Consider the following 57,671-nt stretch of genomic DNA (forward strand, 5'->3'; position numbering starts at 1 on the left):
AGGTCGACCATGGCGTCGATCACCCGCTTGCCGGGAAAGCGATAACGCACCAGCACCCAGGCGAGGATGACACCGAAGACGAGGTTGATGATCGCTGCGATGAAGGCCGTGCCGAAGGAGATCTTCAGGGCATTGAGCGTGCGTGGATCAAGCGCCAGCGCCACGAACTGCGCCCAGCCGAGCCCGCTGGCCCGAAACACCAGGCCCGACAACGGGATCAACACGATCAGAACCAGCCAGCTCAGCGTGATCCCGAGCGACAATCCAAATCCAGGCAAAACACTCGGCTGGCGAAATCGCCACCGGTTCCCATTGCGTCGCTCCGTCACCTTTCGGTCACCTCTTGGCCCCGCAGCCGCGAGCGGCTGCGCTATCCCCTCATCCAAACCGATCTTCAAACCGCCGGTTGGCCGGCTTGTTTGAGCGCCGGTATCTTTCGGCGCCAAACTACCAATTTCATGGGCTCCAACAACGCAAATTTTTGACGCTTCGGCGGCCGTAAGAGAAACTGATTTCGCTTCTAACCACGTCAATAGAAACACTCTGCTCCCAAGATTGTTCCATGCCTGACATCTAAAATGATGGTGCGTGAACGAGGCGACTGAAAAGTTATGCTATAGACTTTATAGATATTGAATGTTCCTTGCTTACGCGCTGCATTTCGCTCTTCCATAATCGAGCCATGAACCGGGCGCGGCAGAATGCGCGGCCGTCACTTTGAAACATTCTCGTAAGCGGTTGATGTCATGGCAACAACGCTCATCATTCCCGGGTTGCTCGGATCGAACAGCGGCCATTGGCAGCGCCATTGGCTGAATGACAATCCGCAAGCCGTCCTCGTCGAACAGGACGACTGGGACCGACCAAGGCTCGATCTCTGGCGCGACAGGCTCGAACACGAAATCTTCCGGCATGGTACCGTTGACCTCGTGGCACACAGCCTCGGCTGTCTTCTGGTCGCCAATCTGGTGCGGCGCCCGCTCGCCCGGCAGGTGCGCAGCGCCTTGCTCGTCGCACCGTGCGATCTCGGTCCGACCGATCGGCTTCATCCGGGCGCCATCGACTTCGGATCGATGCCGGACCTGCCGTTGCCTTTTTCGAGCCTTGTCGTTGGAAGCCTGAACGACCCCTATATGCCCTTCGACCGCCTGCGCCATTTTTCGACCCGCTGGGGCAGTCGCCTCATCGATCTCGGCCATGCCGGCCATATCAACATCGCCAGTGGCTATGGCCGCTGGTCGCATGGTTATGACCTGCTCAGGGTATTGAACGGCATTTCGCGCCGCGAGACCACTCGCGGCCAACCGGGCGAGTTTTCGGAGCGGTTGCCCTTGCCAAACGGCGTGGCCTGACCGCCCCAGAGTGTGACGCCGAAGACCGCTTCGAGCGGCCTTGCCACACGGGGCCCTTGATGTCCGCGCCGTTTCACGCTCTAATAGCGCACAAAGTTTATAGAGTATACCGTCTAGGGATGCGCATGTGCCAAGGTGCCAGGCCAGCCGGGATAGGACATACGGGCTCGACCATCGATGCGGCGGACGATATCTTCACGCGACCCTGCGGGTGGTTGCCGATAGCCTTACAATTCGGTCGGTGTCTGCGTTGAGGACCGAAACAGCCATGCATTTCAAACTTTGCCGGCGAGGCCGGCCATAGGAGAGTGCACATGACTGTCCATGGATTGTTTGCCAAGACGTCTCCGACGGAAGGGGCCCCCAGGGGCAAGCCGCATATCGCCATCGTCGGCCGCGGTTTTTCCGGCGTGATGATGGCTATCGCCCTGATGAAGTCCGTGCGGGCCGCCTTTCACGTCCATCTCTTCGACCCGCAACCGACGATCAGTGGCGGCCAGGTGTTGGCCACCGCCCAGAGCGGTGAAATCCTCAACAGTCGTGTTCGTGATCTTTCAGTGGCCGCCGGTCAGCCGGAAGACTTCAACGACTGGCTCTCGGCCAATGCCGAGTTTCGCGCCGCCGTGCCGGCGGCCATTCCCGGGTTCCAGCAGATCTTCGTGCCGAAGAGCATCTTCAGCGATTATGTCTATCAGCGCTTCTCCGAGGCGCTGACGCGCCGGCCGGATATTTCGATGCAGCTCTCCTGTCAGGCGGTGCTTGGTCTACGCAAGCAGGCCAATGGGCGCTTTCTGGTGATGCAGGAGAACGCGACGGTGGAATGCGATGCCGTCGTGCTGGCGACCGGATTTGGTCTGCGTCGCGGTGAGATGGAAGTCGCTGAAGAGGAAAAGCCGCTGGTGCGCGCCCGTCGCCTCGTCGTGCCGCGCCACACGGTGCTGCTCGGCAGTGGGGTTCGGGTGGTCGACCGCCTGCTGCAGCTTCGCGACAACGGCTTTGCCGGCGAAGTCACCATCCTCTCCCGCCATGGCTTCCTGCCGCAGCCGCATACCCGCCTTTCGGCAGCGCCGACCTTTCCGGTCGAGCCGATGCCGACGCGGCTCGGCGAGATCGTTCGTTTCGTCCGGCAGGCCTGTGCGGAGGCCGAGGCGGCAGGGCTCGGCTGGCAGGCGGCCATGAACGGCCTGCGCCGCCGGGCGCGGTCGCTGTGGCAGGCGCTGCCCGAGGAAGAGAAACACCGCTTCAACAGGCACCTTCGCTCGATCTACGACAGCCACCGCAACCGCCTGCCGGCACCCCTCTACCTGCGTCTTCGGCAGGAGTTAGCGAGCGAGCGGACCGTGCTGCGCAAGGGCTGGGCCGGCCGGCGCCGTCCGGAAGGACTGATGGTGCGCTTTGCTGGTGAAAGCGAGGAGACGCTGCTTTCAGCCGATCAGGTGATCGATTGTCGCTGCTCGGCGCCCGATCTTCAGGCGCCGTTGATGCAGAGCCTTTTTTCCGGCGGCCTTGCCGAGCCCGACGAACTCGATCTCGGCATTGCCGTCAGCCCGGCGGGTGAAGTGCTTTCCGGCGGAGGTCCGACGCGCAATCTCTACGCGATCGGGCCGCTCGGCGTCGGCAGCCTGCCCGACATCGATCTGGTGCCGGAGATCGTCACGCAGACCTATGCCGCGGCGCGATTGATCGCGACCCGCAACCGGGTCACTCTGAAAACCGGCTGACGCTTGCCGCTTACCGCCGCGTTGCCCAGGGTACGAGCCAGCGCTCGATCAGGCGTGCCGCCAGTTCGAACAGGAAGGCGACGGCAGCGATGACGACGATGCCGGCGATCACCACGTCGGTCACAAGAAACTGGGCTGCGGACTGGATCATGAAACCGAGGCCGCGGGTTGCGGCGACGAGTTCGGCCGCCACCAGCGTCGACCAGCCGGCGCCGAGCGCGATGCGGGTTCCCGTGAGGATCGAGGGCAGGGCGCTCGGCACAATGACGTGGCGCAGCACCTGCAGCCGCGACGCGCCGAAGGATCGCGCCGCGTTGACGTGGTCGGCCGATGCGGAGCGGACGCCCGTTGCCGTCGAAAGGATGACCGGCGGTAGCATCGCCAGGGCGATCACCGCAATCTTCGACGCCTCGCCGATGCCGAGCCAGATGATCACCAGGGGCAGATAGGCAAGCGGCGGCAGCGGCCGCAGGAACTCGACGATCGGATCGAGAATGCCCTTGCCGATACGGCTCGCTCCGATGGCAAGGCCGGCGGGAACGCCGACGACGAGAGCGACAGCAAGCGCGCCGAAGATCCGCAGCAGGCTGGCGCCGACGTGCTCAGCGAGCGTCGCATCGACAAAGCCGGTGACGGCGAGGCTCCGCAGTGCCTGGTAGACGGCGACCGGTGACGGCAGGAACAGTGGCGAGACGAGGGTATAGCTGGAGGCAAGGCTCCAGAGGAAAAGCAGTGCCGTGATCGTCGCGAGCGAAATCCAGACAAGCGGCAACGGCGGTCGCTCGGCGCTCTGTTCCTGTTGCTCATCCACGTGGCGCGCCGCCGGCATGATCGGCGGCAGGCCTTCAGCCGAGATGCTCATGCGGCAATTCCTTCTTCTTCGGCATGGATGAGCACGGTCAATTCGTCCTGCAGGTGGCGAAAAGCGGCTGAGCTGCGGATTTCCGAAAGCGGCGTCCCGGCGAGGTGATCGCGGCCGAAGGTCGTGAAGATTTCGCTGGTGATCCGGCCGGGGTTGGGGGCAAGCACGATGACGCGCGTTGCGAGCAGCAGCGCCTCCTCGATGCTGTGGGTGATCAGGAGGGCACCGACGCGGTTCTGTTGCCAGATGTCGAGAAGAAAGCCCTGCATGCGGCTTCGGGTCAGGGCATCGAGCGCGCCAAGCGGCTCGTCCATCAACAGAAACTTCGGGCTGGAGGCAAGTGCGCGGGCAATGCCGACACGTTGTCGCATGCCGCCCGACAGTTCCCAGACATGCCGCTCGGCTGCATCGCCGAGCCCCACCTGGTCGAGAAGAGTTCGCGCCCGCTCGAGCCGATCCGCTCTGGACAAACCGCGCAGGCGCAGGGGAAAGGCGACATTGTCGAGGGCCGTCAGCCACGGATAAAGGGCATCGTCCTGAAACACGACGGCGCGCTCTGCGCCGGGGCCGGTGACCGGCGCGCCGTCGAGCCGAATACGCCCGCCGCTCGGTTTCCCGAAGCCCGCCGCCAGATTGAGAAGGCTGGTCTTGCCGGAACCGGAGCGCCCGATGACGACGACGAATTCGTCGTGGCCGATCGACAGATCGATTGACGCAAGCACCGGCGTGTTGCGGCCGGCATCGGCTCCATATCGCAATGTGACATTCTCAAGCGAGAGGACGGACATGCTGTTCTCCTGGCATACTGCCGTGTGCCCGCCCGAAGATTTCATCCGGGCGGGCAGCAATTGAGTGAACGTCAGAACGAGAGCTTTGCCGCTTCCTGCGCCCAGCGGGCGGAAACGTAAGGCGCGTAGTCGGGAAGGACTGCCGGGATCTTGCCCTGTTCGAGCAGGAAGGCCGAGGTCTGGGCGATCGCCTTGACTGTCGCGCCGCCGAGGAGATCGGCACTCGCCTGTTCTTCGAGCGACGGGAAGTAATAGCCCTTGAGCAGGTTCGGCACCTCCTCAGGCTTTGCGCCGGTGAGCCGTGCGATCTTCTCGGCCTGAGGCGAGCCTGCGCTCCAGGCTTCCGGCTTGGCGCGGTAATCGGCATAGGCGTCGCCGGTCACCTTGACGAATCCGGTGACGATTTCAGGATGTTCATCGGCAAACTTCTTGCTGACGATCCAGGCGTCGAAGGTCGGTCCGCCCCATTTCGCGACGTCGCTCGATGTCGCAAGCACGGTTGCGGTCTTCTTGATTTCGGACAGAACCGGATCCCAGACATAGGCGCCATCGATATCACCGCGCTGCCATGCAGCGGCGATCTCCGGCGGCCTGAGGTTGAGGATCTCGACCGACTTCGGATCAACATTCCAGTGTTTCAAGGCGGTGAGCAGGCTGTAATGCGCCGTCGAGACGAAGGGCGTTGCAATCTTCTTGCCGGCAAGCTCTTCCGGCTTGTCGATGCCCTTGACCGCCAGTGCCTCGGCGTCACTGATGAGGCCGACGACGAAGATGGTTTCGAGCGGGATCTGGCGGCTCGCGGCGGCGGCAAGCGGTGAGGATCCGACATAGCCGATGTCGATCGACCCGGACGCAAGGGCCGCAATGACATCGGCCCCACCGTCGAATTTCTGCCAGGTGATCTTGGCGCCGGTCACCTTCTCATAGGTTCCGTCTGCCTGCGGCACGCGCGATGGTTCGACGATCGGCTGGTAGCCGATGGTCAGCGTCGTTTCGTTTGCATGGGCCGGAAGGGAAAACTGGCTTGCGGCCAAGAGGGCGACACTTGCGGCAAGAAGGGTGCGTCTGCGGATCGTCATCGTATGCTCCTCAACGGGTTGCGGCTTCCTCGGGAAGTCCTGATGTTATGTTGATTAAAAGCATGGATTTTATATAGATAAATTATTCCGCTTTTTGCCGCTTTGCAGAGAGCGCGTTCCAAAATTGAAATCTGTGGCGGCGCGCTGTGCCATGCAGGAATGCAGCGTCAGAATTGCACGCCGCCGTAGCGGCCGTTGTGGTAGACGATCGGTTCGCCTGTGCCGGCCGTAATCGCCACCACCCGGCCGAGGATGATCGCATGGCTATGGCGCTCGATGATCTCCTCGACCTCGCAATCGATGGCGGCGAGCGCGCCGGCAAGCGCCGATGCGCCGCTGGCAAGCCGGATCCATTCGGCGCCATCGTAGCGGGCCGGACCCTTGGCGCCGTCGACACCGGAGAAGCGCTCGGCGACCCTCTGCTGCTCGCGCGACAGAAGGTTGACGCAGAAATGCCGGTAGCGCTCGATGACCGGCCAGGTGGAGGACGTGCGGTTGATATTGACGATCATGGTCGGCGGATCGACGGCGAGTGCTGTGGCGGAGGTTACGGTAGCGCCGGTGCGCTCCTCACCTATCCCCGCGGTGATGACGGAGACGCCACCTGAGAAGTTGCGCATGGCCGCCTTCAGCGCCGGCGTGGTGATCGACCCGTAGGCATTGGCAGTCGGAACGATGGCATCGAATGCGGGAGAAGCGGCAAGCGCGATGGTCATGGCCAAATCCTCGAAAAATTTAAATCTAATTCCCGATCGCTGACAGCTGATCCGGGAAAAATTTTTCCTCATATCAAGGATGATCGCCCGAATTCTTGTTGTCAATAAATTTTATAGAGTTTATGCTTTTTGCCAGTCGAGGGGCCTTTTGGGCTGCCTCCGAAAGGAACCTGTGAGGAGGCCTGCGCGAATGGGAATTGTGCCCAACGAAATCCCCGAGAAGATCCCCGAAAAGATCAATGTGCTCTGGTTCCTGCCGACCCACGGCGACAGCCGCTATCTCGGAACCACGCGCGGTGGGCGAAACGTCGACCTCAACTATCTGAAGCAGGTCGCGCAGGCCGCCGATACGCTGGGCTACTATGGGGTGCTCATCCCGACGGGGCGGAGCTGCGAGGACAGCTGGGTGGTAGCCTCAGCGCTGGCACCGCTCACCGAAAAGCTGCGGTTCCTGATCGCGGTTCGGCCCGGCCTGCTCTCCCCGACGCTCGCGGCCCGCATGACGGCGACGCTGGACCGTCTCTCGGGCGGGCGGCTGCTGATCAACGTCGTAACCGGCGGCGATCCGATCGAAAACAAGGGCGACGGCATTCATCTGGCGCATGGTGAACGCTACGAGGTGACCGAGGAATTCCTGAACATCTACAAGGCGGTGCTTCGCGGAGAAGAAGTCGATTTCAAGGGAAATCACTTCGACATCGAAGGCGGCAAGCTCCTGTTCCCTTGCGCGCAACAGCCCCACCCGCCGCTCTATTTCGGCGGCTCCTCCGGCAAGGGGCAGGAGGTGGCAGCGCGCACGATCGACAAGTACCTGACCTGGGGCGAGCCGGTCGAGGACGTCGCCAAGAAGATCGCCGAAGTTCGCGCCCTGGCCGATGCCGAGGGCAGGGCGGTCACGTTCGGTATCCGTCTTCATGTCATCGTTCGCGAGACCGCAAAGGAAGCCTGGCAGGCGGCCGACGAACTGATACAATATGTGGACGACGAAACGATTGCCGCCGCACAGAAGGTGTTCGAGCGCATGGATTCGGTTGGTCAGAGCCGCATGAGCCGCCTGCATGGCGGCCGGCGCGACAAGCTCGAAATCGCTCCCAATCTCTGGGCCGGCGTGGGCCTGGTGCGCGGAGGGGCTGGCACGGCGCTCGTCGGCGATCCCGATCAAGTCAAAGCGCGCATGGAAGAATACCGACAAGTCGGCATCGACAGCTTCATCCTGTCCGGTTACCCGCATCTCGAAGAGGCCTATCGCTTCGGCGAACTGGTACTGCCGCATCTGCCGCTGGCCCACGCCATCCCGGCGAGGGAGACGTCGATCAACACCGGGCCGTTCGGCGAAACCATCGCCGGCGATCATCGCCCGAAGTTGAAGGTTTCCCAGTCGTGACAGCTGTGCGGCGAACGGTCATTGCCATCGTCGGCGGCGGTTTCACCGGCGCGGTGGTCGCGGCAAGCCTTGCGCGCAATGCCGCCAGCGACGGCGCAGCCATCGTGGTCTTCGAACCGCGAGACTGTCTGGGTGCCGGACTTGCCTACGACACCGGCAATCCGGCCCATCGCACCAATGTGCCCGCTGCCCGCATGAGCCTCGTTCCCGATGATCCCGACCACTTTCTGAACTGGCTGGAGGCCAATGGCGAGCCGTGCGGCGACCCGGAGGCGAGGGCCGCCGACGGCCATCTCTATGTGCGGCGGGCGGTGTTCGGGCGGTATGTCGGGGCGTTCGTCGCGCCGTTCGTGCGGAGCGGCAAGGTCGTGCACCGCCGCGAGCGCATCGCTCGTATCGAGCGGCGTGGAATGCGCTGGAAGCTGACCTCCGATGCCGGGACGGACCTTTTGGCCGATATCGTCGTGATCGCCACGACGCATCCCTCGCCTTGTGCGCCGAAGAGCGTCGCGCAGGCGCTCGAAGGCCATCCGCGTTTCGTCACTGATACCACCGTTGCGGGCTCTCTTGCCTGCCTTCGTCCCGATGATGACGTTCTGGTGCTTGGAAACGGCCTGACGGCGGCGGATGTGATTGCGTCGCTGAGGCTCGCCGACCACCGCGGCTCGATCGTCGCCCTGTCGCGCCGCGGCCTTCGCTCGCGCGGCCATGCGGGAAAAGCGCAGGAACCCTTCGGTGATTTCGTCAGCAACCCGGCGCGAACCGCGCTCGAGCTTCTTCGACGCGTGCGCCTGGCGGTGCGGCAGGCCGCTTTGTCCGGGCTCAGCTGGCATGCGGTTTTCGACGCGCTGCGTATCCAAGGCGGGCAAGTCTGGCGGGCGTTGCCGGTGGCGGAGCGCCGCCTGCTGGTGAGGCGCCTGCGGCCCTTCTGGGACGCGCACCGGTTCCGTGTGGCGCCGCAGATCGACGATGCGATCCGGCAGGCAGCCGAGACGGGACAGTTGCGCATCCTCGGCGCTTCGATCGAAGGCGTCGAACGCTATGGCCAAGTCATCGCTGTCGACATCCGTCACCGGCAGACGCGTGCCCATGAGCGCCTGTTGTTCGATGCCTGCGTCGTGACGACCGGTCCGGCACATACGGGCATTCTTTCAAGCCAGGAATGGCTTGCGGATCTGGCGTCGAAGGGCTGGCTGCGCCTAGACAGTGTCGGGCTTGGGCTCGCCTGCGATGAGGCGAGCCGGGCGATCGGTGCGAGCGGCGTGGCCGAGAGGTCGCTGATCGTTGCCGGCCCGCTGGCGCGCGGCACCTTCGGCGAACTCATGGGCCTGCCGCAGGTCAACGATCACGCGATCTTTGTTGCCGACGAGATCGCCGAGATGCTGGCGAGAGCAGACAGGGGCGCCACCCGCCGGAGGGCGGCGTCATCCGTTCGGCGGCGAGCGGTCACGGCCATCGACGGCGCCATCAGGCGTTGAAGCCGGAGACTCGCCGTCGAGCCGGCGGGACCAATCTTCTACCGCCCGCGTCTGCAGGCGCTTGGCGGCGTACTCTCGCCAATTTGGCGGCAGGATGGCGAGATCGGCGATAGCGGACAGGGCCTCGCGGTTGAGCGTATCGACGTAAAGATAGTGCCACAGCCGGGCGACCGTCCATTCGGGATGGCGCCGCTCGACGCGTTGCATCCGGTCGTCGGGGGAAACCATGCCCGTTTCGATGACCCGGTAGTACCATCCGGTGCGGCCGGTCTGCTGGACGCGGCGGGCCATGTCCGGCAAATCGAAACGGCGGTTCAGCTTCCAGCACGGCTGCCGGCCCTGGCTCACCTCGAGAAGGGCTTCGCCGAGGCGGAACCGGTCGCCGATCGCGACATCGCTTTCGGTCAGCCCCAAGGCCGAGATGTTCTCGCCGAACGCGCCCGGCTGCTGCAGCCGCGCAACGCTTCCGATCTCGTCAACCCATATTTGATAATGGTCGCGCGGGTAATGGTGCACAGCCTTGTCCGGGCCGCCGTGCCTCTTCAGGTCGCCCTGATGGTCGCCGGCAAAGCCGGTTGTGCCGAGATGCACCGGGTCAAGTGTCGGGTGTTTGTCGATGCCGCTTAGGGTTCCGCGGTCGTCGATCGGCGAGAGGCTGCCGATGAGCAGGGCGTCGAGCGCGATCGGCGGCGGCTCAACCATCGAAGTTCTCCAGCCATTCGCCGATCACCGAAGCGGCCGCTGCCTCGAGATGAGGCCCGAGACGTCGGGCATCGGCGCGCAGGCTCGGAACGCTGAGCCCGGCGGCCGCCAGTTCGCAGGCGTGACCGACGAGCCAGCGTTCGAACGCCGCGCCGGCCTGCGCCTCCGGGTGAAACTGGAGGGCGAGCACTGTCTTGCCGCGCGCAAAGCTTTGTTGCGCGATCAGCGGTGTCGAAGCCAGAAGTTCAGTGCCGGCGGGCAGGTCGTAGGTATCGCCGTGCCAATGTAGGACGGAAACGTCGGCCAGATGGCGGAGGGGGGAGGCCTGGCCTGCGGCGGTCAGGCTCAACGGCGAAAATCCGATCTCCTTCAGGCCGGAAGGGTAGACGCGGGCACCGAGCGCACGGGCGATCAGCTGGGCGCCGAGGCAGATGCCGAGCGTCGGCCGGTCGCCGGCAAGACGCGCCTGAAGCATGGCGATTTCCCCCGCGATGAAAGGGTAGGCCTCGTCTTCATAGACGCCGATCGGGCCGCCGAGCACGATGACGAGATCGGGCTTCAACGGATCGAAAGAGAGGTAATTTTCGTCGCCGACATTGCGATACTCGATTTCGAAACCCGCCGCTCGCAGCGGTCCGGCAAAGCTGCCGAGATCTTCGAAATGCACGTGCCTGAGGGCGAGCGCCTTTCTGGTCGTCATCGTCTGTTCTCCATGCTCAGAGGTTCTAGCCGGCACGCGTGTCGGGGACGCAGCCTTCGCTGGTGCAGCCGGCGGAGGTGGCGGCCGCCGTGGCAAAGTCGGGGATCGGCGCGGAAAGGAGTGTGGCAAGACGCGCGCCGATGGCCATGTCATCTTCGATGCCGAAACGATGGTGTTCGATATGACCGTCTCGTCCGATGATGATGGCCGTCGGCGTGCCGCGCATGCCGTAGAGTTCCATCGTTTTCGGTATCGGTCCCTGGTCGGAAGGCTGGTCGACGGCGATCGGGAAGGTCAGGCGATATTCATGAATGAAGGCCTTCAGCGCTTCCGGTGTCATGACTGCGTGATGTTCGAACACCGAATGCAGGCCGAGGACCTGAAGATCGGTGTCCCGAAAAATGCTTTGGACGCGCTGCGTTTGCGGTAGTCCGTGCGAAACGCAAGCCGGGCACAGCATCTGAAACGCATGAAGGAAAACGACCCGGCCACGAAGCTGCGCAAGGCTTGGACGTTCCGGTGTGTTGAACCAGGTCGAAACGGCGAGTTCCGGAGCCGTGATCCTGCGATTGCTGTTCATTGTTCTCATCTCCAAGAGGGCCGGGCGAAGGCTCGCCGCCCGGCCACTGCAGTGTGTGCGGTTCAGGCGGCTTCGCGGACGAGCTTAACGCCGGGGAAATCGACGGGAACGGCAAGCGCGACGTTGATGTAGTTGGTGAACAGGTTGAGCGCGACATGGGCGACGATCTCGACCACGTCCTCGTCATCGTAGCCGGCCTCGCGCAGGGAGCGCACATCCGCGTCGGATACCTGCCCGCGCGCGTCGACGAGTTTCTGTGCAAAGGCGAGGGCAGCGGCCGTCTTCGGATCGGCGGACTTGCCGCGTTGCGCGGACGTCATCTCCTCGGCAGTCGCGCCCGCCTTGCGGCCAAGGGCCGTGTGGGCCGCCAGGCAATAGTGGCAATCGTTGCGATCCGCGACGGCAACGGCGATCTGCTCGCCGAGCTTGGCGCCGAGGCGACCGTTGCCGAGTGCACCGAAGGAGCCCCACATACTGGCAAGGGCCGCCGGCGAATTGGCGACGGCGCGGAACATGTTGGGTGCGACCCCGAAGGCGGAGCGGATTTCGCCAAGGAGTTCGGCCCTGGGACCGGTTGCCGAAACGGGGTCGACTAGATTAATTCTGCTCATGGTTTTCTCTTTCTGTTTGCTGGAGGGAGAAAATTGCCGGTCCGCCGATGGCAGTCGTCGGACCGGCGCCGACATCATCGTCTGTCCGCTTGCGACGCAGGAAACAGCGCTCGCGAATTCCGATGGTGAAGCTTGTTGAAAAGGCGCCGGGGATGCTCGGTGACGCCTTCAGGACCGCCGGCTTTGGCGCCGGCGGCTGGATCGTTTCGCATGATCAGGCCGTCTCGCGATTGAAGAGACGCCAGGCGGCCCGTTGCGCCTCGGGTTCTGCCGTTTCGTATTCGCCGCAATCAACGCGCAGTTCCGCCGGTCCGAACGCAGCATCGACGAATGCGCAGTGATGCGGCGCTTTCGGATCGTCGTAGACATGCGGCCGGAAGTATCGACAGTTGACACACATGCGCTGTTCCGGAATGGCGCCAGCCGTCTGCAGGCCGCGGATGATCTTGACGAGATGCATGAGCAGGTCCTGCTGCTCCAGCCTCGAAAGCGAAGCGATGGCATCCTCCGTTGCGGAGGCGAGCCGGCCCGCCCGTCGCACTGCGTCCTCGCCGGCCGGCGTGGTGGCAACCGAAAGCGCGCGTGCGTCGCTCGGATCTGCGCGCTTTTCGACCAGCCCCTTGCGCAGCAGTGCGTTGATGGAGTCCGTCGTCGTCGGCTGGCTGACGCCGAGATAGCCGGCAACCTGCTTCACCCGCATTCCGCTGCGACCACGGGCGACGAGGAAGGTCAGGATCTGCAATTGCGTGGGATTGAGGCCGATCGCGTCCGCGGTCGACCAGGCCTCCGTGCGCATGGCCGTCGCCACGCGGGATAGCCCGTCGCCGATGCGGTCGACCAGGGCCGGTGTCGTGTCAGGTTCCTTGCTCATGAGGCGATTAATATAGGAATCCTATGCATTGTCAACGCCGATAAAAAGCGACGCGAATTTGACGCGCATCAAAGTGGAGGGGGCGTCTCAAGCTTAATCCTCTTCTCGAACAACCCGAACACGGGCTGGTCGCTCAAATGGAGAAGACGATGTTGAATGCAATCAAGAGCGGATTTGGTATCGCGATCGCGGCAATGCTGGTCGCCGCGCCGGCAGCCGCCGCGGACTTCGAAGTGCACATGCTGAACAAGGGCAAGGACGGCGCGATGGTTTTCGAGCCGGCGTCGCTGAAGGTTGCGCCCGGCGACACGGTCACCTTCATTCCGACCGACAAGGGACATAACGTCGAAACCATCAAGGGCATGATCCCCGATGGCGCCGAGGCCTTCAAAAGCAAGATCAATGAAAACTACAAGGTGACTTTCACCGCACCCGGCGTCTACGGCGTCAAGTGCACGCCGCACTACGGCATGGGCATGGTAGGCGTCGTTCAGGTCGGCGATGCGCCAGCAAACCTGGAAGCGGTCAAGGGAGCGAAGAACCCGAAGAAGGCTCAGGAACGCCTGGACGCGGCCCTCGCGGCGCTCGGCAACTAAGCGACTTCTAGCGCTTCGGAGCGGGGTGGGGACAGGCCGCTCCTGGCGTCTGCGCACTGGGTGAGGCGCGGGCGCCATCATGCGGAACCAATGCGAAGCATTCGCGTTGGTTCCGCATGGATCAGATCACCGCCGAATTGTTCCCACCGTCGCAGATCCCCTATACGGTCATTTTTGCGCGCATCCTCGGAGCGCTGCTGATGGGCGCGGTCATCGGCTTCGAGCGCGAAGTCAAGGCACGCCCGCCGGCCTCAAGACCCATATGCTCGTCTGCCTCGCAGCCTGCACTTTCGGCATCATCTCGATCGAAAGCGTCCGCCTCGGCGGCTTCTTCGATGAACGCGTCCGCATCGACCCGCTGCGCGTGGTGGAGGCGGTAACCGCAGGCGTCGCGTTTCTTGCAGCCGGAACCATCGTCCTGTCTCGCGGCGAGGTCCAGGGCCTGACGACCGGCGCGAGCCTCTGGCTCGCAGGCGCGATCGGCATCTCCGTCGGCTTTGGCCATTGGATCGTCGCCGGCCTTGCGGTCGGCTCCGCCTTCGCCGTTCTTACCATCATCGGCCATTTCGAGGGCGAGGCCATGCGGCACGAAATGCCTGACGTGGAACCGGAGGGCGAAGGAGCTGCGGCGTCCGGCAAGAGACGTCCGAAGCGATAGGTCCGCTGACCCACCACACGCGTGCTTTCCCACAGTTTTCGATGCTGCTGCCAGCCGCTTTCGTCCTCGATCGCGTTCGAGGTCGCCGCTTGGTCGTTTTCGCGGGATGGAGGCCAGGTTTTCAACCGAAGGGCTTCTCATGTTCAAACCATTCGTTTTCGCCGGCATCCTGTGGCTTGGTTCCGCAGTGCTCGGTCACGCCAAAGACGCGGTCGGCTTTCGGGAGGCCGACATTTACAAGAACAGCGCTCGACCACTCCACGTTGCGCTCTGGTATTCCACTCAAGACCGCGCGGCAGCCACTACCGTTGGCGACAACCGGGCCCTCGAGGGTATCCAGGCTATCAGAAATGCGGCGACCACCAAGGGAGCGCGCCCGTTGGTCGTGCTCTCCCACGGTTACGGCGGCAGCTGGCGCAATCTGAATTGGCTGGCGGGCAGGCTGGTTGAGCAAGGCTATGTCGTCGCTGCCCCGGATCACCCGGGCACCACCACGTTCGACAGGAACGCGAAGCAGGCGGCGGAGTTGTGGGAGCGCCCACGCGACCTCAGCCGGGTCATCGATGCCTTGATCGCCGATCCGGCGCTTGCCGGGGACATCGATGAAAGCCGGATTGCAGCCATTGGCCACTCGCTCGGGGGATGGACCGTGAGTGCACTGGCCGGGGCGGCATTCGACGGGGATCGCTTCAGGCGTGATTGCGAGACAAATGCCAGTCCGCGCGCCTGCAGCCTCAGCGCAGAGCTTGGCCTCGATCGGCCCGAGTTCGAAAAAGACCTGAGGGACCCTCGGCTCGATGCCTTCGTGTCGCTCGATCTGGGGCTGGCGCGGGGTTTTGATCCCGACAGCCTGGCGCGGGTTCGTCTTCCATCACTGGTCATTGCCGCCGGCACCGATATCGGTGACATGCCGGCCAGGCTCGAATCCGGTTATCTCGCCGAGCGCTTGCCGAAAAATGCGTCCACCTATGTCGAAATCCCCGATGCGATGCATTTCAGCTTCATGCAGACTTGCAAGCCGGGCGCTGCGGCGTTGATCGAGGCGGAGACGCCCGGGGACGGCATCGTCTGCAAGGACGGCGGGGTTCGTGGACGCGACGAGATCCATCGGGAACTCGCTTTTCTCATCATCGGTTTTCTGGCCGAGGCCCTTCCGGCCGGCCCATGAGGCCTCCGACTGACTCTAAAGCCGAATTCTCCTGGCGGTATTCACGCGGCGTCATGCCGGTCACCCGCAGAAATTCGCGGTTGAAGTTGGACTTCGTCTGGAAGCCCGACTCCATCATCGCTGCCGTGATCGGCAGGTCGGTTTCGTTCAACAGACGCATGGCTTCTCGAACACGGTACTCGTTGACGACCTGCGACACGTTTCGCGACGAGGTCCGATTAATGGCAACGGAGATTTGCCGGGCGGGTATCGCCAATTTGCGTGACAACCGTCGCAGGGTCAGATCCGGGTCACGAAACAGCCTTCTTTCGCTCATTGCCGTATCGAGCGCTTCGAGGATGCGGCGGTGGTCGCCTGTCGGTGCGCCCTCGCTTGCGAGAGCCGGCATTTTGTTTGCCTCATTCGGAAGGCTTACGTCGTTGTCAGGCACGCTCCGGCCCATGACGGCGATCGCGAAGGCGACAAGCGGGAGCGTCAACATGTGAGCCGCACCAACGATCGAGGCGGCGTGGCTTCCGCGATAGAACTCGAAGTCTGCAGCTATCACCAGGTCGATTATCCCTGATGTCAGCAACAGACCGGCAACGGCAAACGCGGCGCTGCGAGCACCGCGAGCCTCCGCCAGCCGGGCGTTTTCGAAGTTGCCTTCGGACGCATACGACTGGTGAGCAAGCAACGCCGCGTAGGTGAAGTAGAGGAGGGCAAGGATGAGGTCGATCGGAGTCTGCCAATACTGCCACAGTGCCGAAAGGATCAATATCGCTGCAGGTGCGAGAAGGTGGGGCCAGTATCGTTGTCGATGGGAGCCTCTGAGTTCTGAAAAACAGAACCATGCAATGGGTGGAAGCAGAGCCGCGACCACGGGCTGAAGGAACCGCACCCATTGCAGATCCGCAGTCCAGCGCAAGCCGACCGTTACGATCAAAAGGATGCATGCGGCGATGAACACCGTGGCCGGCCGAAGAATTCGGCCACGTTGGAAGAGCGCACGCATGAGCAGAATGGTCAGCATAAGCGCGACGACGAACGGCAGCGGGATCGAAGGTATCATGTGGTCGTCGCGTTCATGTTGGGCGCTGAAATGAAGGCTCGATATGGACACGTCCAAAACGGTGATGCAACGCCATTCCGCACAGAAAGGTTGCATCCGGCTGGCGCCCGCGGCCTCGCGCCGCTATCGTGTTTTGAGGGACGATGCCGTTCATTTCTGGTCCGGTGAACGCCGGCTGCGTCGTATTGCATGGTGAGGAAATCTGTTCGGCAATCCCGATCGAAACGGCTAAGCTCGGAAGCGGGCTGTTTCCAAGGAAGGTTTGATGGACGCCACCGGTTCCCTTGCTGCCAAGTTGTTGTCGGAGACCCTGATGTTCGACCAGACGTCGCTGGCCGCATTGGAAGCCTTGGCAGCCAATTCCGATCGCGGCATCGTGCGACGCGGTGAGGTTTTGGTCCGCCAGGGCGAGCCATCGGACCGGTTTTTTGTGGTCCTCTCCGGCCGCTTCACCGTGCACCGGGATGACATCTCCGAACCGGTTGCCGAAATAGGGCAGGGCGAACTCGTTGGCGAGGTCGGCTTCTTCGCCGGCCTGCCGCGCATGGCCACGGTCGTTGCAGTTCGCGATTCCATTGTCCTTTCAATCTGCGACCACCAGTTCGAAAAGGCGGCGCGCAGCCTGCCGAGCTTGCGCCAGTCGGTGACGACGTTTCTGGCGCGACGGTTCGCCAAGCAAGCGCCGGCTTCGCCGCATGCCAAGGGTGCCTGCCGGATAAGGACGCTCGCAATTGTTGCGGCCGGAAGCAGCCGGGTTTCTCCCCGCTTCATCGACCTGTTGCGCAAGGCTTTCGCCGGGTCCACGCGCACGGCCTTCCTGGCGAGGGCCGACATCGAAGAGCGCTTTCCCGGCATTCCGGTCGATGATCAGCCGGTGCTGGACTGGCTCAACCAATTGGAGGCCAAGGTCGGAGGCATCGTCTACATCGCCGACGAGGAGCCGAGCGACTGGACGCGTGTCTGTATTCGCCAGGCCGATGGCGCCCTGTTGGTCGGTGAGGCGTCCGGTTCTGAAAAACGCAACCCGTCGGAGCAACTCGCATTGTCGGTGCATTCGCCATCGAGCGTGCGGCTGGTTCTGGTCCACGACAAGCGCGCCGCAACGGTTAGCGGCACCAGCGCCTGGCTGAACGAGCGTCCCGGCATCCGGCAGCATCACCATGTGGCGCTCGAAGACGGAGAGGATGTCGAGCGCCTGGCCCGCTTCATTTCCGGGGAGGCGAGGGGCTTCGTCGCCGCCGGCGGAGGCTCGCTCGGATGCGCGCATCTTGGCGTCCACAAGGCTTTCGTCGAGGCCGGCGCGTCCTTCGACTATCTGGGAGGCACCAGTTCGGGAGCGGCGATGATGGCGGGCTTTGCCCGCGGCATGAACGCTGACGAGATCAATCGCGGGACGCACGAGATCTTTGTCCGTAGCCGCGCGTTTCGTCGACTGACCGTGCCGCAATATGCGCTGCTGGATCACAAGGTGCTCGACCGCACGCTGCAGGCCGAATATGGCGACGTACTCATCGAGGATCTCTGGCTGCCCTTTTTCGCGCTGTCGACCAATCTCAGCACCGGGCAGGCGCATGTTCATCGCCGCGGAAAGCTGTGGCAGGCCGTCAGAGCGTCGGGCTCGATCCCCGGCATCCTGCCGCCCTTCTTCACGGCCGACGGGGACATGCTGGTCGACGGGGCAATCATGAACAATCTGCCGCTGGAGCAGATGAAGGAGTTGAAGACGGGCCCCAACGTCGTCGTCAGCCTGGGCGGAGGCGGTCCTGGAAAACAGCACATCGACTATGACAGCATACCCGGTGCATCCGAACTAACCGTCCGGTTGCTGAACCCCTTCGGCCGCTCGGGCTTGCCGAAGATCCCCAACCTGATCCAGGTCATTGCCGCAAGCATGCTGGCGCATCGGCCGCAGGAGATTGCGCTTGGTGAAAGGGACATCCTGATTTCGCCACCGGTGTCGGCCGCGATCAGCTTTATGGATTGGAGCCGGCACTCCGAACTGTTCGCCGAAGCCTATCAATGGGCAAGGTCATGGATTGATGAGCGTATCGGCGAGAACGACCCGCGAATGGAGGCCATTTTTGACCTGCCGCCCCACTCCGGCTCGCTGGAAACATATGGCGGGGCAACGGGGCGTTCCGCGCTCTAGGATCCGCCACATATCTGCGGCGCGAACTTTTCCGAGGGCGCGCAGTCGGCTTGAATGCGCGTGGACTTTCGACTGATATTCGCCCCTGTTAAGTTGTCACCGTCCTCTTGCGGTTGTAGTATTTTAGGATAGCCTTGTGTCGGGAGGGCCGGCGGCGGCTCTCTCGGTTTGCTGTGAAAAGACCAATAAATAGAGGGTCATCGGAGAAACTGCGGCTCGCATTCAAAAATGTTTCGTCCCCGAACCGCACTCCGTTCGGGTTCCCTTGGGTGTAACTGCGGGACGTTCCTGGCCATGCGATGCGCGGAAAACGTGTGCCGCCTCGTCACAGAGCGCCCAATAGCTTGAAGTGGATCGATGTGATGTCTGACAACAAGAATGCCGGCGCACCTCCGAGTGCGCAGGACCTCAGAATGCAGATGCTCCAGCGCGAAATGGACGAGATGGACAAGGAGCGGCGGCTGAAATCCATCGAAGAGCAAAAGCACGCCGATTTTGCCGCGGATTTTCTCAAGAAACACGTGACGGAGGAGGAAATCGCCATCGTCCGCCGGCTGGTCACGAACGCCGTGAAAGCCGGCAAGTTCGAAGCGATGGTCTACAGCTTCCCGTCCGAGCTTTGCACAGACAGCGGCCGCGCCATCAACAGCGGCGACCGGGATTGGCCGAACACGCTGCAGGGTAAGGCAAAGGAGTTCTTCGATCGCTATCAGGCCTTCGGCAAGCCGAATGGCTACAAGTTGAAGGCGATGATCATCAACTTCCCCGGTGGCGTTCCCGGTGACGTCGGGTTCTTTCTGAACTGGGCGCCTGAAAAAGTCTGAGGGCGACGGTCCTACGTGGATCGTGTGGTCGGGCCGCCGGCCGGTTCCCGATCGAAAGCGTTCAAAAGCCCGCACCTTTGGTGCGGGCTTTTCAGTTTTACAGAACGTCCGGAACGGTCCTGCGCACGTGGTCGTCCGCGGCAAAGTCATCCGGTCGTTTCTGGCGCTTGCCGAGGTCGGGCTCTGTGAATTTCACGCGCTCGTATGGAATGGACGAGAGAATGTGCGAGATGCAGTTGATGCGGGCTCGCTTCTTGTCATCCGACGGCACGATCCACCAGGGCGCAAATTCGGTGTCCGTCATGCGGATCATCTCGTTGTAGGCGCGGGTATAGTCCCACCAGCGGCGATAGGATTCGACGTCCATCGGGCTGAGTTTCCATTGGCGCAGCGGATCGGCAATGCGCTGCCGGAAGCGCTTTTCCTGTTCCTTCTCGCTGACGTCGAGGAAGTATTTGAGCAGGATGATGCCGCTTTCGACCATGGCCGCTTCGAAACGTGGCGCGAGCTCGAGGAAGCGCCGGGCGCTGTCGTCCGAGCAGAAGCCCATGACGCGTTCGACGCCGGGACGGTTGTACCAGGAGCGGTCGAAGATCACGATCTCGCCGGCGGCCGGCAGGTGCTGGATATAGCGCTGCATGTAGATCTGCGACTTCTCGCGGTCGGTCGGCGCCGGCAGCGCGGTGACGCGGAAGACGCGCGGGCTGACACGCTCGGTCAGCCGCTTGATCACGCCGCCCTTGCCGGCCGCATCGCGGCCCTCGAAGACGATCACGATGCGCGCGCCGGTTTTCTTCACCCAGGCCTGCAGATGGGCGGTCTCCTGCTGCAGCCGGGCGAGCTCCTTGGCATAGCCCTCGGACGACGATTCTTCCGAAGTCGTTGCGTCCGCGGCTATTTCGCTGTCGCTCTTGTCTTTGCCCTTCTTCTTCTTGCCGTCATGCTTGCCCATTCTTCCCTCCCGTTTGGACATGGTCATCTGGCTTGATTTCGACGGAGCCGGCCGGCTGGTCGGCGTTCCGCCCGTATTTGGCCTCGTAGGCGTCGAGCGCATCCTCCATCCCCTCGAAGATCATGCCCGGGCCGATCTTCTCGACGACTCCGGACCGCTCGAGCAGGGCGCGCGCATCGGTGTGCAGCTCGGCAAGGCCGAGCGTGATGCCGCGGCTCTTCAGGTCGTCCTGCAACTCGCCAAGCATATCCGCGGCGGTGCTGTCGATTTGCGGGATGGCGCTCGCGTCGATCACCAGCCAGCGGGCGGGCCGGGGCAGGCTCTCGGCGATCGCTTCCAGCCGCTCGCGGACGTAGTCGGCGTTGTAGAAAAGCAGGCTGTCCTGCACCATGCAGGCGCCGAATCCCGGGACCGGGCGTGCTTCGGTCATGCGATGCAGCTTGTAAAAACCGTCGCGCCCCGGGATGCGGCCCAGCATGGCGTCGTGCGGATACATGGTCTGCACGATGAGGTAGACCAGCGTCGCGGCAATGGCGATCACCACGCCGTTGAGCACGCCGAGGCCGATCGGTCCCCAGAGGGCAATCAGTGCGAAGATGAACTCGATGCGGTTGACGCTCCAGATCCGTCGGAGACCGTCGATGTCGATCAGGCTGAGCGCGGTCGCCGCCAGAATTGCGCCGAGTGCGGCGACCGGCAGGATGCGCAGGACGTTGCCGAGAAAGAGCAGCACCGCCATCAGGGTTGCCGCCGCAACGAGGCTTGCGATCTGCGACCGTCCGCCAACGGCGAAGTTCACGGCCGTGCGTGAATCAGAGGCGGTCACCGGAAACGTCCCGAACAGGCCGGCCGCGATGTTGGCGGCGCCAAAGCCGCTCAGTTCGCGGTTCGGATCGACGCGGTAGCCGCCGAGTGCGGCAAAGCTGCGCGCTGCGATGACGCCGGAGCCGAAACTGACGAGGAAGATCGCGGCCCCCCCTGTCAGCAGGGCGTCGATCGGCAGACCCTCGAGACGGGGTAGGAGGAAGGACGGCAAGCCGTCGGGAATGTTGCCGACGACCGTCATGCCGCGCCCTTCGAAATCGAAGAGATAGGATAACAACACGGCAACGAAGACGACGATGACGGGACCTGGAACGGGCGAGCGATAGATCCGGGCGACCTGAAGCAGCGCAAAACACGCCAAGGCAAACACCAGGGTGGGCCAATGGATGGAGCCGGCTTGTCTCAGAAGTTCGAGAATGGGGCTGATCAACCCCTCGGATTCGATCTGCACGCCGGTGACGCGCTTGATCTGTCCGACCAGGATCGAAAGCGAAATGCCGGCAAAAAAGCCCGTGAGGATCGGGCGCGACAGAAAGGTCGCGAGCACGCCGAGACGAACGAGGCGGGCAATCAGACAGAGGATGCCGACGATGAGGGCAAGCAGGGCGGCGGCCGTTACGCGGTCGGCGTCGCCGGAGGATGAGGCGAAGACCGTGGTCAGCACCGCCGCCAGCACCGTCATCGTCGCCGCGTCCGGTCCGACGATCAGTTGCCGCGACGGACCGAAGAGGGCGTAGGCGACGAGCGGCGTGATGCTCGCATAAAGGCCCGTCTCGGGTGGCAGTCCGGCGATGGCCGGATAGGCGATCGCACTCGGCAGTCCGACCGCGGCAATAGCGACGCCGGCGGAGATGTCGTTGCGCAGCCAGCTTCCCTGATACCCCTTAAGGTTGTCCAGAAGCGGCAAGCGAGGCAGGTTCAGCATGCTGACGATCCCCGGGGGCGTTGCTCTCTCAAAGTGCTCTAAACGCTATAATTCTGGCCACGCGAGAAGCGCAAACAATGCACTCTACCATTGCGTACATTAGGGATGCAAAACTTTCCTTTCATCGGCTTCGACAAAAAGAGCAAAAGTTGCAGACGATTAGAGAGGCCTGCTGCCGGATCGACCCGGCGACTGCCGCGGCGGGATTTCCGCCCTCGGATCACCGGCTGCGTCCAGTGAGGGCACCGCCTCCGGCTTTCGGTCGATCGATACTTCTGCGGGCAAGAGCGGGCACCGCCGGCCGGCCTTCGGCGCAACCCCTCTGGCCCTGCACGCGATCGTGAAGCCCGTTTCAACCGGGCTTCACGGCGTCAATAATAAGGGGAGACGCATACCTGCCTCGGGCCGTAATAGGGCTGGAAAGTGTCGTCATAGGCCCTGTAGGACCGGTAGCGGGCATAACACCAGCGCGTGTGCGCACTGCCTCCATAATAGGTTTGGCGGTAGTAGCGCGGCGCATAGTAACGCGGGGCATCGTAAGTCGGGCCGTAATAGCCTTCGTCATAATAGCCCGGACCATAGTAGCGTGGCTGCGCCAGCAGCCCGCCGATGATCGCGCCGGTCGCCAGTCCGCCGAGCGCCCAGGCCCAGTCATCGCCACCGTCGTGGTGATGCCCGTGATAATAGCCGCCGCCGTGATAACCGCCGCCGTAGTGCCTGTATTGAACCGGTTGGACTTGAGATGCCTCCACCCCCGCCGTAACGGCTGGGGGAAATGCCATGGCGGGCGGGATACACGTGGCCACCGCCGCCAGCGACAAGGCAAAGATTGCTAGCCTCTTCATTGGCTTCACCTTCTTTCCACCCCGCGCCTGATTATAGCGCGGAACCGGCCCGATGGCACTTCGTTTTGAAAGGCGCTCCCGTTGCCCGCCTTGGGCTCGCGTCTACTTGACGACGGTTATGCTCAGCACGCCCTCTTCGATCTTTCCGTCCTCATAAGGGGAGCGAATGACGAGCCGGTCGCGGCCGGTATAGCCGGGGTTCGGCGTATAGTAGGCGACGACGCCGTTCACCTTGGTCGTCGCGCATTTCGACTGCTTGCCGTCCAGTTTTGGATAGACCGCTTCGTGGACGATTTCGAGGCGGCCATGCTTGGGCTTTTCGGCAATCGTCATCGCAGGATAGTCGATCTGGCTGCAATCGTCGTTGATGTGCCAGTTCTTGGCCACAAGCGTCTTCACTCCGCTGCGCGCGGTGATCGACAGCGTCTGCTGCCGGGAACTCTCGGAAGTCGCCGTGCAGGCCGATAACGTGATCGCGGCCGCGGCCAATAGCAGATATCTAACGGCTTTCACTGGGATCCTGAGGTTTCTTTGAGTTCGGCATTAAGTTTCGTGAGGCGAGAGCGGTCTCTTCTCGTCGAGATGTGCCCCTCGGCCCCACGCGTTCTACGTGTACGATCATGCATATCTTCGTGTCGCGAGATAGAGGGGCGCCTAAGCCTTTGAAAGATGCCGCCAGCCTTTTCGAGAGAATCTAGGCGGCGTTGGCCATTACTGAATGTCCTGCATGTGACTGATGTATCGGTCCGGGATTCATTCAAGAGACAGGCAGCCCTATCTTGTCTCGAAAGGAGCATCGATCATGAAGCAATCGTCACGGCATATCCTGAAAGACCACGGCGCGAGCCTTCCGCCCCTGCATGCGGCCGCCGCCCGCGGCGATATCGCTGTGGTGGAGGGATTGCTGGCGGCGGGAGAGGACGTCTTCAAGCTCGATCCCCTGATGGGTGCGTCCGCCCTTCATTTCGCCGCACAAAGCGGCAGCGCCGAAATCACTCAATTGCTTCTCGATCACGGCGCCCTCATCAACCTGCAAAGCCACAGCCACGGCATGACGCCGTTGATGGTCGCCGTCTGGCATCGCCGTCCCGCCGTTGCGCGCGTGCTGCTGGAACACGCCGACAGCGATCCGTCCGTAAGATCGCGCCTCGGCGCCACGGCCGAAGAGATGCTCGGCGATGCGACGCCGCAGGATGCGGAACTGCGTGACATCTTCGATGACTTCAGGACCCGCGCCGAAAAGCGTTACCGATGGCAACCGCTCATCGCCGCCCTTGGCGACCGGGCCTTGTCACCGGCTGAAAAGGAGCAGCGGGTGGTGGAACTGCTCGAAGCGGGCGCCGATCCGAATGTCGTCGCGCCCAACTACGATATCGAAAACCCTGGCCACACGCCGCTGATGATCGCTGCGCGCGACGGGCTGGCGGCGGCGGTTCGTGCGCTTCTGGACGAGGGTGCCGACATGACGCTCGTCGACCACTTCATGCACGCTCACCCGGCGCACAAAGCGGCCTATATGGGCAGGTCCGATGTCATGAGGGCGCTGGTGGCGCATCCGCGCTTCGCCGAGATCGCGGATATCCAGGGGCCCTTCAACGGTTATACGGCGCTGCACGATGCGGTGTGGATGGGGCATGCCGATACCGTTGCCATCCTGATCGACGCCGGCGTGTCTCTCGCGCCACGCGGCCATGACGGCCAGACCGCGGCCGAAATGGCGCGTGCCTTTGGTTTCGAGACGGTTGGCGCGATGCTGGACGAGGCTTCGCGACGCCGCACCGTGCCGGATCAGTTGGGGACCGAGGCCATTTCACCCGCTCTTGCCTGATAGCGCGTGACGGCGGCGACAAACGCCGTCGTGTATGTCTTGGCCGCCTGCCTTTCAAATCTGTCTGGCAAACTGGATGAGGGCCTCGCTCACGATATCGGGGCGTTCCTGCGGCAGCCAATGGCCACTGCCGGGCACGATGATGTTCTCCTTGAGCTGCGGAACGAGTTGCGGCATCGCATCGACGATAGCCCGCATCCCGGGTATGGCGAGGCCTGTATCGCGTTCGCCAGTCATGAACAGGGCGGGAATGCCGACCTTTAGGCCGGCGAAGGCAGCCTGCAGCTGCCAATTGCGATCGAGGTTTCGATAGTAGTTCAACCCGCCGCGAAAACCGGTCGTGGCAAAGGCGCTGATATAGACGTCGAGGTCAGCAGCGGTCAGCCAACCCGGCATGCTGTCGGGCAGGGCCCCAAGCAGTCCACGCCGGCGCGATACCATGCCGAACGGATTGGGCGTCTGGTCTCCGGGCTGTCGCCGCCCGGCGTCGCCGGAAGCAGCAAAGAGGATCTTTCGCAGCGTCTGGCCGACGTCACGCTCCAGTTCCGCCTCGGCGACGCCGGGCTCCTGAAAATAGAGCGTGTACAACTCGGCCTCGTCGGTCCGCGGGAAGATCCGGGTGGGCGGAACGGGCGGCTGGCCCATCATCGGCACGCTCAAGGCGACGACGCCGTGGAAACGGTCGGGTCGCATCTGCGCCGCCTGCCAGGCAACGGTCGCGCCCCAGTCGTTACCGACGAGGATGGCCACCGGCACATCAAGGGCGTCCAGCAGCGCGATCAGATCGCCGACGATGTGAAACAAGCTGTATTCGTCGACCGAGGACGGGCATTCCGTGAGGCCGTAGCCACGCAAGTCAGGCGCAATTGCCCGAAAGCCCGCCTCTGCAAGTGCCGCTACCTGGTGTCGCCAGGCATGCGAGGTCTCCGGGAAGCCGTGGCAGAGAAGAACGGCCGGGCCGTTTCCCTGTTCGATTAAGCCCATGCGGATGGTTCGGGTCTGGATTGTCCGGGCCTGCATCTTCGTTCCTTCTCGACACTCTGATACTGTAATTGTATAAGTTACGGAAACGGATGACGTCAAGAGTGCGTAACTTACGATGTTACACTATGGGGTATGGAATGAAGCAAGACAGCCGGTTGGCGCGGATGATCCACGTGCTCATACACATGGCATTGCTCGGGGGAAGGGAGACGTCGGAGACCATCGCCAAGATGCTGAACACCAATCCGGTGGTCGTTCGCCGGACGATGGGGGCGTTGAAGCGCAAGGGCGTCGTCGGTTCCGAAGGCGGTCGGGGAGGGGGCTGGGCGCTGCTGGTGCCGCTTGAGGCGTTGACGGTGCTGGATGTGCAGCGGGCGCTCGATGACGGGCAGGTTCTGGCGGCCGGCGTGTCGGAGGACCATCCGACCTGCCCGGTCGAGCGTGCTGCGAACGCGGCGCTGGTGGACGCCTTCGAACAGGCGGAGCGGACCCTGCTGCGAGAGTTTGCCGAACTCAAGCTTTCGGCGATTGCGGAGCGTGCGATGCAGGCCGCTGGAGAGTCTCGGCAGGCAGCGCGCCCGGATCATCAACCCTGAAGGCGCCGCGCATGTGGTCGATGAACAGGCGAAGCGGCAGCATCGAGCGATACTCGCGCGGATAATAGAGGTAGAGACCGGGAATGGGCAGGAGATAGTCCGTGAGAACGCTGGCCAAGCCTGGGCGGCGCAAGGCTTCGGGCGGGCCATCGCGGAACACGTAGCCGAGCCCCAGGCCGTCGGCGATCATCTGATAGAGCGCCGGCAAGTCGCTGACGATGAGCCCGCCGGAGACGTCGACCGTGTGGGGCTCGCCCGCATCATGAAACACCCAGGGCGCCAGCCGTCCGGAGCGGTGGAAGCGATAGCGGATACAATCATGGGACAGCAGGTCCGCGGGCGATTGCGGCTTGCCCCGGCGCTCGAAGTAATCGTGGCTGCCGTAGACGGCGAGCGGCAGCGGCTCGCCGAGCTTGATGGCGACCATGTCCTGCTCGATCCGGTCGCCCTGGCGGATGCCAGCATGATAGCCCGCCTCCATCAGATCCACCAAGGCGTCGGTCATGATCAGTTCCAGCTCGATCTCGGGCCATGCCTTGCGAAACGAGACGATGTGCGGCGCGAGCGCCATGGTGTAGGCGAACTCCGGCAGGGTGATCCGCAGGCTGCCGCGCGGGCTGCCGCCGACATCGCGCGCCTCCTGCACGGCGTTGGCCAACTGGTCGAAGGCGGGCAGCGCGCCTCTGCTCAGCGCCCGCCCGGCCTCCGTCATCAGCACCGATCGGGTGGTGCGCACGAACAGGGCCGTTCCCATCTGCTTTTCGAGGGACTTCAATTGATGGCTGATCGTCGAGGGCGTGACGCCCAGAGCCTCGGCGGCGCCCCGCATGCTGCCTGCTCGGGCGATGGCGTCAAACACTTCAAGCAGCGCAAGCGGAAGCCGCATTCCCGATTCTCCTTCGATCTCTGCTCTCTATAATTGAAAACTGGATGCCGCCTTCGCAAGCGAGAAGCGTCAGCGCGCACCTCAAGACGCAGTCCTTCCGGGCACGCGACCGCTTGGGGGAGAACCTTCTCTGGCAATACTGTTGAATGGCCTGCATCTCGGTGTGCGATCGGCTGCAATTTTCGCCAGCAAGGCATCTGCTAGACATAAGCGGAAAGCCGTGCCGAAATACGAAGCGCCGGACGTGTGTGCGAAAAACGCCTGCATGGAAATATCCGGGGTACTTCCGTCGCCAAATTTGCGAGGTAACCACGCATGGACTTCGTTTTGCCGAATGCAACCAGTCTCGGCCTCTTCGTCAGCGCAGCACTCGCGCTGCTCCTCATGCCGGGGCCGGCAGTGCTTTATCTCGTCGGCCGCTCGATCGAACAGGGCCGGACGGCCGGATTGGTTTCGATTGCCGGTATTCATGCCGCGACTGTGTTTCATGTACTGACAGCAGCACTCGGCCTCTCGGCGCTGCTCGCATCTTCTGCGCTCGCATTCGCCATCGTGAAATATGCCGGCGCCGCCTATCTGATCTGGATGGGCCTTCGCAAGCTTTTTGCGCCCGTGCCTGGCCTTGGGACCGGCGCATCGGCGCTCGCGCGTCATAGCAACTGGCGCCTGTTTCGCGATGGCTTCATCGTCAACCTTCTGAACCCGAAGACCGCCCTTTTCTTCCTCGCCTTCCTGCCCCAGTTCGTCGATGTGGCGCTCGGCCATGTGGCGGTTCAGATCTTCACCCTCGGCATATTGTTTACCGCGCTTGGGCTGATCACCGACACCAGCTATGCGATGGCGGCAGGGATTGCTGGAAGCTGGCTTCGCGGCAATCGCAGCTACCTGCGGTTCGAACGCTATTTCAGTGGATTTCTCTATATCGGGCTCGGCGTCACCGCGGCCCTGGCCGGCAACGGCAAGAAGTGAGCAAGGGAGAATAGCGTGATTTCCGAAGTCGACATGACACATCTGCGCCGCTGCGTCGCGCTTGCCGAGGAGGCGGTGGATGCCGGCGACCAGCCTTTTGGCTCGGTCCTGGTTTCGAGCGGCGGCGACGTTTTGTACGAGGGCCGAAACGAGGTTGCCGGCGGCGATCACACCCGGCATCCGGAATTCGCGATCGCCCGGTGGGCGGCAGAAAACATGACGCCGGCAGAGCGCGGCAGCGCCACGGTCTATACCTCGGGCGAGCATTGCCCCATGTGCGCCGCCGCACACGGATGGGTCGGCCTTGGCCGGATCGTTTATGCGACGTCGTCGGACCAACTCGTTGCATGGCTGGACCGACGCGGCCTTTCACGACCGCCCGTGAACGCCTTGCCGATCCAAGCGGTCATCCGCGACGCAGTGGTGGCGGGGCCGGTGCCCGAACTGGCAGACGATGTCTTTGCGCTGCACGAGCGCGCCCTCGATAGGGCTTCGGTCGCGCCGTAAGCGTTGCCGCGGTCGAAGCCCGGAAGCGCATCAACGGCCGTACATCCGGTAGATTTCGCCTGTGCCGCCACCTTCGACGCTGGCGACATAGGCGCCGATCAGGTCGTCCATCGCCACCGGGGCCATGCCCGGAAAGAGATGGCCGTAGTCGGCAAAGGAGTCGGCGACCATCGTCGGGCTGACGGCATTGATCCTCATGCTTCGCTTCAGCTCGATCGCGGCCGACAGGATGAAACTGTGCAGCGCGCCGCTGATGACCGCCCCGCCGGTAACCCCGGGCCATGCCTCGTCGGCAAAGATGCCGCTGCTGAGCGTGAAGGATCCGCCATCGGAAAGATATCTTTGGCCGATCAGGACAAGATTGACCTGGCCGAAGAACTTCCCGCGCATGTTTTCGAGCAGGACGGTCTCTGTCAGTTCCTCGAATTTGTCGAGGGCGCCGGATTCGGCGACGCAGATGCAGGCATCGATTGGCCCCGCGCTTCGGAACATCGCCTCGACACTCTCAGCCGAACGAATGTCGACCGAAACGTCACGCCCATTACGACCTGCAGCGACGATTTCATGCCCGCGCTGCGCCAGCACATCACACAGCGGTCGACCAATCGTCCCGGACGCTCCGATAACCAAAATCCGCATTGCTATCTCCCTTGGCATCGATGGAAGGGGTCGCTTGACCGCTTCCACTGTTTCCGTTCGCTTGAAGGGAATATGGATGATGAACGGAATTCCGATAATATCCGGCGCACTGAACGTATTGTGTGATTTCATTCAAGAGTGAGGCGACGATCCGCCGAGCGATCGTCGGGCTCGTGGAAGCCAGGGTGAGCTTGCGGCCCGGCCGCTTTCGCCAAAACTGAGCCGGCGGCGCTGCGTGATCGTCCGGCAGGACAAGCGGTTTGATCTTGGCCTTCGCAAGATGTCGGCTGCTCTCAAATCGCTATCGGCGCCAGAACTGCCGATGAGCGAGCAGGACTAGGGGTGCGATGCCGACGACCGTCTCGTCAGTTGATGCTCGCGCCAGATCGTGAAGAGACCGGCGCCGACGACGATGAGCGCGCCAACGATCATGTTGTGGGTTATCGTCTCGCCGAAGAGCATGACGGCGAAGATCACGTTGAGGACCAGCTGGAAATAGGTAACGGGCTGGACTTCGGCCGCTGGCAGCAGTCCGTAGGCTTTGATGAGGAAAAAGTGGCTGAGGGTGCCGCAGACGCAAAGCGCGGCAAGGGCAAACCAATCGGACGGCACCACCTCTGTCCAGTAGAACGGGCCGATCAGCGAAATCGCCACGGCGCCGACAACACCGGCATAAAACAGGCTCGTGACGGCCGAGTCCTCGTGACTGACGGCACGGGTGGCGATGCTGTAGAGCGCGAAAAGCACGGATGCTGCGAGGGGCAGAAGCAGCGACATGTCGAAGTGTACGTTCACGGGATTGATGATCACCAGAACGCCGATCAGGCCGATCAGAATGGCCGCGCCGCGCCGCCATCCCACGGTCTCCCCGAGAAGCGGGATCGAGAGGATGGTGATGATCAGCGGCGTCGCCTGGAAGATCGACTGGCTCATGGCGAGCCCGGCGTGAACATAGGAAATGACGATGACGACGATTTCGGCGACGAGCAACAGGCCTCGCACGACCTGCAGCCAGGGATGACGCGTCTGGGCGGTCTTGCGAAGTCCACCCGACGACGAGGCGGCGAAGGCGAACACGAAGAGTGCGAACGCCCAGAACCGGATCATCGTGATGAACAAGGCGGGATAGCGGTCGCCAAGATACTTGGTGATGGCGTCCTGGCCAGCAAAGATGCAAATGGCAAGGAAGGCAAACAGATAACCGCGGGTCTTGGGGCTCATCGCATTACAAACTCAGAATCACTGTCCCCTTGATTAGCATAGTCTTGTCGCTGCGGCTTGAACCAAACGTCATCGCGAGCCAATCGACTTCCGTTTTACGATCCAGGATCCGCGGCAGCAGCCGGTCAGGCGAGGGGCGCGCCGAGCCGGGACTGCCCCCCGCGAAGGGGCAGCCTGCCTCGCCTCAATGGTATTTTTCCTGCTCGCGCGTGAGGATCGCAGGGGCGTTCAGCCCGGCGATCGGCTGGTTGACATCCGTCGGAATGTCGCCCGACAGCTGCAGATCGAGATAGCGTGCGCAGCAGACCCTCAGGAACGACGTGAAGTTTCCGAGGTCATGCCCGGCATCGATGGACTCGTGGTGCAGCTTGGTGATCAGCTGCGTGACGTTCATGCGATCGCGCCGGGCGATTTCCTCAAGCTTCGACCAGAAGAAGTTCTCCAGCCGAACGCTCGTCACCATGCCATCGATGCGCAGCGACCGGGTGATGCTTTCCCAGAGCCGCGCATCCGCCTTTATGAACAACTCGCACATCTCGCCCCTCCCGTGGCTGCCTTCTCAGGCGGCGTCTGTTTGTAGCAGGGCCGAGGCGTCAAGCACAGCCATGAACTGGCGCAGCCACGACGGGTGGGCGGGCCATGCCGGCGCGGTAACGAGGTTGCCGTCGGCGACCGCGTCGCTGATTGCGATATCCGCATAGATGCCGCCGGCAAGTTCGACCTCCGGGCGGCACGCGGGGTAGGCCGAGCAGGTGCGGCCCTTCAACACGCCGGCCGCCGCCAGCAGCTGCGCGCCGTGGCAGATGGCCGCCACCGGTTTTCCCGCGGCGAAGAAGTGCTGGACGGCCTTGATGACGTCCGGGTTGAGACGCAGATATTCGGGCGCGCGACCGCCCGGTATGACCAGCGCGTCGTAATCTTCGGCGCGGATGGCGGAGAAGGTGGCGTTGAGCGCGAAATTATGGCCACGCTTTTCGGAGTAGGTTTGGTCGCCTTCGAAATCATGGATCGCGGTCGCGACCGTCTCGCCGGCATTCTTGCCGGGGCAGACGGCATGCACCGTGTAGCCGCAGGCAAGCAACGTCTGAAACGGGACCATCGTTTCATAGTCTTCGGTGAAATCACCGGTGATCATCAGAATTTTCGAGTTTGCCATTTGTTTCCTCCCAAAAACCAATGGGAGGAGTTTAGCAACGCGGGCAAAGCAACGGGTACTAGCGGAATACTACAAAGAAAAATTCTGCCGCCTGCAGATTACTTCACCGCGGTCGTTATCCTGGCAATACCTTCGAGCGTGCGATGGACCGGGCACTTGTCGGCAATCTCTTCGATCTTGCTGCGAAGCTCGTCCGCGACCTCGCCCTCGATCGATATGAGCCGCTCGAACTGGTCGATCTTTCCGCCATCGGAACGCTCCGATGCCGCGCAGTCTTCGCAATCTCGCGCATGGATCTTGGAATGCGAGACCTCCACCTTGACGCGCCCGAGCGGCAGCTTCTTGTGGTCGGCGTAAAGGCGCAGCGTCATCGAGGTGCAGGCCGCGAGCCCGATCGACAGGTAGTCGTAAGGCGATGGTCCGGAATCGAACCCGCCCACGCTTTGCGGCTCGTCGGCAAAGAGGCGATGCCTGCCGGCTTGAACCGAGTTCTGAAATTTCCCTTCGCCCGTTTCCGTCACCTGGACCTGTTCCACTGGCTTCGTGCCTTGCGGACTGTCGGCCACGAGATAGCGGCTCAGCCACTCTGCAATCACCCGGGCGGCGTAGGCGGCATCGGCAGGATCGGTGAGCAGATGGTCGGCCTTGTCCAGCGAAACGAAGCTCTTGGGATGTTTGGCCGCATGGAAGAGGTCGCTGGCGTTTTCGATGCCGACGGTTTGATCCAGCGGCGCGTGGAGAATGAGAACGGGTTTCCTGAGCGTCGCCACAGCCTCGTGAAGGCGCTGGGCGCAGGCGTCATCGACGAACTGCTTTTTGATCAGGAACCTGCGACCGGCCAGATCGACCTCGGCGGCGCCCTTCTCTTGGATTTCCTCAAGGCTGGCTCCGAAGTTCTTCAGCACATGGCCGACGTCGGCGGGTGCGCCGATCGTCGCCACGGCGCGGACTTCGGGAATTTCCTTGGCAACCGCAAAGACGGCGGCCCCGCCAAGCGAATGGCCGATCAGGAGCGACGGCGCCTCGAAGTGTTGCCGCAGATAGTCGGCGGCCGACCGCAGGTCGGCGATGTTGGAGGAAAAATTCGTCGAGGCGAACTCGCCCTCACTTGATCCGAGGCCGGTGAAATCGAAGCGCAGGACGGCGATCCCTTCGCGCGCGAGCTCGGCCGAGATCTGACGCGCCGCCGCCAGATCCTTCGAGCAGGTGAAGCAGTGGGCGAAAATCGCATAGGCCCGTACCGGGCCGTTTGGAAGGTCGAGGCGGGCGCCGAGAGTTGCGCCGGAATGTCCGGTAAATTCAAGTCGCTGACTGTTGAAGTTCATGTGATGCTCCAGAAAAGGAGAACAATCATCCCAAGGGCGCAACGACTGTCCTGAACGCGAATGATGCGGCCGGCGTCCATGTCCGCAGAAGCTGGCGGTTCATGCGAACATGGCTCTATCAGGTGCTCGACCGGCGTCGGTTACTCCGCTGCGGACCGTCGCGGCAGCACCCAGTTCGGGCGCGGGAAGTGGCAGGTGTAGCCGTTGGGATAGCGCTCCAGGTAATCCTGGTGCTCCGGCTCCGCCTGCCAGAAATCGCCGACAGGTTCGATCTCCGTCACCACCTTGCCCGGCCACAGGCCGGAGGCTTCCACATCGGCGACGGTGTCCTCGGCAATGCGCTTCTGTTCGTCATCGACATAGTAGATCGCCGAACGATAGGAGGTGCCGATGTCGTTGCCCTGGCGGTTTTTCGTCGTGGGGTCGTGGATCTGGAAGAACAACTCCAGAATCCGCCGATAGGAGGTCTTCGCCGGGTCGTAGAATATCTCGATGCCCTCGGCATGGGTTCCGTGGTTGCGGTAGGTGGCATTGGGCACATCGCCGCCGGTGTAGCCCACGCGGGTGCCGGTGACGCCGGGGAGCCTGCGGATCAGATCCTGCATTCCCCAGAAGCAACCGCCGGCCAGAACAGCTCTCTCGGTCATTCAGATATCCTCCACCTGTTTCATGAGCGTTTCTTCGTTTTTGTCTCGCACTGGCCGCGGGCCAGCGCCGGAGATCGACTGTAATATAGGAACTTGTGCTGCCAAGATCAGGAGGCCGGTTCCAAATCCGCGTTTTGGCTCGGCACGTGGAGAGTTTCCCAAGCCACGGGTTCAAGAGGCGATCGATGTCGCTTCCGGAAGCTGCAGCGCGCGATCGTCTCTCTCGTAGCCGAAATGCTCATTTCGATATGCGGCAAGCTGCGGCAGGTGCTCTTGCCAATTGTCGCTTCTGTCATGCTCTACAAGCCATCGGATGGTGGGTGCGACCGATTGTCCGTAGGTGGCAGTCGGGCCTGCCGTGCCTGCAACCACCATGGGCGAGGGGATCGACCAGGGCGTCGCACCAAGAACAGGTGGATAAACGGGCGCCTCCGGCAAGCCGATAAGCTCTGCCCGCCGCCCCAGAATGTTCATGATGGCGTGGCCGATTTCCGCAACGGTGGGGCTGTCGGCGTCGGAAACATTGGCAGTTGGCGGCAACTGTCCATCGGCTGCCTGAAGCACGGCATTGGCGATGGCGGCCACGGATGTCGTCTGGAACTGGCTCCGGCCACCGTAGGCCAAGGGAACAGCCGTCCGGCCGTCCAGCAGCCTTTTGACGAACCACCATTCGCGGGCGTGTCTGCTTTCTGGGCCGTGAATGGCGCAGGGACGCAGGATCGTGACCGGGCAGCCGGCGAGACCCAGAAGTGTCTGTTCCATTGCCGCTTTTCGCGTCGAGTAGGTCTCCGGCCCAGGGGCAACAGTTGGGCTCTCTTCGGTCAACGGTCCAGCGAAAACCGGAAATCCGCAGTCCGCGGCTTCGTCCAGTGTTCGCCCTTCGTTGTCTCGATAAACACTTGCGCTTGAGATCGCGACGATGCGACCGGCGGATTTCCCCGCCTCTGCTAGACATTCGGCATCGGTCGCGTCGAAGGCGACGCAAGACAGAATGACATCGGTGTCCGAACCAACGACGGCGCGCAGTCGATCGACATCCCGAGCGTCGACTTCGACGTGGTGGCAGCCTTCCGGCAACGTCGTGGCGCGCCGGCTGGCGATTGTCACATCCCAGGCTTGGCCGACCAGCCGGCGGGCCGTCGCAAGGCCGATCTGTCCGGTTCCACCAACAATGACGGCTCTGGGCATCGCGAGGTCCTTTACGCGTTTTCCACGTTTCACCGCCCATTCGGCAAATGTCAGCGGCATCCGAGCCATATGGAGATCGGGCAGAGCGCATTGAAATCGACCGTCCTGCCGACGGCAAGGCCTTTGATAAGCGGATTTGTTCCGACATGTGGCCGCAGATGTGCCGATCGGCGAACAGGGGCTTTGCGCGACGACGTCACTTCTCGCTCAGCGACTCGTCAAACCCCTAAAATTAACCTATGTTTAAGCATGCACTTTAAAATTGAGTTCTTCTGTAATAGTATTTGAGGATCGGAGGGCGGGGAGGTCATTCGAATCCGCACGTACCGAATGAACGAGGATGCACGAAGCTTTGTGCGGTGTGCTTTAATTTTCGTATGTATTGATATCCGATATCGAATGTATTTGTTCGTAACTGCATAAATTTGAATGCGTAGTATCTCTGCGATTTTGCAATGTTATTTTATTATTGCTTCTAATTTTGGGCTGGTTTCCATGTGTATTTCCGTGGCATTTGTCGATGATCACCCTATTTTGCTTGACGGCTTAATCAGCGTATTTTCCGCAAAGAGCGATCTGGAGATCGTTGCGAAGGGCGAAAACGCTGTCGATGCCTTAAGAATTGTCGAAGATCATTCGCCGCGCGTGCTCGTCCTCGATCTCAGCATGCCGGGGGATGCGGTCGCGGCCATCGAGTTGATTGCTCGAAAATACCAGGGCACGCGCATCATCGTCTTCACGGCAAATTCAAGCATAGAAACGGCGATCCAGGTGCTGAACTACGGCGTTGCCGGCTATGTGCTCAAGGGCAGCAGGGCCAGCGACCTGCACCAGGCGATCCGCATGGTCTATGACGGGGAGACTTTCATTTCGGCAGGCTTTGCCACCAAGGTCATCATGGCGATGAAGACTGCGGAGATGCGCCGGCGCGAACAGGCGCAGCAGCGCCTCAGCCTTCGCGAAGAGCAGATCGTCCGTCACCTGATGCGTGGTAGCACCAACCGAGAGATCGCGCGCTGTCTCGATATCAGCGAGAAGACGGTGAAGCACTACATGAGCGTGCTCATGCAGAAGCTCGATGCCAGGAACCGCCTGGAAGTGGTGCTGGCGGCTCAGCGGCTGGATGTGATTCCGAAGGGCGCCGGCGAGGGCGAGCGGATCAACTAGAGCATATCGCGCCAACGTGCGCCGCGGTTTTGCGATAACGACATTCGCCAAATCAACAACTGAAAGCGCACCGATTGAGCCTGAAGGATCGCAACGCGCATCAGGGTATCAAGCGGCTGGAGAACCGGTGACCTGCCAGCGAGTTCGTTTCCGAGTCCGCGGTTTCGGCCAGATGCATGCACCAGCCCCGCCGGCGATCCGGCTCACGTCTTGCTGTTTGCCGAAAGCTTCAGATGTCGCTGCGCCAGGAGGGCCGCTTCGACCCGGTTCTTGGCGCCGAGCTTGATGAGCAGCCGGCCGACATGGAATTTCACCGTCTTGATCTGTACGCTCATCTCCTCGGCGATCGTCCGGTTGGTGCAGCCGCGTCCGAGCAGGCGGAAGACGATCGCTTCCTTCGGCGTCAGCTTGTCGACCAGCCGCTCCACCCGATGCCCTTCGGTCCGATTGCGAATGACGCCGAACAGGCGCATGCCAAGGGCGGGCGACAAATAGGCTCGCCCCTCTGCAACGGTCGAAATCGCCGTAATCAAGTCCAGCGCCGGCGCCCCCTTGAGCACGTAGCCGGCCGCACCGGCATCGAGTGCCTCCAAGACGTCGTCGTCCTCCTCCGACACTGTCAGCATCACGATCTTCGTCTTTGGCCATCGCGCCGAGATTTCACGGGCGGCGTCTATCCCGTTGCCGGGCATGGAGATGTCGAGCAACGCCACGTTCGGAAGACAGTTCTCTACGAGCCGGAGCGCATCCTCTTTCGAGCCTCCTTCGCCGACGACGGCAAAGCGCTTGTGCGCTGACAGTGCCTGGAGAACGCCCATTCGAAAGAGTGCGTGGTCGTCGACGACGATGACCGACGATGGTTCATCCATCGAGCATTCCTCCCCCGAGATCCAGCGTCATCTGCAGCTCCGCCCCATCCCTTCGATGCACGAACTTTAACGTACCGCCAAGGCTTTCCACCCGTTGCTGAAGGCCGTGAATGCCCAGACCGCTGCCGTCCTGCTTGTCGCCGGGGCTGCGCTTGGCAGAAGGGCCGCCATGGTCGCGGACGCTGAGGTTCAGAACGGTGCCGTCGATGCGACAGCGCACGGCCTGGCCCTGACCGTTCGCATGGCGGTGGGCGTTGTTCAGCCCTTCCTGAACGAAACGGTAGATGCAGGTCTTGATAACCGGCGGGAGCGGCAAACTGCTGCCGCTGCCCTTGATGGCCACCCGGGTTCCCGTTCGCGCCTCGTGCAGTTTCACCGCCCGCTCGATCACCTGGTCAAGGTCCAGATGCTCGATATCCGGGAGCAGCAGCGACCGCGCGATCAGGCGGATTTCTTTCAGGGCTTCTTCCAGCGTGCCACAGATCACCTCCAGGGCCTCTTCGCGCTCGGACTTGGACCGGGCGACGCGCACGGGCTCCGTCTGGAGGATGGCAAAGCCGATAAGCTGCGCGGGACCATCATGCAGGTCGGCGCCAATTCCGCGCGTCAGGCGCTCGTTGGAGTCGGTCATGCGCAAGGAGGCGATCCTCGCGCGATCACGCAGGACGCGGATTTCTTCGGAAACCCGCTCGGCTTCCTCGGCGCGCTGCTCCAGCCGCAGGCGCTGTCGTTCGATCGTTGCGCTGCCGCGATGCACGATTGCGAGCAGTCCGAGCATGATGAGGGTGGATGCGCCGGCAACGACCGTCCAGCCCATCAGGCGCACTTCGAAGATCTCCCAGTGCAGGGTATCCGTATCCTCGTGTATCTCCGCGACGGCAACCACGTCGCCGGTATCGGACCGGCGCAGCGGACTGTAGATCTCCAGGTAGCGCGTGCTCAGGCTGCGCATCGTGTGCTCGCTCGCCGTCAGGTCCGTGTATTCCGCGGCAACATCGCCCTTGAGCGCGCGTAGAAGCCCCGGCGGCGGGTTGAAACGGCGGCCGATCAGTTCCTTGGACGTGGAGTAGGCGACCGACCCATCCGGCAGCCAGAGCTCGAAATAGGGGAACCGGTCCTTGAATTGCGGTTCGGCAAAAAGCTCGTCGAGACGAAGTCGGCGCTCCGGCGAAAGCTGGCCCGACTGGGCAAGGTCGTTTCCGGCCGGTTCGAGAATGCTCTGCATGAAGAGAGCCGTCGCAGCTGCGCGATCGACCGCCGCATTGTGAGACACTTCGCGAGAGATGAGATAGCCGGAGACGGCAGCGACCAGAAAGATCAGTACACCGCAGGCAAGCAGGAACTGCATGGAGAGGGTCTGCCGGCCAAACCATTGTCGTAGCGGCAGCAACAGCCGACGGCGGCCCACTAGCGCCGGCTCCGCTGGCGCGGCGATCTCATGCGAAATACCCCCTGAATGCTCCGTCACGCTGCGCGGTTTCCTCTCGGATTGCGTGCCGCGGAATGCAGTGCCCCGGCCAAGCCGCTTTCGCGATGATCGCACTATTCTGACAAATTGAAAGAGCTTCTCCAGTCAATTTCTACGGGAGAAAGAAGAACTGGACCTAAGTCCAGGTTTTTCATTGGACCAATGCCATCGGCGCACGTCCACTAGTCCGAAATCCGCTCAAACCTTCGTCGACAATCTCGTTCGACCTTGCGCCGTTTCTTTCGTCGGCGCCGAGGCTCACCATACGAGCATCAAAAGGCCTATTCGGCTCACCAACGAGACACGAAAAGCAACCGGCGCGCCGCGGAGGACAGCCTCACCGCCGGGTGGTGGAACTTTGTTTGAAAACGGGCGACCGCGACCGCGGGGTGCTCCGATGGAGGGAAAAATGGTAAAGCTTAACCGGAACGACCTCGACTTCATCCTGAAGCAGATCAAGATCGCAGAAGCCCATACGGCGGCCATCGACGGCGGCGCCGATCCGCGCACTGCCCTTGCAGAGCTTGTTTCCAACCCGCTCCTTCCATACGGCCTTCGCACGGTCGACGGCTCGTACAACAACTTCCAGCCGAACATGACCCATCTCGGCTCGTCGGACCAGACGATGGTGCGCCTGCTCACGCCGAACTACGCGCCGGCCGAAATCAACCCGCGCAACGGACAGCAGACGAGTTACGCCGACCCATCGGGTACGGTTTACGACAGCCAGCCTCGCCTGATCTCCAATATCGTCGCGGACCAGTCGCTCGACAATCCGGCAGCGATAGCCGGAGCGCTTGCGTCCGTCGATATCAAGGGGGCGGAAGCCCTCGGCATCGTGCGCACGGTCATGGATCTCCAGGCCGTCGCACGGGCGGCGCATGCCGCCGTCGCGACCGCGGCTGCGAATGCCGCTGCCGCGGTCGCTGCCGCCAATGTCGTCGTCGCCAACGCCCAGGCAGCACAAGCAACGGCGCAGGCGACCTATGACGCGGCCGTGGTCGTACAGTCGGGAGCGGCGCAGGCACTCGCAAGCGCCAATGCCGCCCTGGCCTCGGCAATCGCGGCGCGCGATGCCCATGCGCCTGTGGTCGTAAGCGCCCAGGCGGCTGCCGCCACGGCACTTGCAGCCAGCCAGGCTGCCGCGGTGGCGGTCTCGAACGCGACCGATGCACGCAACGTCGCCTTTGCCAATCTTGCCTTGGCCGAGCAGGCGGAGAGCGCCGCCCTTACGGCGTTCCAGAACAATCCAACGCCGGCAAACAGCGCGCTCTACATCGAGGCCGTGGATGCCCGGGAAGATGCCGAAATCGCCTACAATCTGTCAGTCGAGAATCTGGAAGACGCTTCGGCTGCCCTGACGGCAGCGCAGGCAGATCATACGACGGCAGTGGTCGCCCTACAGGACGCGGTGGCCGAGCAACAAAACCTGACGAGCGCCGTCGACAGTGCCCAAAGCACTGCGGCAAGCGCCTCCTCGGCACTCGCGAGCGCCGACGCGGCCCTGGGGCTAGCAGCGGGGGACCTGGCGGACGCGACGGATGCGCTCAATGATGCGATTGCCGTGCGCGACGCAATCCCGACCGGAAGTGCGGCGACGGCAGCCGCCGAAGCTGCGGCCGCCGCGGCCGATGCTGCCGTCATCGACGAGCTTTCGTCTCACGGCGTGACGATGGATGGCGACAACGTCTTCATCAAGAACGTCGCCGCCGACCTCGGGGACACTGCCTCGTTCAACGGCTTCATGACCATCTTCGGCCAGTTCTTCGACCACGGCCTTGATCTGACCTCGAAGGGGGGCAGCGGCAACGTCATCATTCCGCTGCAGCCGGACGATCCGCTCTACGTCGTGGGTAGCCAGACCAATTTCATGGTCCTCACCCGCGCGACCAACGATCCCGGTCCTGACGGTCAGCTCGGTACGGCCGACGACATCCGCGATCATCAAAACGAGACCACGCCGTGGATCGACCTCAACCAGGTCTACACGTCCAATCCGTCGCACCAGGTCTTCCTGCGCGAGTATGTGCTGGTGGACGGCAAGCCCCTGGCAACGGGCGAGATGCTGCAGGGCGCAACCGGTGGGCCGCCGACCTGGGCCGACATCAAGAACCAGGCAAGGGACCTGCTCGGCATCGAGCTTAGCGACCTGAACGTCCATAGCGTGCCGCTCCTGGTAACGGACCTCTACGGCGAATTCGTTCGCGGACCCAACGGCCTGCCGCTGATGATCACCGTCAACGGACCTGTGGAGGGCAATCTTGCGAACCCGCTCGATGGCGTCACGGCGCTGAGCGCCGGCCGCGCCTTCCTCAACGACATCGCCCATAGCGCCGTACCGAGCGGCCCGGTCGATCACGACCGGAACCCGCTAACCGCGCCCGTTGCCGTTGTTGCGGACGACGACGACGTTGCCGGCAACCCGATCCTTCCGAACGCGTTCGGCGTCAACGTCACCTATGATGACGAACTGCTCGACGCCCACTTCGTCGTCGGCGATGGCCGCGGCAACGAGAACATCGCGCTGACGGCGACCCATTCGGTCTTCCACAGCGAGCACAACCGCCAGGTCAGCGCCATCAAGGCGACGGTGCTGGCCGAGGGAGACCTGGCGCTGCTCAACGAGTGGCTGCTGGTCGACGTGACCACGTTCCCGACCAGTTCCGCAGGCCTTGTCTGGGATGGCGAGCGTCTCTTCCAGGCGGCGCGTTTCTCGACGGAAATGGTCTATCAGCACCTCGTCTTCGAGGAGTTCGTCCGTGCCGTCGCGCCGCAAATCGATGCCTTCGTGTTCTCCCATTCCGTCGAACTCGACGGCGCGATCTTCGAAGAATTCGCCCAGGTCGTTTATCGCTTCGGCCACTCGATGCTTACCGAAAACGTCGAGATGCTCACGCTGAATGCGCAAGGTGCGGCGACACCGCAAGAACTCGGCCTGATCGAAGCCTTCCTGAACCCGCTGGCGTTCAACAATGCGGGTGTCGATGCACACGCTGCCTCCGGCGCCATCATTCGCGGCATGACGCAGCAGGTCGGCAACGAAATCGACGAGTTCATGACCAGCGCGCTACGCAACAACCTCGTCGGCCTGCCGCTGGACCTTGCGGCGATCAACATCACGCGAGCGCGCGAAACCGGCATTCCCTCGCTCAACGAGGCGCGACGCCAGATCTACGAACAGACGAACGACAGCTACCTCAAGCCCTATGAAAGCTGGGCGGATTTCGCCCTGCACATCAAGAACCCGCTTTCGATCGTCAACTTCATCGCCGCTTACGGCACCCATGAGACGATCGTCGCTGCCACCACGGCCGAAGCCAAGCGGGATGCTGCCTGGGATCTCGTTTTCGGCACGACCGGCGAAACGGCGGCCGAGCGCCAGGCGCGACTGGACTATCTGAACTCCACCGGCGCATGGGCCACGCGGGAAACCGGCCTCAACAAGGTGGATTTCTGGATCGGCGGCCTTGCCGAAGCACTGATGCCCTTCGGCGGCATGCTGGGCTCGACCTTCACCTTCGTCTTCGAGCTGCAGATCCAGAACCTCCAGAACGCCGACCGCTTCTACTACCTGAGCCGTACGCAAGGGCATAACCTGCTCAACGAGCTCGAGGCCGACAGCTTCGCCGACCTCATCCGCCGCAACACCGACACCGAAGACAGCGGGCTCCATATCAATGGTTCGGCCTTCCAGACGGCCGACTACATCATCACGATGGATCAGACCAAGCAGTGGAACCATGGGCTCGGCAATGCCGACCCGACCCGCGAGGCCGACGTGATCTCCGCGGTTACGGGCACTGATTCCCTCGTTATTCGCGGCACGAATTACCTGCGGTTCACCGGCGAAGAGCACGTGGTGCTCGGCGGCACGAACACAGGCGAAACCTTGATCGGGGGTGCCGGCGACGACACGATCTGGGGCGAGGGGGGCGATGACCGCATCGAGGGCGGCTTCGGGGTCGACCATCTGCACGGCGGCGACGGCGACGACATCATCACCGATAGCGGTACCGACATCGGCGCCAGCGACGTCATCAAGGGCGAAGGCGGCGACGACGTCATCAACGGCGGCATGGGCCTTGATCTGATCTTCGGCGGCGACGGCAACGACGTGCTGGCCGGCGGCGAGGATCAGAAGACGCTTTCCGGCGGCCAGGGCAACGACTTCATCCGCGCGCCCACCGGCGGCGGCGGCGCCATTCTCGGCAACGAGGGTGACGACTGGATGGAAGCCCAGGGCAACATGACGACACTCACGGGCGACAATTCGGAGCTGTTCTTCAACTCGCGCATCATCGGCCATGACGTGATGATCGCCGGCGAGAACGACACCGATTTCGATGCCGAATCCGGCGACGACATCATGGTTCAGGGCATCGGCATCAACCGTTCGAACGGCATGGCCGGCTTCGACTGGACCACGTTCAAGAACAACAACTACGACGCCGATGCGAACATGAACATCAGCATCTTCGTCAATCAGCAGAACAACATCCTGCGCGACCGTTATGATCTGGTCGAAGGGCTGTCCGGCTGGGATCGCAACGATACCCTCACCGGCCGCGACGTGGTCATCGGCGGGTACGATCCAAACGGCAATGCCGCCCAGGTCGACGCCGATGCGCCGATCGAGAGCTTCTCGAACGCGCTGCTCGAAAAGAATGTCGACCGGATCGCGGGCCTGCGCGAGCTTGTCGCCCATCTCCAGCGCTTCGACCTCTACAATCCGCACAACCTCGATGCGAACGGCGTTCCGATCAACCCGGCAGGGCCCAAGGAGGTCGCCGTGATGGATACGTCCGACGGGTCGGACATCATCCTCGGCGGCGGCGGTTCGGACACGATCCGCGGCATGGGCGGCAATGACATCATCGACGGCGACAAATGGCTGAACGTACGCATCCTCGTTTCGCCGCGTGAAGGTCAGGGCTGGTCCGCCTTCAGCGTCGACTCGATCGCCGACATCCAGAGCCGTCTGTTTTCGGGCGAAATCAAGCCGAGCCAGTTGCAGGTCGTCCGCGAGATCGTCGACGGCGGCAAGGCCGGCGATGTCGACACGGCCGTCTATTACGACAACTTCGAGAACTACGAGGTCACCTTCAATGCCGACGGCAGCGTCACGGTCGCCCACACGGACCCGACCGCCGGCGTCATCGACCCGGTGACCGGACGCAATCTCGAAGCGGAGGGGACGGACCGCCTCTTCAACATCGAACGCATCCAGTTTGCCGACCGGGTTCTCGACCTGCGCGGCCCATCGCTCGACCTGCACGCCTTCGACAGCGGCAACTATCGCGATGCCTTCGGCACCGCGAACTACGCCAACTCCAACGGATCGGCGACGTGGACTTCGGCATGGGCGGAGACGGGCGACCGTACGACCAACGTGGCGACCACGGGCGAAATCCGCATCAATGGCGGCCAGCTTGAATTCCGGCAGGACACCGGTTTCGGCTCGACGCCGGCGGGCGCGGCGATCACCCGGACCGTCGATCTTTCCATGGTCGGCGCGGGCACTGCGACGCTGAGTTTCGACTACGAAGAAACCGGCCTCGACAACGGCGAAAGCCTTCTGGTGCAGTATTCGAGCGACGGCGTCACCTTCACCACAATCCGCACGATCGACGGTAACGCCAACGACGGCAGCGCCAACCTCGCGCTTGCCGGCCCCTTCTCGGCCTCGTCGGCCATCCGCTTTGTCTTCAGTGGTGTGAACAGCAACGCCGAGTCTGTCTTGATCGACAACGTGAACGTTCAATACACCACGCCCGTGGACGACGGCACGAACAATTGGAGCAGCACGTTCACCGAAAACCAGACCGCCGTCGGCATCTCCAGCCTGTCGGGCATTACCACCAACGAGATGATCGCTTCGGCCCGCGTCGTCCTGAAGAACATGGCGGCCGGCGACGTACTGACGGCGACCACGGCGAACGGGCGCCCCACCGCCATCGCGGTCTCGCAAGCCGTGATCGCCGGCGAAATCGTCCTGCAGCTCACGGGCCAGGCGAGTGCCGCAGATTACCAACGCGCGCTGGACTCGGTTCGCTTTTCCAACTCCTCCGATAATCCGAGCACGACGCCCCGGACGATCGAGGTGACGGTGAACGATGGCATCCGCGACAGCCAGCCGGCTACAGCGACCATCAGCGTGGTTGCCGTGGACGACCCCATGATCGCCAACAACGATCGCATCGTGACGAACTGGACCAATGGCAACCCGTTCACAATTCCGAGCTGGGCGCTGCTTGCCAACGACACCGATCCCGACAGCCCCTTGGCGATCTCGGCCATCACAGGAACGAACAGCGTCGCGGCCACCCTTGGCCCGAACGGTGTCACGGTTACCGACAACGGGCTCACCAATGGTGGTTCCTTCACCTACCGCGGTACGGGAACCGATACGGCAACCGTCGACGTGGTCCGCGACGCCGGCGGACCGATCGACGGCGGGACCGGCAACGACATACTTGTCGGCGACAATGCCGCCAACACGCTGAACGGCAACGCGGGCAACGACATCATTTTTGCTGGCGGCGGCGACGACAACATCAACCAAACCAGCAACCAGGGACGCGACATCATCGATGGCGGCGCCGGCAGTGACACGTACACTCTGAACGGAGTTCAGGGAGCCGAACTGTTCCGCATCTATGCGGTTACCGCCGGGCAGAATGCCGGTCTGGCAGCAAGCCTGAACACGACCTTCCTTGCATCGACGGAGATCGTGATCACCCGCACGGTCAACGGTACCGAAAGCGTGATTGCCGAACTCGACAACATCGAGGAGATCAGCGTCAACACGCTGAACGTGACGAACAACAACAACAATGGCGGACCGGATGGGGGCGCAAGCGGGGGCGACACGATCCAGGTCATCGGCAACTTCGACACGACCAGCCTGAACTACTCGACGATCACGATCGAAGGGTCCGCCGGCAACGATGTGGTCGATATTTCGAGCCTGTCGTCCGCCCACCGCATCGTCTTCCGCAGCAATGGCGGCCAGGACACGATCGTCGGTGCATTGCGTCCCCAGGACGTGATCGAAATCCCTGTCGGCGCGGACCCGGCGAGCTACGAGGAAACCGACAACGGCGACGGCACCACGACGCTCTCGAATGGCGGGCATTCCATCACCTTCGGCGGCGATACGCCAACCCTCGTCGCCGGTGACGACGACGATGATGATGACGACGGTGATGGTGGCTCGGACGACGACGGTGACGACGACGGCTGTGGTACGGACGACGGATCGGGATCCGGCGATGGCGATGGCAATGGCGTGCCGTTGCCGGTTGCAGCCCGCACCCTGGTCGGCACCTCGGCGTCGGACGTGCTGTTGGGCGGCGCGGCTTCCGACATCCTGCTCGGCGGCGCAGCCTCCGACATTCTGTCGGGCGATGGCGGCAACGACGTGCTGCGCGGCGAGGATGGCGACGATGTGCTGTCCGGCGGCGATGGCGATGATGTCGCCTCCGGTGGAGCCGGCAACGACGAGATCCATGGCGGGGCGGGTGCCGACACGCTGTTCGGCAATAGCGGCGACGATCTTCTCTACGGCGATGCCGGCAACGACATCATCGAAGGCGGCGCCGGGGCGGACAAGGTCTGGGCCGGTGACGGCGACGACACCGTGCTTGCCACGCTCAACGACGGTTCCGACAGCTACTGGGGTGGCGATGGCGTCGACACGCTCGACTATTCGGTGGCGACCGGCAACCTCAAGGTGGATCTCGGCAACGGCTTCATGGGGCGCGGCCAGGTAGTGGGGGCCGAGGTCGGCACCGACACGATCTACGGGTTCGAGAACATCATCGCCGGTTCGGGTCACGACGAGATCACCGCCTCGACAGCCGTCAACATCATGGACGGCGGCCTTGGCGACGACGTCTTCCGCTTCACCTCGGTGGCGGCGGCCGACGGCGACACGATCTACGGCTTCTCGCCGGGTGACCGGATCGACTTCTCGGCGATCGATGCAAACAGCGGGCAGGCCGGCAAGCAGGGCTTCACGCTCTCGAGCGGCACGACGCTTTCAGGGGCTGGCCAGATCGTGGTCACGCACGAGACCCGCGACGGAGCCGACGTAACCGTGATCCGCGGCAGCGTCGATGGCGACCCGGATGCCGAGTTCGCACTGACGCTCGACGGCACCCACAACCTCAAGGTCGCCGACTTCAACGGCGTCTCCTGAACATGAAGCAAAAAATCCCGGTCGGCTGAGGCCGGCCGGGATGGAATGCGGGGCGGGCAAAAGGGGTTCTCATCATGAGCAAGAAGAAAGAGCCGCAACACAAGATTGGCGGCATGCGCGGTATCCTCATCTATCTCTTCGGTCTATCGGGCATCATCAACATCCTGGCGCTGACCGGCGCCTTCTACATGCTGCAGATCTATGACCGGGCGCTGACCAGCGGCAGCATCTCGACACTGGTGGCGCTCTCCGTTCTGGCGGTCGGGCTTTACCTGTTCCAGGGTCTGTTCGACGTCATCCGTTCGCAGATCCTGGTGCGTCTCGGCGCCCGGCTCGACGCGGAACTGGCACCGCTCGCCCATAAGGTGGTGATCGAAATGCCGCGCTTCGGCTATTCGACGGCGGAGGCGACCGAACGCGGCCGCGATGTCGACACGCTGCGCGGCTTTCTCGCCGGCCAGGGACCGGTGGCGCTGTTCGATCTGCCCTGGATCCCGATCTATCTCGCCTTCGTCTGGCTGCTGCATCCGATGCTCGGCTACCTCACGCTCGGCGGCGCCTTGGTTCTGGCGCTGCTGACGCTGATCGCCGAAGTGATGACGCGGCGCCATTCCAGCCCGACGATAAAGGCCTCGGTGGCGCGCAGCTCGATTGCCGAGAGCAACGCCCGCAACAGCGACGTGCTGCACGCAATGGGCATGACCGGCCGGGCCGTGGCGCGCTTCGAGAAGGCCAACCGCCGCCACCTCGACTGTCAGACCAAAACTTCCGACATCGGCGGCACCTTGTCGGGCCTGTCGAAGGTGCTGCGCATGATCCTGCAATCGGCGATCCTCGGGCTCGGCGCCTATCTGGCGATCCGCGGACAGATGTCGGCCGGCTCGATTATTGCCTCGTCGATCGTGACCGCCCGGGCGCTGGCGCCGGTCGACCTGGCAATCGCGCAGTGGAAGGGCGTCGTTGCCGCCCGCCGCAGCTATCACCGCCTCAACGAGACGCTCGGCGTACTCGACGAACGCAGCGGCAATCTTGACCTGCCGGCACCGCAGCAGAGCCTTAGCCTCGACAAGGTGACGACGGTCGCGCCTTCGACCGGTGCTGTGCTTCTGAGCGAGGTGAGCCTGGAGCTGAAGGCCGGCCAGGCTGTGGGACTGATCGGCCCGTCGGGTGGCGGCAAGACGACGCTCGCCCGCACCATACTCGGCATCTGGCCGGTGCTGCGCGGGGCCGTGCGCATCGACGGCGCCGATCTCAGCCAATGGCCGGAAGGGTTGTTCAACCAGCATGTCGGCTACCTGCCGCAGGACGTGGCGCTGATGGATGGCACCGTGTCCGACAACATCTCGCGCTTCGCCGAGGCGCCGAACGCGCGGGCGATCATCCGCGCCGCCAAGGCCGCCGGCATTCACGAGATGATCGTGCACCTGCCGAACGGCTACCAGACCGAGCTTGGTCCCCATGGAACCGCCCTGTCCGCGGGCCAGAGACAGCGCATCGCCTTGGCACGCGCACTCTATGGAGACCCTTTTCTCGTGGTGCTCGACGAGCCCAACTCCAACCTCGATGCCGAAGGTGAGGAAGCGCTCAACCGGGCGATCCTCAATGTGCGCGAGCGCGGCGGCATCGTCGTCATCGTCGCCCATCGCCCGAGCGCCCTGCAGACGGTCGACATGATCGGCCTGGTGCAAGGCGGTCGGTTGGTCGCCTTCGGTCCGAAAGAGGAGATCCTGCCGTCGCAGAAGACCCGGCCATTGGTGGTCGAAAAGACGCGGCGCGCGGACGCTGGCGGACAGCCGCCGCAACGGGTGTCGGCGGCGGCCGAGTGAGAGACCCTGAGAGGTTCGGCCGCAGGCCGAGGAGGATGTCATGGACGAAAAGCTCATCCTGAAGCGCCCCGACAGCCAGCAGGCGATCGCGCCGATGAACCGGTACGCGATCGCCGACAAACCCGAGCGCAAGCGTGGGCGGCTGGTGCTGTCAGCGCTGTTCCTCGGCGCGCTCGGTTCGGTGTTCGGCAGCAAGGAAGGCGAAAGCGAACCGGCAAAGCACGACCCGGATCCCGCACCTGTCGGTCCCGGCCAGCCGAGCGACGTGCTCGACATGTCCGGGGCGCTCGGGGCGATCGAGGATGCCGCCGCCTACGTTCAGTCGCTGCTGCAAGACCTGGCGTTTCCGGAAGAAGCCATCCCGGCAAAGCTCGGCCGCCTGCGCTCCTCGGTGCGGCTTGCCTTCGATGACGGCCAGCCCACAACCGACCTCATCGACGAGCGGCCCTACAAGACAGGCGCACGCCCCGCCAACGACAACGGCCCGCTGGATTTCGACTTCCCCGGTCTGGCGTCCTTCGGCAGTTCGCCACCCGGACGGGAGGGGGGCGATGACGATGATGATGATGATGATGACGGCGGCAGCCCCGGCGGTGGCGATGACGACGACGATGATGATGACGAGCCCGGTGGTCCCGGCGATGGTGACGATGACGACGACGGCAGTGCTCGGAGCAATCGCCTGCCTGTTGTCACCGGACGCAATGTGCTCGCCAACGGCCTGATGAACCTCTCGGCCGTCATCCTGTTGAATGACCTGCTCACCAACACGGTCGATCCGGACGGCGACGGGCTGTCGATCGCCAACCTGACGGTATCCAATGGTTCTATCCGCTCCTACGGCGAGGGCATGTGGCTCTATACGCCGGGGCGTGGCGATCTCGGCGAAGTCACCTTCACCTATTCGGTCTCGGATGGCACCGGCCGTACCGTCAACGGCGCGTCGATGACGCTGATGGACTGGCCGGCGAACGAGATCCGCGGCACCGAGGGCGACGACGTGATGCGTGGCACGCCGCAGAAGGACATCATCGCGGCCCTTGGCGGTGACGACATCGTCTATGGCCGCGAGTCCGACGACATCATCCTCGGCGGCAGCGGCGACGACACGCTGCTCGGCGGCGATGGCAACGACACGATTTATGGTGAAGCCGGCAACGACCGCCTCTTTGGCGGGCGCGGCAACGACATCCTGTTCGGCGGGGCGGGGGACGATCATCTCTATGGCGAGGAGGGAGACGATATCCTGCTTGGCGAGGCCGGCGACGACTATCTCTCCGGCGGTGCTGGCAACGATCGCCTGTTTGGCGAGGAAGGCCGCGATGTTCTCGATGGCGATGCCGGCAACGATCTCGTCGACGGCGGAGCCGGTAACGACCGGCTGACCGGCGGTTCCGGCGAGGATACAGTGCTTGCCGGTGCGGGCGACGACATCATCGTCACCGGCCTTACCGCCGAGGAAGCGCGCAGCGCATCGCCGCCCGCCAGCGACGGTAACGACCGCTATTCCGGTGGCGAAGGCCATGACACGCTCGACGCCAGCAGCGCACAGGAGACGGTTTTCATCGATCTCGCCGCAGGCACTGCGACAGGCGCGGAAATCGGCTCCGACACGATCGAGAGCATCGAAAGCGTGATCGGCGGTTCCGGCGACGACCGGATCACCGGCGACGAGGGCTGCAACACGCTGATCGGCAATGACGGCAACGACGTGATTGCTGGAAATGCCGGCGACGATACGCTGATTGGTGGCAAGGGCGACGATGTCGTCTCCGGAGGCGCCGGCAACGACACGATCCTGGTGCTCGCCTTCGATGGCAGCGGCGACGCTGACGATGACGGCGATGACACCTATAGCGGCGGCGATGGCATCGACACGCTCGATCTGTCCGCGCTGGTGCAGGCGGTTCTCGCCGATATGGAGGCCGGCATCGCTGAAGGCGACGAGATCGGCGAGGATCGCATCGAAGACTTCGAGATCATCGTCGGCGGGCGCGGCAACGACCGGATTTCCGGCAGCCGCGGCGACGACATGCTGTTTGGCGGAAACGGAGACGACAGGCTGCGTGGCCGCGACGGCGATGACGTGCTCGTCGGCGGTGACGGCGACGACGAACTGAAGGGCGAGGATGGCAACGATACTTTCGTCGTGGTCCTCCTGCCCGGCACCGACGACGGAGACGATACGATCGACGGCGGTGACGGCGTCGATCGCTACGATGCCTCCGCAGCGACGCAGGCCGTGGTGATCGATCTCGACCGCGGCATTGCCACGGGCGTCGAGATCGGCAACGACAGCCTGAGTTCCGTCGAAACCGCGATCGGCGGCAAGGGCGACGACATCATCGTCGCCAGCAATGCCGTCAACTTCCTGGCCGGAGGTGCTGGGGCGGACATCTTCGTCTTCCGCAGCCTCGCCGCCCTTGCCAATGGCGGGGAGGGGCGCGATGAGATCCGCGACTTCCAGGTCGGCGACCGCATCGACCTGTCGAAGATTGCCGAAGCCATCGGCGGCCTCGCCTTTGCGCCCTTTGCCGACGACGGCAGCCCGGCGCCGGTCAACCGCATCACCTTCTATCACGAGACTTTCAGCGACAGCGAGCGCACGGTCGTGCGCGCCGTCATCGATCTCGAGCGCGACGAGGACCTCGAGTTCCTGATCGCCGGCCGCCACGCGCTGACCGAGCAGGACTTCATTCTCGCCGCCATCGAGACGGCCGGGGAGCAGCAGAGAGACGCCGTCTAAGCAATCGCAAACACACCACCAGCATCAACCAGAGATGTCACGCGTTACCGGGAGAAGGCCATGATCAGCAGAGAGAACGAGAGCAGGACCACCAAGGCCGAAGACAAGATCGCGAAGGACAGCAGCCAGTTCGGCATCACCTCGCGCATCGTCGTCTCCGCCGCCTTTGCCGCCACTCTGCTTTTCGGCGTCGGCGGTTGGGCCGCCCATGCCCGGCTTTCCGGGGCCGTGATCACCCAGGGCCAGGTCGCCATCTCCCAGCAGGTCAAGCTCATCCAGCACCGCGACGGCGGCATCGTATCCGAGATTGCAGTGCGCAACGGCGACCAGGTCAGGAAGGGCGACGTGCTCATCCGTCTGGACGAGACACAGACCCGGGTGGAGCTTGCGATCGTGCGCGGCCAGTTGCAGCAGTTCTACGCCATGCGAGCCCGGCTGAAGGCCGAGCGGGATGGCGAAGCGGCCGTCTCCTTCGAAGGCCTCGATGTCAGCGAGGTACTGAAGGTGAGCGAACTCAAGCTGTTTGAGGCCAACCGCCGGATGATCACCAGCCAGGAAGAGCAGATGCGCCTGCAGATCACCCAGCTCGAGGAGCAGATCCGCGGCCTCAAAGCCCAGACCGGCTCGAGCGACGCCGAAAGGGAAATCGTCGAGAAGGAGATCGCCAAGCTCGAGACCTTGCTGAAGAGCGGCCTGGTGCCGGTCTCCGAACACCGCGACCTGCTGCGGCAGATGGCCCGCATCGACGGCTCCAAGGGCGAACTCGTTGCGCGGATCGCAGAAGCAGTCGGGCAGATCAGCGAACTGCGCATCAAGCTGCTCGCCATCGACCAGAACACCCGCAAGGAAACCCAGACCCAGATCGTCGGCATCGAGGCGAAGATCGCCGAACTCAGCGAGCGCGAGGTCGCTGCCCGCGACCGGCTGTCGCGCATGGACGTGCGCGCGCCCGTCGATGGCCTCGTCTACGACCTGCAGGTCCACACGATCGGCGGCATCATCGCTCCCGGCGCCAGCGTGATGTCGATCGTGCCCGAGGACGATGATCTTACTGTCGAAATCCGCATCCCGCCGGTCGACATCGACCGCATCGCACCGGGCCAGGCCAGCCGCCTGCGTTTCACTGTCTTCAACCAGCGCACGACCCCGGAACTCGATGGTCGGGTCGGTGTGGTCGCCGCCGCAACGACGATCGATCGCGCCACCGGACAACCCTACTATCTCGCCACGGTCGACATCACCCAGGCGCTGGACAAGCTCGGCGACCGCAAGCTGATGCCGGGTATGCCGGTCGAAGTCTATGTCCAGACGGACGAGCGCACGGCCATCTCCTATCTCACGAAACCGTTTACCGACCAAATGCTTCGAGCTTTCCGAGAGGAGTGACGTTCAGTTCATCACCGGAAGCTTACGCACTTTGCCCTGGAAGAGGAGGCGTTGTCGGAGAGGCGACCGAGCACGGTCGCCTCTATCTCGGGCGTGCCTGTCAGAGTGACGCCTTGCGCACCTTTTTCCATGAAAAACCAGCGCGCCAGGTCGGCAATCACGAATTGCATGGTGACGGGAAATAAATCTTCACTTGCCGCTCTGCTTCCGATAATGCGCGAGGGTCTGCGCATAGAACCTGCGCGCATGAGGAGAACCATCTTGAATGTCGATGAGAAGCTGGAACCAATTCTGACGGAAGTGCTGAGGCGCAACGCCGGCGAGCTGGAATTTCACCAGGCCGTACGCGAAGTGCTTGAAAGTCTGGGGCGTGTCATTGCCAAGCACCCGCGCTATGCGGAACAGGCCCTTATAGAACGGATCTGCGAACCGGAGCGGCAGATCATCTTCAGGGTGCCTTGGGTCGATGACGCCGGGCAGGTACAGATCAACCGCGGTTTCCGCGTCCAATTCAACTCGGCGCTTGGACCCTATAAGGGCGGGATACGTTTTCATCCTTCCGTCAACGTCGGGATCATCAAGTTCCTCGGTTTCGAGCAGACCTTCAAGAACGCCCTGACGGGCATGCCGATCGGCGGCGGCAAGGGCGGTTCCGACTTCAATCCGAGGGGCCGTTCGGATGGGGAAATCATGCGATTTTGCCAGTCGTTCATGACGGAGCTTCATCGACACCTGGGCGAATATACCGACGTTCCTGCCGGCGATATCGGCGTCGGAGGCCGGGAGATCGGCTACATGTTCGGCCAATACAAGCGGCTCACCAACCGGTACGAGGCCGGCGTGCTGACAGGCAAGGCGCTGATCTACGGCGGCTCGCGTGCGCGCAAGGAGGCAACGGGCTTCGGCGCGACCTATTTCGTCCAACGGATGCTCAGCACCAAGGGCCTCGATTTCGAAGGCAAGCGCGTGACCGTATCGGGATCCGGAAACGTCGCCATCTACACCATGGAAAAGGTTGCGGAGTTCGGCGGCAAGATCGTGGCGTGCTCCGACTCCAACGGCTATGTCGTCGATGAGGACGGGATCGATCTCGAACTGGTCAAGCAGATCAAGGAGGTTCGCCGCGAGCGGATATCCGAGTACGCCAGACTGAAAGGCTCCAGGGCGCACTATGTGGAGGGCGGTTCCGTCTGGGACGTTCCTTGCGATGTCGCGATGCCCTCGGCGACCCAGAACGAGCTGACGGGCAAGGACGCCCGCACCCTGGTGAAGAACGGCGTCATTGCAGTGGGTGAGGGGGCAAACATGCCGTCGACCCCCGAAGCGGTTCGCATCTTTCAGGATGCAGGGGTCATGTTTGCCCCTGGCAAGGCCGCCAATGCGGGCGGTGTTGCGACATCGGCTCTCGAGATGCAGCAGAATGCCTCTCGCGACAGCTGGACGTTCGAGCAGACCGAAACGCGGCTTGCCATTATCATGCAGTCGATCCACGACCGTTGCGCCGAGACCGCCGAGGAATACGGCAACCCCGGCGACTACGTCCTCGGAGCCAACATTGCCGGCTTCGTCCGGGTCGCCGAAGCCATGGACGCGCTCGGCGTGATCTGATGCTTCAATCTGGAGGGAGCCGGCCTGCGTCGGCTTCCTTCGACAATACGCATCGGGCCTTGGGACGCTGAAGATCGGTCCCGATCTCGTTGGGAGATATCCGTACCGTCCGCTAATCGCGGATCGCGAGACGGGAACGGGAGCCAATTCGGCGCAGATTGAATTTATGAGGCGACGAGACCGTCGAAGACCTCGAGCATGGCCTCGCTGATCGCCTTGCCGAGGGCAGCCGCGGTTTGCGACAGGGCTTCTTCGTCTGCGCCCTGGGCTGCGATTGCGAAGGCCGCACCTTCTCCCGTCACGATTTCCTGTGCGCGCTGAATGGCCCAAAGTGCAAAGTCGTTGCGATCGCTGATTTCTACCGTTTCCATTGTGTCCTCTGATTGTCCGCGTGGAATTCTTGCCGGTTTGCCGGGCAGGGTGGCCGAGACCTCGAGCCTAGCTTCCTAGCCGGCCTGGCCCATCTAAACCGTCAACGGCGCGCTGCCAAAGGCAGAAGCCTGGGAGCAGGGCGTCTTGAAGCCCTAAAAAACGTTACCCCGGCTATCCGCCCATTTCCTCCGACTGTCAATCCGCAGTCGATGCAGCTCCGCGATTGCCTTCGCCTTATCAAAGGGTTCTGGCCTTCTCTTGAGACGTCCCTCCCGCCTCGGACGGACAGTATCATCGATCGTTCGGCCTGCAGCGTTACCACCTTGACTATGCTTTCATGCAGCGCACAATCACCCGAGATAGGCTCGGATTGAGAGAAGAGTCGCGAAAATTCACATCGTCTGCGGTCGCCCGTTCGGCTCACGGTTTTGTGGAAGCGGTAGTATTGAGACTTGCTTGCATTCGTTCAACGGGGCGTAACAATGGCCACGCACCACGCCGCAATGGAAGCCGTTCGCCGCTCGGGCTATGCGCCCAATTTTTGGGATTTCTTCGCATTTTGCCTGTTCTTTGCAACGCTCGTCCTGATTGCCCATGGCGGACATGAGGCGTTCGCCCCGCTCTCATCGCTTTCGACCGCACCCGTTTCACTCGATCCGGCCATGCTGCCGGAATATGCGTTACGCACAACGATGCGCATGCTGGCGGCAATTGCAGCCTCGCTCGCCTTCACCTTGATCTATGGGACGCTGGCCGCCAAATCCCGGCGGGCGGAGGTCGTGCTGATTCCGTTGCTCGACATTCTGCAGTCGGTGCCGGTGCTCGGTTTTCTGTCCTTCACCGTTCTCGGCTTCATGTCGCTTTTCCCCGGCAACGTCTTCGGGGTGGAGCTTGCAGCGATCTTCGCCATCTTCACCAGCCAGGCCTGGAACATGACCTTCAGCTTCTACCAATCGCTGAAGACCGTGCCGGCCAACCTCGACGAGGCGGCCCGCAGCTTCCGGCTTTCGTTATGGCAGCGCTTCTGGCGGCTCGAAGTTCCTTTTTCCATGCCGGGCCTCGTCTGGAATACGATGATGTCGATGTCGGGCGGATGGTTCTTCGTCGTGGCGTCGGAAGCGATTTCGGTCGGCAACACCACCATCACGCTGCCAGGTGTCGGCTCCTACGTCGCGCTTGCCATCGCCCAGCAGGACCTCGTCGCCGTCGGCTGGGCGACGGCGACCATGTTTGCGGTGATCCTCATCTATGATCAGTTGCTCTTCCGTCCGCTCGTGGCCTGGAGCGACAAATTCAGGGTCGAACTCTCCGCCGGCAGCGCCGCGCCGCGTTCATGGCTCCTGGACGTGGTGCGCAGAACGCGATTGTTGCAGGTTCTGCTCGTGCCGGCCGGGGCGATCGTCGGGCGTATTCTGCAGCGGCGGCTGGCGGTTCCTTCACTTGTGCCCACCCGGCTGAGCGGGGTTACAATGACTGCCTGGGCGGATCGCGCCTGGTTTGCGATCGTCGCTCTCGTTGCAGCCTACGCCTTCTGGCTGGTCGCACGGTTCATCGCGACCGAGCTTGCCTTTGCAGATGTCGTCGCGGTCGCCGGGCTCGGGCTTCTGACCATGCTGCGCGTGATTGTTCTGATGGTGTTTGCGACGCTGGTCTGGGTGCCGATCGGCATCTGGATTGGACTGAGACCGCGCGTGGCGGAGCGCATGCAGCCCCTGGCGCAGTTCCTGGCGGCGTTCCCGGCCAATATCGTGTTTCCCTTTGCCGTCGTCGCCATCGTCCGCCTCGGGCTCAACCCGGAAATCTGGCTCTCCCCGCTCATGATCCTGGGCGCCCAGTGGTACATCCTGTTCAACGTGATCGCCGGGGCCAACGCCTTTCCCAACGACCTCAAGGAGGCGGCGGCAACGTTCCGGATCCACGGCTGGAACTGGTGGCGCAAGGCCATCCTTCCGGGCGTTTTCCCCTACTACGTGACGGGCGCGATCACCGCGAGCGGCGGCGCCTGGAACGCCTCGATCATCGCCGAGGTCGTGAACTGGGGCGACACGACGCTCACGGCGCATGGCCTCGGCGCGTATATCGCTGCGGCGACGAGGGTCGGTGACTATCCCCGCATCGTGCTCGGTATCGCCGTCATGTCCTTGTTCGTCATCCTGCTCAATCGGTTGGTCTGGCGGCCGCTCTATGCCTTTTCAGGCCGGCGCCTGCGTCTTGAGTAAGAGGTTCCAGATGGATTTGGCCGACACCACAAGCTCTTCTGTCCGTGCCGCGAAAAACCAGCTTCTGGAACTCGAAGGCGTGCGGCAGACCTATAGCAAGAGCGACAGTCCTGATCTTGTGGTGCTCGACGACGTCGCGCTCAAGATCACCGAAGGCGAAATCGTCGGATTGCTCGGGCGTTCCGGCTCCGGAAAGTCGACGCTGTTGCGCATTGTTTCCGGTCTGGTTACGCCAACCGCGGGAAGGGTGCTCTGGCGCGGTCATACGGTGACGGGGCCGAGCGAAGGCATTTCCATGGTGTTCCAGAGCTTTGCACTCTTTCCGTGGCTCACCGTGCTTCAGAATGTCGAACTCGGGCTTGAGGCGCTTGGCGTGCCGACAGCCGAGCGCCGCCGCCGCGCGATCGATGCGATCGACCTGATCGGCCTCGACGGCTTCGAGAGCGCCTATCCGAAAGAACTGTCGGGGGGCATGCGGCAACGTGTTGGCTTTGCCCGCGCACTTGTCGTCCATCCAAGCCTCATGCTCATGGATGAGCCCTTTTCGGCGCTGGACGTGCTGACGGCGGAAACGCTGCGCACGGACCTCATCGACCTCTGGATCGAAGGGCGTCTGCCGATCAAGTCGATCTTGATGGTGACGCACAACATCGAAGAGGCGGTGCTCATGTGCGATCGCATCCTGATCTTTTCGTCCAATCCCGGCCGGGTTGCGGCGGAGATCGCGATCGACCTGATCCATCCACGCAACCGGCTGGACCCGGCGTTCCGACAAGTCGTTGATGACATCTACGCGCGAATGACACGGCGGGCGCCGCTGGAAAAAGTGGAGAAGCCCATTTCGGGCGGCTTCGCCGGGACCGGCATAGCGATGGCCTTGCCCCGGCTTTCGACCAACCGTCTCTCGGGCCTGATCGAAGCGCTCGCGCAGGCGCCTTTCGACGGCGAGGCTGATCTTCCCGATCTCGCCGCAAGCCTGCAACTGGAGGCGGGCGAACTGTTTCCGATCCTCGAAGCCCTGCAGCTC

The 57,671-nt window shown here is 62.9% G+C and carries 47 protein-coding genes and 2 pseudogenes (1 of these 49 running past the window's edge); 21 read left to right on the plus strand and 28 right to left on the minus strand.

Annotation, left to right across the window (positions count from 1 at the left end):
- Positions 1-329 (minus strand): annotated as a pseudogene (locus tag OKW20_RS28680) (molybdate ABC transporter permease subunit); the annotation flags it as partial.
- Between the two features lie 417 nt (positions 330-746).
- On the opposite strand from OKW20_RS28680, the gene OKW20_RS28685 reads away from it, so the two are divergent.
- Positions 747-1,352, plus strand: a complete 606-nt coding sequence (locus OKW20_RS28685; protein ID WP_429177660.1) for an RBBP9/YdeN family alpha/beta hydrolase — start codon at positions 747-749, stop codon at positions 1,350-1,352.
- A gap of 314 nt (positions 1,353-1,666) precedes the next feature.
- Positions 1,667-3,073: an FAD/NAD(P)-binding protein gene (locus tag OKW20_RS28690; RefSeq protein WP_429177662.1), complete on the plus strand. Its 1,407-nt coding sequence runs from the start codon at positions 1,667-1,669 to the stop codon at positions 3,071-3,073.
- 10 nt (positions 3,074-3,083) lie between these two features.
- Here OKW20_RS28690 and OKW20_RS28695 read toward each other — a convergent pair whose 3' ends face one another.
- The 4 genes from OKW20_RS28695 to OKW20_RS28710 form a co-directional block, all read right to left on the minus strand.
- On the minus strand, positions 3,084-3,935 hold the full coding sequence (locus tag OKW20_RS28695; RefSeq protein ID WP_429177664.1) for an ABC transporter permease subunit: 852 nt from the start codon (positions 3,933-3,935) through the stop codon (positions 3,084-3,086).
- Positions 3,932-4,723, minus strand: a complete 792-nt coding sequence (locus tag OKW20_RS28700; protein ID WP_429177666.1) for a taurine ABC transporter ATP-binding protein — start codon at positions 4,721-4,723, stop codon at positions 3,932-3,934. Before OKW20_RS28700 ends, OKW20_RS28695 begins: the two co-directional genes overlap by 4 nt.
- Positions 4,724-4,794: 71 nt before the next feature.
- Positions 4,795-5,802 (minus strand): taurine ABC transporter substrate-binding protein, encoded by a 1,008-nt coding sequence (gene tauA, locus OKW20_RS28705; RefSeq protein WP_429117768.1) that lies wholly within the window; start codon positions 5,800-5,802, stop codon positions 4,795-4,797.
- Between the two features lie 167 nt (positions 5,803-5,969).
- Complete coding sequence (locus OKW20_RS28710; protein WP_429177668.1) at positions 5,970-6,518, minus strand: flavin reductase family protein; 549 nt, start codon at positions 6,516-6,518, stop codon at positions 5,970-5,972.
- Between the two features lie 190 nt (positions 6,519-6,708).
- Between OKW20_RS28710 and ssuD the strand changes: the two genes are divergently transcribed.
- Together ssuD and OKW20_RS28720 are read left to right on the plus strand one after the other, a co-directional pair.
- Positions 6,709-7,902 carry an FMNH2-dependent alkanesulfonate monooxygenase gene (ssuD, locus tag OKW20_RS28715; protein ID WP_043623714.1) on the plus strand — a complete coding sequence of 398 codons (1,194 nt, stop codon included), beginning with the start codon at positions 6,709-6,711 and terminating at the stop codon, positions 7,900-7,902.
- Positions 7,899-9,380, plus strand: a complete 1,482-nt coding sequence (locus tag OKW20_RS28720; RefSeq protein ID WP_429177671.1) for an FAD/NAD(P)-binding protein — start codon at positions 7,899-7,901, stop codon at positions 9,378-9,380. Before ssuD ends, OKW20_RS28720 begins: the two co-directional genes overlap by 4 nt.
- Here OKW20_RS28720 and OKW20_RS28725 read toward each other — a convergent pair.
- The 5 genes from OKW20_RS28725 to OKW20_RS28745 all read right to left on the minus strand — a co-directional run bounded on the left by OKW20_RS28725 (position 9,327) and on the right by OKW20_RS28745 (position 12,844).
- A complete protein-coding gene (locus tag OKW20_RS28725; RefSeq protein ID WP_429177673.1) occupies positions 9,327-10,082 on the minus strand; it encodes an MOSC domain-containing protein in 756 nt (251 codons plus the stop codon). The genes OKW20_RS28720 and OKW20_RS28725 overlap by 54 nt on opposite strands.
- Positions 10,075-10,782, minus strand: coding sequence for a glutamine amidotransferase (locus tag OKW20_RS28730; RefSeq protein ID WP_429177675.1), 708 nt, complete (start codon positions 10,780-10,782; stop codon positions 10,075-10,077). Before OKW20_RS28730 ends, OKW20_RS28725 begins: the two co-directional genes overlap by 8 nt.
- Positions 10,783-10,807: 25 nt before the next feature.
- Complete coding sequence (locus tag OKW20_RS28735; RefSeq protein ID WP_429177677.1) at positions 10,808-11,362, minus strand: peroxiredoxin family protein; 555 nt, start codon at positions 11,360-11,362, stop codon at positions 10,808-10,810.
- Between the two features lie 62 nt (positions 11,363-11,424).
- Positions 11,425-11,973: a carboxymuconolactone decarboxylase family protein gene (locus OKW20_RS28740; protein WP_429177679.1), complete on the minus strand. Its 549-nt coding sequence runs from the start codon at positions 11,971-11,973 to the stop codon at positions 11,425-11,427.
- Positions 11,974-12,187: 214 nt separating this feature from the next.
- Entirely contained in the window at positions 12,188-12,844 is a 657-nt protein-coding gene (locus OKW20_RS28745; RefSeq protein ID WP_429177681.1) for a MarR family winged helix-turn-helix transcriptional regulator, read from the minus strand.
- 149 nt (positions 12,845-12,993) lie between these two features.
- Here OKW20_RS28745 and OKW20_RS28750 point away from each other — a divergent pair, with 149 nt between their 5' ends.
- The 3 genes and pseudogenes from OKW20_RS28750 to OKW20_RS28760 all read left to right on the plus strand — a co-directional run bounded on the left by OKW20_RS28750 (position 12,994) and on the right by OKW20_RS28760 (position 15,266).
- On the plus strand, positions 12,994-13,440 hold the full coding sequence (locus OKW20_RS28750) for a pseudoazurin (protein ID WP_082005895.1): 447 nt from the start codon (positions 12,994-12,996) through the stop codon (positions 13,438-13,440).
- A 116-nt stretch (positions 13,441-13,556) separates the two neighbouring features.
- Positions 13,557-14,098, plus strand: a pseudogene (locus OKW20_RS28755) (MgtC/SapB family protein).
- A gap of 139 nt (positions 14,099-14,237) precedes the next feature.
- On the plus strand, positions 14,238-15,266 hold the full coding sequence (locus OKW20_RS28760) for an alpha/beta hydrolase family protein (protein WP_429177683.1): 1,029 nt from the start codon (positions 14,238-14,240) through the stop codon (positions 15,264-15,266).
- Here the strand turns inward: OKW20_RS28760 and OKW20_RS28765 are convergent.
- The gene (locus OKW20_RS28765) at positions 15,226-16,413 is read right to left on the minus strand and encodes a helix-turn-helix domain-containing protein (RefSeq protein WP_429177685.1); all 1,188 of its coding nucleotides are present in this window, start codon (positions 16,411-16,413) and stop codon (positions 15,226-15,228) included. The two genes, OKW20_RS28760 and OKW20_RS28765, sit on opposite strands and share 41 nt — an antisense overlap.
- A gap of 169 nt (positions 16,414-16,582) precedes the next feature.
- Between OKW20_RS28765 and OKW20_RS28770 the strand changes: the two genes are divergently transcribed.
- Together OKW20_RS28770 and OKW20_RS28775 are read left to right on the plus strand one after the other, a co-directional pair.
- Positions 16,583-18,466 carry a patatin-like phospholipase family protein gene (locus tag OKW20_RS28770; RefSeq protein WP_429177687.1) on the plus strand — a complete coding sequence of 628 codons (1,884 nt, stop codon included), beginning with the start codon at positions 16,583-16,585 and terminating at the stop codon, positions 18,464-18,466.
- Positions 18,467-18,828: 362 nt separating this feature from the next.
- Positions 18,829-19,290 carry a hypothetical protein gene (locus tag OKW20_RS28775; protein WP_043612552.1) on the plus strand — a complete coding sequence of 154 codons (462 nt, stop codon included), beginning with the start codon at positions 18,829-18,831 and terminating at the stop codon, positions 19,288-19,290.
- Positions 19,291-19,387: 97 nt separating this feature from the next.
- On the opposite strand, the gene ppk2 is transcribed toward OKW20_RS28775, so the two are convergent.
- The 4 genes from ppk2 to OKW20_RS28795 form a co-directional block, all read right to left on the minus strand.
- The gene (ppk2, locus tag OKW20_RS28780; protein ID WP_429117736.1) at positions 19,388-20,242 is read right to left on the minus strand and encodes a polyphosphate kinase 2; all 855 of its coding nucleotides are present in this window, start codon (positions 20,240-20,242) and stop codon (positions 19,388-19,390) included.
- On the minus strand, positions 20,229-21,992 hold the full coding sequence (locus tag OKW20_RS28785; protein WP_429177689.1) for a SulP family inorganic anion transporter: 1,764 nt from the start codon (positions 21,990-21,992) through the stop codon (positions 20,229-20,231). The genes ppk2 and OKW20_RS28785 overlap by 14 nt, the downstream gene beginning before the upstream one ends.
- A gap of 371 nt (positions 21,993-22,363) precedes the next feature.
- A complete protein-coding gene (locus OKW20_RS28790) occupies positions 22,364-22,837 on the minus strand; it encodes a BA14K family protein (protein WP_429117733.1) in 474 nt (157 codons plus the stop codon).
- Between the two features lie 102 nt (positions 22,838-22,939).
- A complete protein-coding gene (locus tag OKW20_RS28795) occupies positions 22,940-23,350 on the minus strand; it encodes a hypothetical protein (RefSeq protein ID WP_429177691.1) in 411 nt (136 codons plus the stop codon).
- A gap of 289 nt (positions 23,351-23,639) precedes the next feature.
- On the opposite strand from OKW20_RS28795, the gene OKW20_RS28800 reads away from it, so the two are divergent.
- On the plus strand, positions 23,640-24,665 hold the full coding sequence (locus OKW20_RS28800; RefSeq protein WP_429177693.1) for an ankyrin repeat domain-containing protein: 1,026 nt from the start codon (positions 23,640-23,642) through the stop codon (positions 24,663-24,665).
- 54 nt (positions 24,666-24,719) lie between these two features.
- Here the strand turns inward: OKW20_RS28800 and OKW20_RS28805 are convergent, their stop codons facing one another.
- Positions 24,720-25,685, minus strand: coding sequence for an alpha/beta fold hydrolase (locus OKW20_RS28805; protein WP_429177695.1), 966 nt, complete (start codon positions 25,683-25,685; stop codon positions 24,720-24,722).
- Between the two features lie 101 nt (positions 25,686-25,786).
- On the opposite strand from OKW20_RS28805, the gene OKW20_RS28810 reads away from it, so the two are divergent.
- Complete coding sequence (locus OKW20_RS28810; protein ID WP_429177697.1) at positions 25,787-26,245, plus strand: Rrf2 family transcriptional regulator; 459 nt, start codon at positions 25,787-25,789, stop codon at positions 26,243-26,245.
- On the opposite strand, the gene OKW20_RS28815 is transcribed toward OKW20_RS28810, so the two are convergent.
- A complete protein-coding gene (locus tag OKW20_RS28815) occupies positions 26,163-27,131 on the minus strand; it encodes a LysR family transcriptional regulator (RefSeq protein ID WP_429177699.1) in 969 nt (322 codons plus the stop codon). The two genes, OKW20_RS28810 and OKW20_RS28815, sit on opposite strands and share 83 nt — an antisense overlap.
- A 315-nt stretch (positions 27,132-27,446) precedes the next feature.
- Between OKW20_RS28815 and OKW20_RS28820 the strand changes: the two genes are divergently transcribed.
- Together OKW20_RS28820 and OKW20_RS28825 are read left to right on the plus strand one after the other, a co-directional pair.
- On the plus strand, positions 27,447-28,100 hold the full coding sequence (locus OKW20_RS28820; protein ID WP_429177701.1) for a LysE family translocator: 654 nt from the start codon (positions 27,447-27,449) through the stop codon (positions 28,098-28,100).
- 15 nt (positions 28,101-28,115) lie between these two features.
- On the plus strand, positions 28,116-28,607 hold the full coding sequence (locus tag OKW20_RS28825) for a nucleoside deaminase (protein ID WP_429177703.1): 492 nt from the start codon (positions 28,116-28,118) through the stop codon (positions 28,605-28,607).
- A 30-nt stretch (positions 28,608-28,637) separates the two neighbouring features.
- On the opposite strand, the gene OKW20_RS28830 is transcribed toward OKW20_RS28825, so the two are convergent.
- The 7 genes from OKW20_RS28830 to OKW20_RS28860 all read right to left on the minus strand — a co-directional run bounded on the left by OKW20_RS28830 (position 28,638) and on the right by OKW20_RS28860 (position 34,843).
- Entirely contained in the window at positions 28,638-29,294 is a 657-nt protein-coding gene (locus OKW20_RS28830; RefSeq protein ID WP_429177705.1) for a short chain dehydrogenase, read from the minus strand.
- Between the two features lie 288 nt (positions 29,295-29,582).
- Positions 29,583-30,467 (minus strand): DMT family transporter, encoded by an 885-nt coding sequence (locus OKW20_RS28835; RefSeq protein ID WP_429177707.1) that lies wholly within the window; start codon positions 30,465-30,467, stop codon positions 29,583-29,585.
- Between the two features lie 184 nt (positions 30,468-30,651).
- Positions 30,652-31,002 (minus strand): ribbon-helix-helix domain-containing protein, encoded by a 351-nt coding sequence (locus OKW20_RS28840; protein ID WP_429177709.1) that lies wholly within the window; start codon positions 31,000-31,002, stop codon positions 30,652-30,654.
- A 24-nt stretch (positions 31,003-31,026) separates the two neighbouring features.
- On the minus strand, positions 31,027-31,623 hold the full coding sequence (locus OKW20_RS28845) for a DJ-1/PfpI family protein (protein WP_192449818.1): 597 nt from the start codon (positions 31,621-31,623) through the stop codon (positions 31,027-31,029).
- A gap of 98 nt (positions 31,624-31,721) precedes the next feature.
- Positions 31,722-32,948 carry a bifunctional alpha/beta hydrolase/OsmC family protein gene (locus tag OKW20_RS28850; RefSeq protein ID WP_429177711.1) on the minus strand — a complete coding sequence of 409 codons (1,227 nt, stop codon included), beginning with the start codon at positions 32,946-32,948 and terminating at the stop codon, positions 31,722-31,724.
- 140 nt (positions 32,949-33,088) lie between these two features.
- Positions 33,089-33,595, minus strand: coding sequence for a peptide-methionine (S)-S-oxide reductase MsrA (msrA, locus tag OKW20_RS28855; RefSeq protein ID WP_429177713.1), 507 nt, complete (start codon positions 33,593-33,595; stop codon positions 33,089-33,091).
- 171 nt (positions 33,596-33,766) lie between these two features.
- Positions 33,767-34,843 (minus strand): NAD-dependent epimerase/dehydratase family protein, encoded by a 1,077-nt coding sequence (locus OKW20_RS28860; protein ID WP_429177715.1) that lies wholly within the window; start codon positions 34,841-34,843, stop codon positions 33,767-33,769.
- Between the two features lie 369 nt (positions 34,844-35,212).
- On the opposite strand from OKW20_RS28860, the gene OKW20_RS28865 reads away from it, so the two are divergent.
- Positions 35,213-35,950 (plus strand): response regulator, encoded by a 738-nt coding sequence (locus tag OKW20_RS28865; protein ID WP_429177717.1) that lies wholly within the window; start codon positions 35,213-35,215, stop codon positions 35,948-35,950.
- Between the two features lie 203 nt (positions 35,951-36,153).
- On the opposite strand, the gene OKW20_RS28870 is transcribed toward OKW20_RS28865, so the two are convergent.
- Positions 36,154-36,819 (minus strand): response regulator, encoded by a 666-nt coding sequence (locus OKW20_RS28870; protein ID WP_429117707.1) that lies wholly within the window; start codon positions 36,817-36,819, stop codon positions 36,154-36,156.
- Entirely contained in the window at positions 36,812-38,287 is a 1,476-nt protein-coding gene (locus OKW20_RS28875; protein WP_429177719.1) for a sensor histidine kinase, read from the minus strand. The genes OKW20_RS28870 and OKW20_RS28875 overlap by 8 nt, the downstream gene beginning before the upstream one ends.
- A 409-nt stretch (positions 38,288-38,696) precedes the next feature.
- Here OKW20_RS28875 and OKW20_RS28880 point away from each other — a divergent pair, with 409 nt between their 5' ends.
- The 4 genes from OKW20_RS28880 to OKW20_RS28895 all read left to right on the plus strand — a co-directional run bounded on the left by OKW20_RS28880 (position 38,697) and on the right by OKW20_RS28895 (position 52,445).
- Positions 38,697-46,487: a peroxidase family protein gene (locus OKW20_RS28880; protein ID WP_429177721.1), complete on the plus strand. Its 7,791-nt coding sequence runs from the start codon at positions 38,697-38,699 to the stop codon at positions 46,485-46,487.
- A gap of 74 nt (positions 46,488-46,561) precedes the next feature.
- A complete protein-coding gene (locus OKW20_RS28885) occupies positions 46,562-48,313 on the plus strand; it encodes a type I secretion system permease/ATPase (RefSeq protein ID WP_429177723.1) in 1,752 nt (583 codons plus the stop codon).
- 40 nt (positions 48,314-48,353) lie between these two features.
- Positions 48,354-51,059: a calcium-binding protein gene (locus OKW20_RS28890; RefSeq protein ID WP_429177725.1), complete on the plus strand. Its 2,706-nt coding sequence runs from the start codon at positions 48,354-48,356 to the stop codon at positions 51,057-51,059.
- A 60-nt stretch (positions 51,060-51,119) separates the two neighbouring features.
- Positions 51,120-52,445, plus strand: a complete 1,326-nt coding sequence (locus OKW20_RS28895; RefSeq protein ID WP_429177727.1) for an HlyD family type I secretion periplasmic adaptor subunit — start codon at positions 51,120-51,122, stop codon at positions 52,443-52,445.
- Positions 52,446-52,456: 11 nt separating this feature from the next.
- On the opposite strand, the gene OKW20_RS28900 is transcribed toward OKW20_RS28895, so the two are convergent.
- Positions 52,457-52,705: a hypothetical protein gene (locus OKW20_RS28900; RefSeq protein WP_429177729.1), complete on the minus strand. Its 249-nt coding sequence runs from the start codon at positions 52,703-52,705 to the stop codon at positions 52,457-52,459.
- A gap of 1 nt (position 52,706) precedes the next feature.
- Between OKW20_RS28900 and gdhA the strand changes: the two genes are divergently transcribed.
- Positions 52,707-54,053 carry an NADP-specific glutamate dehydrogenase gene (gene gdhA / locus OKW20_RS28905; protein WP_429177731.1) on the plus strand — a complete coding sequence of 449 codons (1,347 nt, stop codon included), beginning with the start codon at positions 52,707-52,709 and terminating at the stop codon, positions 54,051-54,053.
- Positions 54,054-54,217: 164 nt separating this feature from the next.
- Here gdhA and OKW20_RS28910 read toward each other — a convergent pair whose 3' ends face one another.
- Positions 54,218-54,424, minus strand: coding sequence for a hypothetical protein (locus OKW20_RS28910; RefSeq protein WP_043612491.1), 207 nt, complete (start codon positions 54,422-54,424; stop codon positions 54,218-54,220).
- Between the two features lie 483 nt (positions 54,425-54,907).
- On the opposite strand from OKW20_RS28910, the gene OKW20_RS28915 reads away from it, so the two are divergent.
- Entirely contained in the window at positions 54,908-56,644 is a 1,737-nt protein-coding gene (locus tag OKW20_RS28915; protein ID WP_429177747.1) for an ABC transporter permease, read from the plus strand.
- Between the two features lie 10 nt (positions 56,645-56,654).
- Positions 56,655-57,671: the 5' portion of an AAA-associated domain-containing protein gene (locus tag OKW20_RS28920; protein ID WP_429177752.1), read on the plus strand. The gene runs 327 nt beyond the window's last position; only the first 1,017 of its 1,344 coding nucleotides appear in the window; it begins with the start codon at positions 56,655-56,657; its stop codon lies beyond the right edge, outside the window.

The organism is Ensifer sp. LBL (genome assembly GCF_050435225.1).
In the GTDB taxonomy this organism is placed as follows: Bacteria; Pseudomonadota; Alphaproteobacteria; order Rhizobiales; family Rhizobiaceae; genus Ensifer.

Excerpts from the sequence above, each read along its gene's own strand:
- tauA (WP_429117768.1), bottom strand. The coding sequence starts at position 5,802 with ATGACGATCCGCAGACGCACCCTTCTTGCCGCAAGTGTCGCCCTCTTG.
- OKW20_RS28790 (WP_429117733.1), bottom strand. The coding sequence starts at position 22,837 with ATGAAGAGGCTAGCAATCTTTGCCTTGTCGCTGGCGGCGGTGGCCACG.
- OKW20_RS28785 (WP_429177689.1), bottom strand. The coding sequence starts at position 21,992 with ATGCTGAACCTGCCTCGCTTGCCGCTTCTGGACAACCTTAAGGGGTAT.
- OKW20_RS28700 (WP_429177666.1), bottom strand. The coding sequence starts at position 4,723 with ATGTCCGTCCTCTCGCTTGAGAATGTCACATTGCGATATGGAGCCGAT.
- OKW20_RS28885 (WP_429177723.1), top strand. The coding sequence starts at position 46,562 with ATGAGCAAGAAGAAAGAGCCGCAACACAAGATTGGCGGCATGCGCGGT.
- OKW20_RS28810 (WP_429177697.1), top strand. The coding sequence starts at position 25,787 with ATGAAGCAAGACAGCCGGTTGGCGCGGATGATCCACGTGCTCATACAC.
- OKW20_RS28815 (WP_429177699.1), bottom strand. The coding sequence starts at position 27,131 with ATGCGGCTTCCGCTTGCGCTGCTTGAAGTGTTTGACGCCATCGCCCGA.
- OKW20_RS28770 (WP_429177687.1), top strand. The coding sequence starts at position 16,583 with ATGGACGCCACCGGTTCCCTTGCTGCCAAGTTGTTGTCGGAGACCCTG.
- OKW20_RS28690 (WP_429177662.1), top strand. The coding sequence starts at position 1,667 with ATGACTGTCCATGGATTGTTTGCCAAGACGTCTCCGACGGAAGGGGCC.
- ppk2 (WP_429117736.1), bottom strand. The coding sequence starts at position 20,242 with ATGGGCAAGCATGACGGCAAGAAGAAGAAGGGCAAAGACAAGAGCGAC.
- OKW20_RS28695 (WP_429177664.1), bottom strand. The coding sequence starts at position 3,935 with ATGAGCATCTCGGCTGAAGGCCTGCCGCCGATCATGCCGGCGGCGCGC.
- OKW20_RS28745 (WP_429177681.1), bottom strand. The coding sequence starts at position 12,844 with ATGAGCAAGGAACCTGACACGACACCGGCCCTGGTCGACCGCATCGGC.
- OKW20_RS28800 (WP_429177693.1), top strand. The coding sequence starts at position 23,640 with ATGAAGCAATCGTCACGGCATATCCTGAAAGACCACGGCGCGAGCCTT.
- OKW20_RS28840 (WP_429177709.1), bottom strand. The coding sequence starts at position 31,002 with ATGTGCGAGTTGTTCATAAAGGCGGATGCGCGGCTCTGGGAAAGCATC.
- OKW20_RS28805 (WP_429177695.1), bottom strand. The coding sequence starts at position 25,685 with ATGCAGGCCCGGACAATCCAGACCCGAACCATCCGCATGGGCTTAATC.
- OKW20_RS28845 (WP_192449818.1), bottom strand. The coding sequence starts at position 31,623 with ATGGCAAACTCGAAAATTCTGATGATCACCGGTGATTTCACCGAAGAC.
- OKW20_RS28730 (WP_429177675.1), bottom strand. The coding sequence starts at position 10,782 with ATGACGACCAGAAAGGCGCTCGCCCTCAGGCACGTGCATTTCGAAGAT.
- ssuD (WP_043623714.1), top strand. The coding sequence starts at position 6,709 with ATGGGAATTGTGCCCAACGAAATCCCCGAGAAGATCCCCGAAAAGATC.
- OKW20_RS28765 (WP_429177685.1), bottom strand. The coding sequence starts at position 16,413 with ATGCAACCTTTCTGTGCGGAATGGCGTTGCATCACCGTTTTGGACGTG.
- OKW20_RS28685 (WP_429177660.1), top strand. The coding sequence starts at position 747 with ATGGCAACAACGCTCATCATTCCCGGGTTGCTCGGATCGAACAGCGGC.
- OKW20_RS28710 (WP_429177668.1), bottom strand. The coding sequence starts at position 6,518 with ATGACCATCGCGCTTGCCGCTTCTCCCGCATTCGATGCCATCGTTCCG.
- OKW20_RS28900 (WP_429177729.1), bottom strand. The coding sequence starts at position 52,705 with ATGGTTCTCCTCATGCGCGCAGGTTCTATGCGCAGACCCTCGCGCATT.
- OKW20_RS28740 (WP_429177679.1), bottom strand. The coding sequence starts at position 11,973 with ATGAGCAGAATTAATCTAGTCGACCCCGTTTCGGCAACCGGTCCCAGG.
- OKW20_RS28870 (WP_429117707.1), bottom strand. The coding sequence starts at position 36,819 with ATGGATGAACCATCGTCGGTCATCGTCGTCGACGACCACGCACTCTTT.
- OKW20_RS28890 (WP_429177725.1), top strand. The coding sequence starts at position 48,354 with ATGGACGAAAAGCTCATCCTGAAGCGCCCCGACAGCCAGCAGGCGATC.
- OKW20_RS28910 (WP_043612491.1), bottom strand. The coding sequence starts at position 54,424 with ATGGAAACGGTAGAAATCAGCGATCGCAACGACTTTGCACTTTGGGCC.
- OKW20_RS28750 (WP_082005895.1), top strand. The coding sequence starts at position 12,994 with ATGTTGAATGCAATCAAGAGCGGATTTGGTATCGCGATCGCGGCAATG.
- OKW20_RS28725 (WP_429177673.1), bottom strand. The coding sequence starts at position 10,082 with ATGGTTGAGCCGCCGCCGATCGCGCTCGACGCCCTGCTCATCGGCAGC.
- OKW20_RS28820 (WP_429177701.1), top strand. The coding sequence starts at position 27,447 with ATGGACTTCGTTTTGCCGAATGCAACCAGTCTCGGCCTCTTCGTCAGC.
- OKW20_RS28835 (WP_429177707.1), bottom strand. The coding sequence starts at position 30,467 with ATGAGCCCCAAGACCCGCGGTTATCTGTTTGCCTTCCTTGCCATTTGC.
- OKW20_RS28850 (WP_429177711.1), bottom strand. The coding sequence starts at position 32,948 with ATGAACTTCAACAGTCAGCGACTTGAATTTACCGGACATTCCGGCGCA.
- OKW20_RS28860 (WP_429177715.1), bottom strand. The coding sequence starts at position 34,843 with ATGCCGCTGACATTTGCCGAATGGGCGGTGAAACGTGGAAAACGCGTA.
- OKW20_RS28915 (WP_429177747.1), top strand. The coding sequence starts at position 54,908 with ATGGCCACGCACCACGCCGCAATGGAAGCCGTTCGCCGCTCGGGCTAT.
- msrA (WP_429177713.1), bottom strand. The coding sequence starts at position 33,595 with ATGACCGAGAGAGCTGTTCTGGCCGGCGGTTGCTTCTGGGGAATGCAG.
- OKW20_RS28865 (WP_429177717.1), top strand. The coding sequence starts at position 35,213 with ATGCGTAGTATCTCTGCGATTTTGCAATGTTATTTTATTATTGCTTCT.
- OKW20_RS28775 (WP_043612552.1), top strand. The coding sequence starts at position 18,829 with ATGTCTGACAACAAGAATGCCGGCGCACCTCCGAGTGCGCAGGACCTC.
- OKW20_RS28760 (WP_429177683.1), top strand. The coding sequence starts at position 14,238 with ATGTTCAAACCATTCGTTTTCGCCGGCATCCTGTGGCTTGGTTCCGCA.
- OKW20_RS28735 (WP_429177677.1), bottom strand. The coding sequence starts at position 11,362 with ATGAACAGCAATCGCAGGATCACGGCTCCGGAACTCGCCGTTTCGACC.
- OKW20_RS28895 (WP_429177727.1), top strand. The coding sequence starts at position 51,120 with ATGATCAGCAGAGAGAACGAGAGCAGGACCACCAAGGCCGAAGACAAG.
- OKW20_RS28880 (WP_429177721.1), top strand. The coding sequence starts at position 38,697 with ATGGTAAAGCTTAACCGGAACGACCTCGACTTCATCCTGAAGCAGATC.